Genomic DNA, 57,671 nt, shown 5'->3' on the forward strand with positions numbered 1-57,671 from the left:
TATTGGTATTTGCAGTGCTAAAAAAGATCATTAAGTTAATGAAAACCGGATTCAGCTCAAGCTTTCCTAAACGGTTAGCCGATAACTCATATTGATCAGTTGTCTTAATTCTGATTGGGAATTAACAAGGTTAACATTAACCGTAATCCAGTGTTGTTTGTCAAAGTGTTGACCAGGTGTAATGTAGGTCGAGGTTTCGATTAAGTTATCGGCCTGTTCGATGCGACATTTCAGATCCAGATATAAAGAATGGTCCTTATCGTAAATGAGTGCGTAGATCTTATTATTTTTAGCATTACGGATGGCATCAAAAATGATTCGATTATGATGAGCAGGATTGTTAAACGGCTGATTAACAATAACTAATTTATCCTGGCATGCAAACTTAATGAGTCCGGCTCTTGTAAACTTCAATCCGTCACCCCCAATGACATAAATAGTTGCTGATACTCATATTGTAATCTTTTCGTGGGTTTTAAGTGTCCGAATGGCCATAAATTATGGCACTGATCGTGAGAAACGAAAAAAATAGTCGGAATCTTTGACTTACTTTTGGTAAGTGATACACTTTTCAGTAGATGAACAATAATGATATGGAGGTATGACGGTCATGACTGTTGTTAATGGATATAAGCAAAATGATAATGAACAAAAAATTGATATTTTAAATTTGGAAGAATTGGAAGAAAGAGCTAAACAAATTATTCCTACCGGCGGATTCGGTTATATTGTCGGTGGTTCGGAAAACAATTGGACGTTGAAGGCTAATCGAAAAGCCTTTACCCACAAACAAATTGTTCCCCGTGCTTTAAGTAATATTGAGGATCCGCAATTGGATACCAATGTGTTCGGTATTCCGTTGAAGACACCTATTATGATGGCCCCAACCGCTGCTCAAGGGTTGGCTCACTCACAGGGTGAAAAAGATACGGCGAAGGGTGTTGCTGCCGTTGGTGGATTGATGGCTCAAAGTACTTATTCTTCAGCTTCAATCTCAGATACTGCGGCCGCTGGTGACGGTGCGCCTCAATTCTTCCAGCTTTATATGAGCAAGGATTGGGATTTCAATTATTCATTGCTTGATGAAGCCAAAAAGGCTGGTGTCAAGGGAATCATTTTGACTGTTGATGCAACTGTTGATGGCTATCGTGAAGATGATATTAAGAATAACTTCCAGTTCCCAATTCCAATGGCCAACCTGACCAAGTTTAGCGAAGGTGACGGAAAAGGCAAAGGAATCGCTGAAATTTACGCCGCTGCCGCTCAAAAGATCGGGCCGGATGACGTGAAGAAGATTGCTGACTACACTGATTTGCCGGTGATTGTTAAGGGAATCGAATCACCAGAAGATGCACTGTACGCAATTGGTGCCGGTGCTTCCGGTGTTTACGTATCCAACCATGGGGGTCGTCAGTTAAACGGTGGCCCAGCATCATTTGATGTTTTGGAGGACGTTGCTAAAGCAGTTAATGGCCGTGTTCCAATTATCTTTGATTCGGGTGTTCGTCGTGGATCTGATGCCTTCAAAGCATTAGCATCGGGCGCCGACTTAGTTGCGATGGGCCGTCCAGTTATTTACGGCTTGGCACTTGGTGGTGCACAAGGCGTTCAGTCCGTCTTTGAGCATCTCGGTGATGAGTTGAAGATTACCATGCAGTTGGCTGGAACCAAAACAATTGCCGATGTGAAGAAGACTCATTTGCTGAACATTCAATATTAATTCGTGTGCAATATCCTATCAATGGGCATCCTCTAGCAGGAAATGCATTCTGTTCTCAATGATGGGAATTAACATTAGAGGATCCCATGCATGTTGCGCAGCTTTAGAACATTCCCCGTGTTCTATTCCCCAAAAATATGTTAAAAAACGGTATCCTTCCAAGTTTGGAGGGGTACCGTTTTTTGCGCTAAAACGCATTAATTAATATTTTTGCGTGGTCGACCAGTCGTTTGGCCCTTGTCCAGAATTTCTGGATGTTCGTTGCGGGCATATGCATATGCATGAGGATCCTGGTGACCGGATCGGTCTGTTTGAGACCTTTTGATGTAATAGTAAGCTGAAAGTCCGATGATCGTTAAAATTAAAAGTGTCATTGAATCCCTCGTTTTCTTTATTTTATTGAAACCAATGGTAATGGTGCGAAAAAGCGTTTCCAAACAGATGATTAATTTGGAAATTGATATCAGTTTACGTCGAATTTGTAGAGAGTCAAGTATCTTGTGTGCCGCTTGGAAGAAAATGGACCATAGGCCCGGCTGTATCAAGGATAGACAACTTATTAAGGATTTGTTTAATTCGAGGATTCGGATTAATTTCAAATTCTTCGTACGAAAAAAATAATCAGCGAAGATTTCTTCGTATATAATAAATGTATCGTGAATCACCATTAGGCAATTGATATTTAGATCCACACGTGGTATTATTTTATATTGTGAGTATCTGGGTAAAAACAGAAACTCTCCTTGCTCTCGGGAAGAGGGCCATAAGTCCACAAGGAGGTGCAAATCATGGAAGAAAAGAAATACGAAATTACTTACATCATTCGTCCTGATATTGAAGAATCTGCAAAATCTGCATTGATCGAACGATTCGACAAGATCTTAACCGATAATGGTGCTAAGGTATTAAGCTCAAAAGACTGGTCAAAGCGTCGTTTTGCTTACGAAATCGGTGGTTTCAATGAAGGAACCTATCATATTGTTACTTTAACAACTGATACCGACACATCACTTAACGAATTTGATCGTCTTTCAAAAATCAATGACGATATTTTACGTCACATGATCGTTGTTCGAGACGACTAATCATTCATTCTAATATTGAGAGGAGCAATTCAGCATGCTTAATCGTGCAGTTCTTACGGGTCGCCTAACCCGCGATGTTGATTTACGATACACTCAAAGCGGAACCGCTGTTGGTTCGTTCTCGCTCGCCGTTGATCGGCAATTTACCAATCAACAGGGGGAACGTGAGGCTGATTTCATTAACTGCGTAATCTGGCGTAAATCCGCTGAAAACTTTGCTAACTTCGTTCATAAGGGTTCTCTTGTTGGAATTGATGGTCGGATTCAGACCAGAAATTATGAAAACGCACAGGGACAACGTATTTATGTGACGGAAGTCGTAGTAGAGAATTTTGCGTTGCTTGAGCCTCGTTCTGTAAGGAACAACTCAAACGGTCAGCAAAATGGCAATGCTCCTCAACAAAACAATGGGAATGCCAATCCATTTGATAATAATTCAAACTCTGGTAATGGCGGCAACGTGAATACTGGTAGTAGCAATCCTACTAACAATAATAACGGTGGCAATAACGGCAACAATGGGAATAATACCCCTAATGATCCGTTTGCCAACTCCGGAGATTCGATTGACATTTCCGATGACGATTTACCATTCTAAATGAATTGGTAATAGAAATTTTCGAGGAGGAAAAACTATGGCATTTCAAAGACGTGGCGGCAACCGTCGTCGTCGTAAAGTTGATTTTATCGCTGCAAATCACATCGATTACATCGACTACAAAGACATTGATTTATTAAAGCGATTTGTTTCAGAACGTGGAAAGATTCTTCCACGTCGTGTTACTGGAACCAGCGCTAAGAACCAACGTGCTTTAACAATTGCTATTAAACGTGCGCGCATCATGGGCTTAATGCCTTTCGTTGCAGCCGACTAATAATGATTAAAGGCCATCCCCTCGAGGATGGCCTTTTTTTAGAATAAACGAACCCGCTTCCGGCAATAGGCTGAAAGCGGGTTTGTTTTATTATCATTCGTTAATTTTCACTTGGAACAACTGCTTGATGTGGCTTTGAATCAGATGGTTGCAGTTTCTTCAAGCCAATCCCCGTAAATCCGCTCAATAACGAGAAGACTGGGCACAAAAGACTAAAGAAGACAAACGGCAGGTATTGAATCGTTGGAACGCCAAGCGTATTGGCAATGAAGACACCACCAACTCCCCATGGTACCAGGTAGTTGAGGACCGTCCCGCCATCCTCTAACACTCTTCCTAGTGCGCGACTCGCTAGGCCGCCGTTATTAAAGGTCTGTTTAAAGGCTCGGCCCGGAAGGATAATTGAGAGGAATTGTTCACCAACGAAGATATTAACCCCAATGCAGGCTCCCAGAGCGGCTGTAACCAATTTGGCAGGGTTATTCAACCTGGTAGCCAGAGGTGACATAATCGCGCTGATAAGGCCAAAATGGACTAATAAGCCACCAAGCGATAATGTCAAAACAATTAAGGCAACCGTCGGCATCATACTGACGATACCACCACGGGAAAGCAGCAGGTTAACTTCATTATTGGAAGTTTTGGCGATAAAGCCATTTGTAATGATCGTGCTGGCCTTGGTCACATTAAGGCCAGGATTGTTTACAAACATCATTCCGGCTGATACAAAGATATTCAAAAGCATCGTTGGAATAGCAGCCATTTTAAAAGCGGCACAAACAAACACCAAAATAATCGGAATCAGGGCCACGATTGAAATATGAAAATCGTTATTCAAAGCGGCAACGGTCGTATTGATCTTATTCATGTCGGCATGGTTGTGGCCCATCCCTAAGATGGCAAAGACAATTGTCGAAATGGTCGCAGCTGGAATCGTCGACCAAAGAATTGTTTTCATGTGATCAAATAAATCGGTATCCACAACGGCTGCAGCCAGGTTGTTGGTTTCTGATAGTGGCGAGCATTTATCACCGAAGACACCACCGGAGATGATGGCACCGGCAACCAGCGCGGGATTAAAGTTCATTGTCACACCGATACCGAAAAAGGCAATTCCGACCGTCGAAACAACTGTGAAACAACTTCCAACTGCAGCGCCAACCAGCGAGCAAACCAGAAAGACTGTTGGCAAAAACCACTGGGCACTAATTGCTTTAAAGCCAATCACCATCAACGTGGGGATCGTCCCGGCGGCAATCCAGGTACTGATCATTGCGCCGATTAAAATGAAAATAACGATCGGAATAATTCCTTTATCAATCCCATCCTTGATCCCAGCATTGATTTCGTCCCAGCTAAAGCCGGTTAGTTTCGCCCAAAAAATTGTAACGGTAATGGCTAATAATACTGGAACCTGTGGCGATAGCCCGAGCCCGATAACTCCGGTTCCCATGATTGCCAATGCAACAACCAATACTAAAATTGCTTCTCTTAAACTTACTTTACTGTTTCTCATAGTGTCAACCTCTTTTATTGTTTAAAGTGTCGTTGATTTAGTTCAATTCAGTTGACCATAATATCGTGGCATTCCACCATTACTTGTAATTCCCATCAAAATCATTTCCCCTCTTGTTATAGTAAGCAAACAAAAAATCGTCCCTATCGCATATAACTGCAATAGGGACGATTTTAACCGTGGTACCACCCAACTTGTGTATTCGAAAATACACCGCTCACTAGAAGATAATGGATTCTAGTTATTGACCATTGTCGTGATATTACGGTATTTCGCCTTCCTTACCCTGATTGGTTCGCAGCAACCACCAACTTCCTGACACCCAGATAAGAGACTACTTCATGTAATTCGACTTTAATTATTAAAATGAGTATAAAACTCGGTGAGAGAAATTGCAAGAAATGTTTTCTGAATCACATCCAGATCAAAATAAGCCCTCAAAATAGTGATTTGATAAATAATGTAAAGAAATCTAACATAATTCCCTAATATTATCGAAAAAGAAACCGTTTTAACCTCATAAAACAATAAAATGTAAGCAAAACTAACATCAGAGCTTGAATTGTGATAATATAAGTCCATTATCATTAGAACATTTTAATCTAAATCTTATGTTGCTCTTATTTTTCAAGGAGGATGCCTATGAAGTCAAAAATTCAAGAGAATCAAGATGGAACCATGCGGGCGCTTAGCAACCGACATGTACAAATGATCGCAATTGGAGGAACAATTGGAACGGGGTTATTTCTGGGGTCTGGTAGCACCATTAGTAAGACTGGCCCATCTGTAATGTTGATTTATTTAGTCCTCGGGGTATTTTTCTTCTTTATGATGCGAGGAATTGGGGAAATGTTTTATTCTGATCCATCTCAACATACCTTTGTTTCGTTTATCTCTCGTTATCTAGGGCCAACAGTTGGTCATTTTACCGGCTGGACGTATTGGATCGGATTAGTCTTCGTTTGTATGGCTGAATTAAGTGCCACCGCCACATATGTAAAATTCTGGTTCCCACAATTTCCGGCTTGGATCACTGAACTTATCTTTTTAGCCATTCTTGGCAGCATCAATTTGATTGCTGCTCGCTTGTTTGGGGAAGCTGAATTCTGGTTTGCGATGATTAAAATCGTTGCGATTTTAGCATTGATCTTTACTGGAATCTTTATGATGGTCTCCCATTCTGTTACGCCACTTGGACACGCATCGTTGGGCAACATTTTTAGTAACTTTCAGTTGTTCCCGCATGGCCCGATCAACTTTATCGCTGCCTTCCCAATGGTTTTCTTCGCCTTCATGGGAATTGAATTTGTCAGTATCACAATTGGTGAAGCCAAGTCACCGCAAACGGTCATCAAAAAAGCCGTTAATGAAACGTTGATTCGAATTTTGATTTTCTACATTGGTGCGTTGACGATTATCATGGGCATCATCCCTTGGTCCTCAATTACGCCAAACAGCAGCCCGTTCGTTCAAGTTTTAAAGCTGGCTGGATTACCGGCCGCTGCGGCTGTGATTAACTTCGTTGTTTTAACTTCAGCTGCGTCATCGTTGAATAGTTGCCTGTTCTCAGCTGGTCGTCATTTCTATCAGTTAGCCACAGAAGTTCCCGAAGATAGTTGGATGCGCAAGCACTTCGCCAAAATTTCTCGAAATGGTGTTCCAGCTGCCGCCATCATTTTCTCTGCGTCACTGGTTTTGATTACGCCACTGATTAGTTTGACCAACGGCTTAGCTTCTGTCTTTACAATTGTGACTGGGATTTCCAGTGATATGTACATCATCGTTTATACACTGGCAATGCTGGCCCACAGAAAATATCGTCAATCACAAGACTTTTTGCCCAACGGCTTCTTAATGCCGGCATATAAAATTATGAGTCCCTTGACGATTGCCTTTTTCGTTATTATCTTCGGTTCACTGTTCTTTGTTCCAGAAGATATCATCGGCGCTGTCGGTGCCATTATTTGGACAGTGGTCTTTGGTGGTGTAACCTATTTGCATCAACGAAAATTAGTTCCAAATACCGATCAGTAACTCGTCAAATTTGATCAAAATCCTAATGTTTATTCCAAGTCACACGAAACCCGACATCCCAAGTTGTCGGGTTTTTATATGTCGTATCACGATTAGTTATTAACAGAGATCTTCAATCGTTTACGTATCTAACTAATAGCGGGCAGGTGCTGAAGTTCACAAAACCTTCAAATAATAGACTTGCGAATTTATGGTAAAATAAGACCATTAAGCTATTGATGAAGAGGAATTAATATGAAAAATTGGTTCACAAACAACCGTGGCGATTTACCACCATTTGTTCATAACCGACGCCTCAGACGAATTATGATGTTTATTTCATTAATTGTCATCTATGGCATCGTGATTTCGTTTTTATATAACCTCGTGGCTTCAATCATTTTAATCGTGATCAGTGTTGTGGGTCTGATTTTTACCATCGTGATGATGAATGAAATTAGTTCGGATACCAATCGATATATCACTGACCTGTCTTATCGAATCCATCGGGGGGAAGAAGAATCCCTTCTTGAGATGCCGATTGGGGTTATGATTTTAAATGAGCACGGGTTAGTCGAATGGGTCAATCCCTACCTGATTAAGTACTTTAAAGAGGAAAACCTACTGGGCCGCAATTTGAACGATGTTGATCATGATTTTCAGCAGTTGATTATCAAGTATGAGGAGTCAGACGAATTTCACACGATTACTTGGCATGATCATAAATTTACCATGCTGGTTCAAAAAGAGTACAACTCCGTTTATCTGATGGACATCACGCGCTACGCCAACTTGGAAGAACGTTATAACGAAGAACAGATTTCCGTTGGTCAGATTTTCTTGGATAACTACGATGAGATTACCCAGTCGATGACCGACCAGGAAATTTCTAATTTAAGTAACTATGTTACCAATGAGTTGGCTACTTGGTCGCAGAAATACGGGATGTATCTCAAACAAATTGATGATGACCACTTTTTCTTGTTGGCGTATGCCAAATCACTGACGGCCATTGAAAATGACAAATTCAATATTTTGGATACCGTCCGTGAAACGACTTCCAAGCAAAACTTCCCGTTAACCTTGAGTATTGGGATTGCCTATGGTGAAGATGATTTGAACAACTTGGCTGACCAAGCACAAAGCAATCTTGATTTGGCATTGGGCCGTGGCGGTGACCAAGTGGTTGTTAAATCCCTTGACGGCACCGCGCGCTTCTATGGCGGTAAGACCAATCCAATGGAGAAGCGGACCCGAGTTCGGGCACGGATGATTTCTCAAGCCTTAAACGAATTGATGAGCGACTCTGATCAAGTCTTTGTCCAAGGCCACACCCGACCGGATATGGATTCTTTAGGTGCCTGTCTGGGTATTCGGCGAATTGCTCAAATGAACAATAAAAAGTGCTGGATCGTCCTTGATAAGGAAAAGGTCCACTCGGATATTCAAAGATTGCTGGAAGCGACCAAGAAGTATCCAGAAATTGCCGATTCAATCATTACGCCGTCTGAAGCAATGGCCAAAGTGACCGATAGCAGCATGTTGATCATGGTCGACCACTCCAAGCCAACGATTAGTATTTCAGAGGATTTGTACAAGCGGATGTCGTCTAAAGTGGTCATCATTGACCACCATCGCCGTGGCGAAGAGTTCCCTGAAAATCCAATGCTGGTCTACATCGAACCATACGCTTCCTCAACCTGTGAGTTGATTACTGAAATGTTTGAATATCAGCCACACGAAGAAGAACCAATCAACCGAATTGAAGCGACTGCTATGTTAACTGGGATCTTTATTGATACCCAACGCTTCTCAATGCGAACCGGTACCAGAACCTTTGATGCTGCCAGCTACCTGCGTTCTGCCGGCGCTGATTCCGATGAGATGCAGCAGTTTATGAAGGAAAATATTGATAGTTACCTGCAACGCAACCACTTGATATCCAAAGTTGAATTTTTCCACAAGGATATGGCGTTGATTGTTGGTGAAGATGATCAAGTGTACGATCCGGTCACTGCGGCTCAAGCCTGTGACTCGCTGCTGACAATGTCTGGTGTTGACGCATCATTTATCATCACCAAGCGTTCCGATGGCAAAGTTGGTGTGTCGGCCCGAAGTACAGGGGCGGTTAACGTTCAGATCATTATGGAACGAATGGGCGGCGGCGGTCACCTTTCAAGCGGGGCTACTCAGCTTGAAGACAAGACAATTGAAGACGTCAAGAAATTGTTGCTTGAAACGATCGATCATATCGATGATAATGAATAAAGGTATTTAAATTTTTGAGGATAGTAGGAGTGATCTGTTATGAAAGTTATTTTTCTGCAAGATGTCCGTGGCAAAGGTAAGCGCGGGGAAGTTAAAGAAGTTCCTGACGGCTATGCTCAAAACTTTCTGATTAAAAATGGAAAGGCAAAGGCAGCCACCAGAGCCGCTATGAGCCAACTCAAAGGTCAACAAAAGGCCGAAGAGAAGCGCGAGGAAGAAGAGCTTGAAGAATCTAAGAAATTAAAGGCAATGCTGGAAGATGACAAAACAGTCGTTGAACTGAAGGCAAAGTCGGGAACGGATGGCCGTTTATTTGGCTCAATTCCAAGTAAGCAGATTGCGACTGCCTTGGAAAAGCAATTCGGTGTCAAATTAGATAAGCGAAAGATTGAATTACCAGAACCAATCAAGGTCGCCGGTTATACCAACGTTCCTGTTAAGCTCCACGCTGAAGTGACGGCTAAGATTCGGGTCCACGTTTCTGAGAAATAGTGACCGCCAGTAAGAAATTTTGATGACCAACGATTGATAAAGGTTGTCAGTTAAGCCAATAAAGTGATGCATTCCAGATTTTTGGAATTGATCATTTTGTTGGCTTAAATTCTGGCTTGAAAAATGGTTTATCTTGCCATCTTCAAACCATGCGAGAAATTTGTTGTTCTGTGCTACAATTTAACTATTGTATTTAACGTGAACGAATTTGGGGAATAAACATGAGCAATGAGTTTGTAAACGAGTTACCACCACAAAATATTGATGCCGAAAAGGCGGTCCTGGGATCGATTTTTCTGAGCACGGATGCTTTGGTTGAGTCGATGGAGTTCTTGGAACCCGACGACTTTTACAAGCATGCCCACCAGATTATTTACAAGGACATGGTGGAACTCAATGATCGTGATGAAGCTATTGATGTGGTGACGATCACGAACATTTTAACTGAACAAAATAACTTGGAAGACGTTGGCGGAATGGAATATATCGCCGATTTGGCGGGTTCTGTGCCAACGGCTGCCAATGTCACCTACTACGCGAAAATCGTCAAGGACAAGGCCATTTTACGGCGTCTGATTCAAACGGCGACTAACATCGTCACCAATAGTTACAATACCGATGATGATGTGACAACTGTTTTGGATGATGCTGAACGAGACATCATGAACGTGGCGGAGAACCGGACTCAGTCTGGCTTTAAGCCGATCAAAGAAGTCTTGAATAACGCCTTTAATGAAATTGACCGGTTGTCTCAAGAGGGCGATGCGGTCACAGGGCTATCTACCGGCTATCCCGAGCTGGATAAGATTACCACTGGTTTGCACAGCGATGAGCTGGTCATTTTAGCAGCCCGGCCAGCCGTTGGTAAAACTGCCTTTGCCTTGAACCTGGCACAAAATGTCGGGACTAAGACTGACAAAACCGTCGCCATTTTTAGCTTGGAAATGAGTGCCGAATCCTTGGTTAACCGGATGCTTTGTGCTGAAGGCAGTATCGATGCCAACCATCTGCGGACTGGTCAGTTAACCGAAGACGAATGGCAGAACCTGGTTGTGGCTATGGGCAGTCTGTCCCGTGCCAATATTTATATGGACGATACAGCCGGGATCAAAATGTCTGAAATCCGTGCCAAATGTCGTCGGTTGGCTAAAGAAACCGGTAACTTGGGCTTAGTGGTTGTCGATTACCTGCAGTTGATTGAAGGTAGTAACGCCGAAAACCGCCAACAAGAAGTTTCCGGAATTTCCCGTCAGTTGAAGAAATTGGCTAAAGAACTGCATGTTCCTGTCATTGCTCTGTCCCAGCTTTCTCGTGGGGTTGAGCAGCGTCAAGATAAGCGACCAGTCTTGTCAGATATTCGTGAGTCAGGGTCAATCGAACAGGATGCCGATATCGTTGCCTTTCTTTACCGTGATGATTATTATCGGGATGAAGATGACGACAGCGATGATTCTGGTTCTGAGAATGAAGACGATGAGAACAATGTCGGTGAAGTGGAAGTTATTATTGAAAAGAACCGATCGGGCCCTCGTGGAACGGTCAAATTGCTGTTTGTGAAATCGTATAATAAGTTTTCGTCGATTTCGTATGCTCAGCAACAGTAGATTTCATCTCAAATGTTGTTCAAAGCGGCCTTTTAGAAATTTTCCATTGGCCGTTTTTTAATACCGTTATTTGTAAGATTCTTCTATGTCAGATATTTGGCAAGAATTTCGATGATTAGGTATAATCAGACTTGAGAACAAGTGTGAATTGGTTTAAATGGAGGGGCTTTTATGACAAAACGGCTTAAGATTGGAATTTTGGTAGTGACTTTTTCTACTCACCCTTGGTATTTCAAGCGCCAGTCAGGCGAAAAGTAAAATTAAAGTTTATTGGGATAATCATGATGATCGATTGGATACAACACATATGTACACGGCTCCAGCAATTCAGAAGGATCAACAAACCGATTACATGTGGAACTTTAAGCATAACAAGCGAATTCATAAACTAAACAACTATAAGTACACCGAATGGAATTTGTATGGTGCTGTTTCAGTTACAACTAAGCATGGAAAGGGTATCTATTATAAGATTAGTAACGCCGATCAATCGGTTCGTGGACTTGTCCATCATAAATATGTGACCAGAGCTTTGGCTAAGAATGTTAATTCATTTACTAGTGATGCTGAATACATTAACTATTTAAAGACGGCACCATCTCAAAAACTCGCTAGACAGATTTTGAATCTATTCCCGAATAGTCAAGTGAGCCTGGACTTATCAAAGAAAGTTGCTACATTGAACGGTCGGAATTCTCGAACGGGAGTAATGGCACTTACTGGATTTACCAATAAATTAGATTTCGGGGCAAGCAGCTTGACTTTCTTAGGTAATCGATCGGAAAACTATAGAGGATATAAACACTTTGGTTCAAATCCAACGTCTTTTCTATGGAGAACGTATCTATTACCAGCTACTGGCCGAGTAAATGCAGTTTCTAAAATGCTTGATGCAGCGGGTTATACTGCTGAAAAACGAGCTAATATGGGAAATTATCAACTAGGAATTTGTATTTACGACGAGGTGGGTGACCAAGATAATCACAAAAATGATACACTTATACATTTTGGGGGTTCACCATCGTTTTGTTTAATTTATAACGTTGTCCTGGGAGAAAAAGAAAGTTAGTAAGACTGTACTCAATACGTGAGGCCGATTTTAGGAGAAATCACGAACTGTGTTTAGCTTATACAGCTAAAATTGGGTCCATAGTCATAAACCCCTTCAGAGAAATATTTCCTTATATTGTGAAGTTAAATTAAAAAAAGGCTGTCCGCCACATCATCCTATCGAGGGATGTAGCGGACAGCCTTTTCTAGTTTTATGGGTCCAGAATTACAAGCTAAAACTTTGCTGGAATAACCGCAGCCAGTCCACGGCGTTCTTTTCCACGGTAGCCAATCCAGACTGCCAGAGCACCTATCACGAGGCCACTCAGGGCCACCCACCAGAGGGTTTGTTCGAATGCGCCGGTATTACCGAGACCGGCCATTGTATTAAAACTGCTGTAAATGTTTTGATACATAGGGGTTGTTTCGCTCAGGAACTTGTAAAAACTGGTCATTGCTGCTCGAGGCAATGTACCCCCACCTGCCATAATTTGCAGAATGAATAGTGGTAGCTGAATCAGCAAGCTTGGCAGCCCGCCAAATAGGAGTGCTAAGCCACTTGTTAACTCGAAGACTGCGAAGTCATATAGGTAGTTGTGCCAGAGCAGCCCAGCGAAAGTCCCACCATCAAAGCTGACCAGGCAACGCAGTGCACTGATGGTTAATACTGCTAAGACGAAGGTTGAGATAATGCCGGTGATCTGTAAGCCAATGAAGGTTTTCCATTTTCCAGCGATAAAGCGCACCGACATGAAGGTCATGATTGAGATAATTGAAGCAATCATCAACCCCAGGTATTGGCCCATCGAAATAAACATTGGCGCCATTTGGTGCTGCATATTCTGCTGCTTAGTTCCTAACATATCCGTCGAAGATTTAGCAGTGATATTAAATGGTGCCGCCATCTTGGTGGCCTGAGCCATCACCTGCTTTTGAATCTTTGGTTGAACTTGGGCCTGGACTTGTTTTTGAATCTGTTTCTGGTTAACTGCCTGCCCTTTTGAAGCGGCCATCGCCTTTTGCATGGCAGTTTTCATTCCAGCCGCCATTGCCGGTTTCATCAGCTTCGGTACCAGTTGCTTGGCGTACATGCCCACAAGTGATTGCTGGGTCAATTCTGCATTGACGGTACTTTGGATGCGCGAGATTAACGACTGATTAACATTGGTCTGCACCATACTGTTGGCATTGTTGACCACGAAGTTTACCGTTGGTCGATTGCCTGCACGAACATCCTTATTAAAACCGTCGGGAATCACGACGGCAAGAGAAGCTTTTCGAACCTTGATCTGTTGCTTCGCACGACTGAGACTACTTACCGTTGAGACGTGTTTGAATGGCAAATTGTCCTTCAGACCGGCAGCGACTTTGTCTGAGATCTGCTGCTTGTCTTGATTAACGATGACGACTGGTAAGTTTTGCCCATTGGATGGCATGTGTTTAAACGCCGGCAAGACGCAAAAAACAAATGAAATTGCTATGAAACTGGCGACGAGCATCCCAAGCCAGCTAAATTTATTTGAAAACCATTTTGACATTTTGATGATCCTCCTTAAAATAACGAATGAACGCTCATTCATTTTGTAACGATGTAAGAATAATCTTTTTACATGTGAATGTCAAACAAAATTTGAAAAGCGATTCAAAGTCCGCTAAACTAAAAACGAAATGAGGTGCGAGTCGTGGCTGATGCAGAGAATGATTTTCAAGAACTATATAAAGAGACCTTGAAGAAGATGGATGGGTTGACTGACAAGCAGAAACAAATCTTGCAGGCAGCTTTGGATCTATTTTCTTCCCAAGGCTTTAGTGAGACTTCCAGTGCCCAGATTGCTGATCGTGCTGGCGTTGCTGTCGGATCAGTGTACCAGCGTTTTCAAAATAAGCAGGCGTTATTGGTAGCAGTCTTGGCGCCCTTACTAGACGATGTGCTTCCTAAAGCAGTGGATGAATTTGGCCGATCGGTGTTTACGCAGCCGTTCAATGATGTCCAAAGCTTTGTTGAGGCGATTGTCCCTGATCGGTTGCGTTTTATTGACCAGAATTTTGCATCTTTGAAGCTTTTAGTTGGCCAAGTGATTGTCGATGACCAAGGGCTGATCAAGCAATTGAACACGGCATTTGGGACGCATATGTCTCAGTATCTGGTACCAAATATTCAGCGGCTTCAGCAGGCTGGCAAGATGGTTGATCTGCCGGAAAAATACATTATCCAGTATTTATTTTCGACTGTAATTGGATATTTGGGCAAACGAATACTGGGGATGCCGGTTGATATTAAGAGTGAGATCCAGTATGCGACTGCATTTTTGACTAATGGACTGAGAAATTCATAAAAAATAAGCTGTCCGTCACATCCTATCGAGGGATGCAAACGGACAGCTTTGTTATTTTTGGATAAAAAAATAACAACCACGGCTACAAGTAGCTGCGTGATTGTTATTTAATGGTATGTAATTGATGGGCAGTCAGGGGCTCGAACCCTGGACCCACGGATTAAGAGTCCGTTGCTCTACCAACTGAGCTAACTGCCCATTACTAACCGACTTAAATATAATAGCATATGCGCAAAATATTTGCAACACGGAAAAGTGGATATTTTCAGATAAAAATTAATTGGATTGGTATAGTGAACACCAACCCATTTTCTGAAAGGTTTATTCACATCGTTTGAAACAATCGTGAAGCTATGCGGGTCTTCATTAGCGTTTATTTGACGAAACCAGGTCTGTGTTATAATAGCAACATGTTGGCGTGTGCAAATTTTTAGAAAATAACAATATTTAAATCCATGTTAGGAGAAATTGTTAATGGCAAAAAAGATACTAGTTGTAGACGACGAAAAACCAATCGTCGACATTGAAAAATTTAATTTAACTAAAGAGGGCTATGAAGTATCCGTTGCTTATGACGGTGAAGAGGCCTTAAAACAAGTCAAAGACGTTGATCCGGATCTCATTATCTTGGATCTGATGCTGCCTAAAATTGATGGGCTTGAAGTTGCCCGTGAAGTTCGTAAGACAAAGGATACACCCATTATTATGGTGACAGCCAAGGACTCTGAATTAGATAAGGTCCTCGGCCTGGAACTCGGGGCGGATGACTATGTCACCAAACCATTTTCAAACCGTGAATTAGTTGCCCGGGTTAAGGCGAACTTGCGCCGACAAGGAACCAATAGCAGCAATTCCAACGAGGAAGACGAAAATAAAGATATTAAAATCGGTGATTTGGTTATCCATCCGGAAGCCTACTCCGTTTCCAAACGTGGCGAAAATATTGAATTAACTCACCGTGAATTTGAGTTGCTTCATTATTTGGCGCAACACATCGGACAAGTGATGACCCGTGAGCATTTATTGCAAACAGTTTGGGGTTATGACTACTTTGGGGATGTTAGAACAGTTGATGTGACCGTTCGGCGGCTGCGTGAAAAAGTTGAAGACAGTCCAAGTCACCCAACCTGGCTGGTGACGCGTCGTGGTGTTGGCTATTATCTGCGCAACCCAGAAAGCGACCAAGCTTAATCAGTCATGAAATCAATTTGTATAAGGGGTATTAACTGGTTGTGAATAATCGAATTAAGTTTTATCAATCAATTAAATTTAAGATAGCGCTGGTTTTCGCCCTAATCCTGCTGGTGACGTTGGAAATTGTTGGTGCGGTGTTCGTGAGGCAACTGGAACACCAAAATTTAGCGACCTTTAAGAATCAAATTCAGCTACAGACGTACGTGACCAATTCTTTAACGACAGAGTTGTCGTTGTCGAATGAAACAAAAGCCAACAGCCGGATCAAGACGATCCTGAACGATTCCGACAGTAATAACAGTGCCCAAATACAGGTTATTGATAATAAAGGGACGATTCGCGGAACCAACCAAATTAACAACCAGGCGATTGTTGGCCAAAAGACAACCGACGATAATGTTAAAAATGCGATATATAACGGGAAGAAGTTTGAAAAGACCACCTTCGATTCGTCGACAGGTGCCCGTTACTATACCCTGATTTCGCCGTTAATTAAGAGTTCCAACAATAACAGTACGGTCGTCGGGGTCGTCTATACCCGGGCAAATCTGGATTCTGTGTATGACAGTATCAATAGCGTTACCCTGATTTATCTGTTTGCCGCTTCAATTGCGATTATCCTGGGACTCTTGATTTCAATCGTGATTTCGCGAGCGATTACCCGACCAATTGAAGAAATGAAAAAGCAAACGATCCGAATTGCCCGTGGCGACTATTCCGGTCAAGTTCACGTTTATGGAAACGATGAGCTGGGTCAATTGGCCAGTGCGGTCAATAACTTGTCAGTCAGAGTTGAGGAGTCCCATGAATCCACTGAGTCTGAAAGACGACGACTGGATTCGGTGCTGGCAAACATGACCGATGGTGTTTTAGCCACTGATCGGCGTGGAAACGTGATTATTATTAACGAAACTGCTGCCAGCTTCTTGGACCTCGACGAAAATCAGGCGATGGGAAAGTCAATCCTGGACGTTTTGGATATTCGAAAGGACTACAGCCTTCGGGACTTGCTTGAAAAGCCGGATGAGTTGATACTCGACTTCTCAAGTGAAGACCACAGCCTGGTCCTGCATGCCCATTTCTCACTTATTCAACGAGAATCCGGCTTTATTAGTGGACTGGTCTGTGTGCTCAGAGATATTACCGAGCAGCAACGAATCGAACAGGATCGAAAGCAATTTGTTTCCAACGTTTCTCATGAGTTGAGAACGCCTTTGACCAGTGTTCGCTCCTACATTGAGGCATTATCAGACGGGGCTTGGAAAGATCCCAAGTTGGCACCGAAATTCTTGAAGGTAACCCAAGATGAAACGGATCGGATGATTCGGATGATTAACGACCTGTTAACTTTGTCACGGATGGATTCCGGAACTCAAAAGATGGAAGTTGAACTGGTCAATATCAATGAGCTGTTTAACTATGTCTTAAACCGTTTTGACATGATTCTCAAAAAAGAGGACCACCCGGAAAAGACTTATACCATCAAACGCTACTTCACCAAGCGTGATCTGTGGGTTGAACTGGATACCGACAGATTTACGCAAGTTTTGGATAATTTGATGAATAATGCGATTAAATACTCACCCGATGGTGGCGTGATTACTTGTCGCTTGTACGAAACTCGAAATAAAGTCATTTTAAGTGTCAGTGATCAAGGCTTGGGAATTCCAAGAAAGGACATTCCCCATATCTTTGATCGTTTCTACCGAGTTGACAAGGCCCGTTCTCGTCAGCAGGGTGGAAGTGGTTTGGGGTTGGCAATTTCTAAGGAAACTGTCGAAGCTTTGCATGGCCAAATTTGGGCCGAAAGTGTCGAGGGTAAGGGATCGACCTTCTATATTGCCCTGCCTTACGAACCGGTAGAAGAGGAGGACTTGTGGGATGAGGTTTAGTAAATACTTAATACCACTTGCACTCACCATTGCGGTGGTCGTCAGTCTAACGCTTTCAGTGGTATTGTGGACCAATCCGGCCAATTATCGGACCAATAAGCAGACGGCTCAAAGCCCAACGTCCCAGCAGATGGTTAAGCCCAGGGGCTATGTCTATTCACCGGTTCAAGCAATTCACACCAACGCTGACGGAAGCCAGGTTATTTTGGTCAACAAATTGGTCAATACGGTTACTGAAATTAAAAAGACAATGAAGAACTACAAGGATCCACATATTAAAACTTTAAGCAAAAATTCCAAGGTGGATTACTTTAGGATTGCCAATCAAACCGATTCGATTATGTTGAACTATTCGGACACTGTTTCAATGAAGATGGTCAATCATATCGTTCATAACCGATTTAAGAAACTGCCGAATTACAAGATTAATCGGATTGTTTTACCAACTAATAATTCGACTAAGCTTTATCTTTTGGCAGATAAGAATTTTACGGTTTATGAAATTGACATCAAAAAGCATAGTCTCAAGTCGCTGAATAACGTCCTCAAGATGGATATGCGAACGCAGCCGGCAAGCTTTAAATTACTTAACAATCAACCGACCGTTTACGTGACGACGGCAGTTCAAATGCAGCCTTACAAGTATTTGATTGATCGTCAGTCAGATGATTATTACGTTAGTCGATTACTCAATAGTGCCGATTCCCAGAATATTAATGTCAAACGCCGTAAGAAGACAACGATCTATGGAGACCAAAGTTCACTTCAGTTAATTTTTAACTCGAGTAACCGAATGGCTGAATTTTCTGATTTTCGGCCTAACCATAACCTGCGTAATTTAACCTCAACTTTGAATGATTCCTACAAGAACCTCATCAAATTAGGGGTTCCAATGGATAACGTCCGCTTCTTTAGTTACGATCAGAAGACCCGTTCGGTCATGTATCGAACCTATGTAGAAGGATTTCCAATTTTTCGATCGGATGGATTTGGGACAGTTTCAACCCGGACACTCAATTCAAGTGCCCAACGAAGTGAATTTTCTCTGGATAATCCCGAAGTTCCATTACCAAGTAATAAGGGCTACACCTCACTTCCTTCGACTGAAACAATGCTGAAGCGGCTTGAAAATCGGGGGTATAATATCAAAAAAATCAGTAAGACCCGAATTGGCTACACTTGGACAAAGGATAAAACCTCACCGCTTCTGATTGATCTGACGCCTGATTGGTACGTGTATTATAACAACCGTTGGCTTAGCTACACATCACTCATGAATCAATACTAGAAAGGAGGGAGCCTGGTGAACTTTAGACGAATTGAAATCATCTTTTTGGTGACTTTCATCGCAATTGATATTTTCTTATTTGGGATGTTCAAGAAAAATATGAACATGCAAGCCGATAACGTTTCTCAGGGCGATTCGGATTCGGTCATTGTCAAAGAAATGCGTAATGACCAGATCAAAGTTGGCAATCTGTCCAAGAAAAATGCCTATGCTTTCTATATTTCAGGTGAGCAAAGCAACGTTTTGCGTAATCAAATGGGCCAATTAACCAACCAGACCCCCCAATATGTTGGTCATGAGCTGGAAAGCGAACTTAAGCAGCCGATTAATGTTGATCAAAATAATCCGCAAAAAACCATTAACAAGCTCTTAACTGATTCAACGTTTGTCCTGTTTGGTGACCAGTACGTTTACAGTAAAGACCTGTCCACCAGTCGCAATATCGTTTACAATCAAAAGGCGATGGGCAGCTCCATTTATTCGTCGGAGGCCCAGATTCGGTTTACGCTGAATTCCGATCACCAAATTGTGAGTTATACCCAGTCGTATCTGGAGGGAATTAAGAGCCTCAGAGAAAAATCTGAAACCATTTCAGAAACGCGTGCATTAATTTGGTTGTATCAGTATAATGAAATACCAAATAACACCACGGTTGCCTGGACAAATTTGGGATATACCAAGCTCTTGTCGATTGACGGAGACCGGGTATTTATTCCAACCTGGATCATTGCCATTCGACCGCAGAACTCCACTCAGATTCAACTGAAGCGGATCAATGCCTTTACAGGTGGTATTATCAAGGAAACCGATGAAAATTTGAAGAATAGTCAGTCGTCAATGGATTAAAGTTGGGAAGAAGAACCTTTATGGATAATGATGAAATGCAAATTAGTGTCCTTGCCAGTGGCAGCACTGGTAATGTGACGTATATTGAAACGCCGCAGCACAAGATCCTGCTGGACGCCGGATTGAGCGGTAAAAAGATCGCTGGGCTTATGAGTTCGATTGGCCGGGATTTAAGTGACGTTGACACACTCCTGGTAACACATGAGCATTCCGATCACCGACAAAGTGTGGGCGTCCTGGCCAGAAAGTATGGCCTGAGCGTTTACGCGAATGAAGGAACCTGGAATGCCATGAATTCGAGGATTGGTAAGGTTTCAGATGATCAGAAAAATATTTTTCCGCCGGATACCGTGATGGACTTTGGCGATATTGATATCGAAAGCTTTTCGGTTTCTCATGATGCTGCCGAGCCCCAATTCTATGTATTTCATCATCGGAATAAATCGTTTGTGGTCCTGACTGATACCGGCTATGTTTCCGATCGTATGGAAGGCGTCATTAAGGACGCTGACGGATATTTGTTGGAATGTAACCACGATATTGAGATGCTGGAAAACGGTGAGTATTCATGGCCATTAAAACAACGGATTCTTGGTGATCAAGGCCATTTGTCCAACGAAGACGGTGCCAATACCATGCTGGACGTGATTGGCCATCGGACCAAGAAGGTTTTCTTAGGTCACCGCAGTCAACACAACAATATGAAGTCACTCTGTCATCTGACAGTTGCGTCAATTTTGGCCGATCATGATATGGGCGTCGGTCAAGACTTTAAGTTGTACGACACGGAGCCGGAACAAGCATCACCTTTAATGATTATTTAAAGATCCTTTAGATATTTCTAAACTTTTGAACACACTTTCGTCATGAAAAAAGTATATTATAGTTAATATAAAATAATAAGGGGGCACGCTAATTGGCACAAAATAATGGTTTTGGAAAATTTGTTGCAACTGCCGTAATCGCCGGCGCACTTGGTGGCGGAATTACTTACGGTGGTGTCACTTATTTCAACAATAGCAATAGTGGAACTGGAACAGAGTTGGTCTCAGGTACTAATAAGAATGGCAGTACCAAGGTCAGCAACGTTAAAGTGAACTTGAATACCCAAGCAGAAAAAGCGTTCAACGCAACTAAGAGTACGGTTGTTTCTGTTATTAATTTGCAAAAAGAAAGTGAAAGCGATGATACCTTATCCGGCATCCTGGGACAAATTCAGGGCGGCTCTTCAAGCAAAAAGAAGAGCAGCGGTGAACTTGAAGCCTCAAGTGAAGGTTCAGGTGTGATCTATAAGAAGAGTGGCAACACCGCTTATATCGTAACCAATAACCACGTGGTTTCCGGTGCCAATGCCCTCGAAATTATCTTGAGTGACGGTTCCAAGGTTTCCGCTAAGGTTGTCGGTAAGGACGCAGTGAGTGACCTTGCTGTCCTCAAGATTAGCTCAGATAAGGTTACGAAAGTTGCGACCTTTGGTGATTCCGACAATATCAAGGTTGCAGAACCGGTTCTTGCAATTGGATCGCCACTTGGTTCGCAGTATGCAACCTCGGTTACTCAAGGAATTATTTCCGCGAAGAAACGGGAAGTTCCGCAAACCTCTGAATCGGGTCAACAAATTGGGAACGCAACGGTTATTCAAACTGACGCTGCCATTAACCCTGGTAATTCAGGCGGACCACTGATCAACTTTGCCGGTCAAGTAATTGGAATTAACTCCATGAAGCTCGCTTCTGATCAACAAGGGACCAGTGTTGAAGGGATGGGCTTTGCGATCCCAAGTAACGAAGTTGTCATGATCATTAACCAACTGATTAAAAACGGTCAGGTTATTCGACCAGCGCTTGGGATTGGCTATACTGATTTGTCAAACATCTCTGAGGAACAGCAACGCTCTATTTTGAAGCTGCCTAAGAGTGTGACCCAAGGGGCAGTCGTACTGAAGGTTAATGCCAACTCACCTGCTAAGCGAGCAGGACTGGCCAAATATGATGTGATTACCGAGTTGGATGGCACTAAGATCACCCAACAAAGTCAATTACGAGATATCTTATATAAACACCAGATTGGCGATAAGATTTCTGTTACCTATTACCACAAAGGTTCAAAGAAGACTGGTAGCATTACCTTGAATCAAAAGGCAACCAGTAAAGTATTGAGTGAAGCAACTAAATAATTTTAAACAGGATCTCCATTCGTTGGCATTGAGCTGATGAATGGAGATTTTTTTTATAGATACACACTCACTTATTTAACATAAGTGTAATACTTAATATAGATGTAATGTTAATAAATTGCTCAATAAGATACAATTGGGGTGTAGTTAAATTCACAAAAGGGGAAATGAACATGAAAATTCATATTAAGGAATCGGCAGTTATTTCTATGGCTGCCCTGGGATTCTTCGCGGCAGTTGGGATATCGCAGTCCACAACTGTTTCGGCAAAATCTCGAGTTAGAGTGACATCAAACGTCAAGTTAAGAACTGATGCGTCATCAAGAAACGTGACCTTTACTGGTAAAGCCGCGTTGTTTAATAAGGCTTCCTCACTTAAATCAGCTAAAAAGAAGACAACAACTGTGACGTTGAAGGATCTTGCACGGTCCAACAAATCCAGCCAAAACGTTCGGGCATATCGCGTTGCAAGAACCAATCAGGGTAAGGTCTATTACAAAGTGGTTACTTTTGACGGCAAATACCGTGGTTGGATTTATGGTGGTAAGAGCCGTTCCAAATTTGCTGGGGGTTTGAAAACCTATCAAACTTTCAAACAGGGAACGCTCACCAATGATATGGCAAATGGGACGTTCCAGTTTGCAAACCCAGGCACCGCAAACGACAACCAAACGGTTACTTATAAGCAACCAGCTTGGACCCAATACAAAGTTGGTCGTCAGGTAACTGATTCAAGTGCTTACGCAGCCGTTAATTACAAGATTGATCGTGCTGGAACCAGAACTCGTGAAGGTGATCAGTGGGTTCATATTTACGCAATTAACAACGGAAACTCTGGCGCTGACGGCTGGATTTTGTATTCAGGTTTGAAATCCGCCACAAATAATAATTCTCCGATCGCTGACAACGCAGTTCGCATTAATTTGGTGGATTCAGCTACTGGCGCGTCATTGACTTCAGTTGACTATACCAAGGCTGGTGCAACAAAAGGGGCCACTTTGGGGACGAACACCAATGGTGTCTGGCAGCTTGCCTCAACTGATTCAAGTGCGATCCAGTCTCAGATTGCTTCAGCGTTGAATCGATTAGGCTACACTGGATTTACGTTAACCCAAGGCCAAATGGCAGCAATTGCCCAGGGAACCTTTGGCGCAAGCGTCACAATTTCGGTTGTTAAGCCAACGATTAACAAGGCTGTTCGAATTGTCCTCACTGACCCAAGTGGCAATGTCATTAATTACGTTGACTACACAAACAATAAGGCTGTTAACGGCCAAACCCTTGGTACGTTGGATGGTTCTACATTTAAGTTGGCGGCAACTGATGCATCTGCTATTCAGACTAAACTAGTGGATGCCTTAAAAGGAACCAGCTATCAGCTGAGTGCCAACAATACGCTGACTGCTGATCAACAATCATTGATTGCGCAAACCACATTTGGCAACCAAGTTTCCATTAAGACTGTTGCCGTCAATCCAATTAAAGACAATGAAGTTCAGTTGTCATTTGTCGATGGGACTGGCCAAGCTGTTGGATCCGTTAAATTGACGAAGGGGAGTTCGGATAAGACTGCTTTGGATACGATTAAAGCTGTCAGCGTCAGTGATCCAACTTCAAGCGATAGCGCAACTCTTAAAAAGGCCTACGCCGCATTGCTGACGAAGGCTGGAATTAAAGGGTATACCAGCGACGGGCTTTCTAACGATCAGTTGGCGGCCAATACTGCTGCGTTGAAGGCGGCTGACTATGGTAAGGATGTTAAGTTGGTTGTGGCTAAGATTCCGGTAAAGCAATTAGTTTCAAGTGCTATGTTCTTCGATAAGAAGGATACAAACGATGTGAAACAAGGGTTAACTTACTTTGAAAATGCCAATGCCAAACGTGATAGTGACAAAAATTTCGGTGCTGCATTAGCCGGAGATACAAATATTAAAGGCTATGCCGGAGATACTGTCACAGTCGCAAGTTTGAATGCAGCGCTTAAAGCCCAGGGACTAGATACCATCTATTATGCAGCTAAAAATGACTGGTGGGGAGCACCTGGGACCCACTTAGCAGCCAATGATTTTGGTGGGACAAGTGGATCGTTATTTAACCCAGCTAAAGTAAAGAGCGGGGACAAGATTTATGTTTACAAATTAACATTTACCGCTAAAGCAAATAATCCAGATACGTCAATTGGTAATACATTAGACGTTAATAAACCACTATTTGACAAGGACGGAAATGTAACGATCGGAGACGCTGGGGTGCAAGTTGCCTTAAAGTATGATCAAGTTTCCGGAGCACCACATGAGATTACACTCAATGATACAAATATGGCAGCAAAGTCACTCGCAGAACTGTACGGTGAATAATTGATAATTTAAACAAGGCAAAAGAACTTCAGTCTAGATTTCAGGCTGGGGTTCTTTTGACTTGTTTAATGGGTTCATTATTGCGCTATGTGGTCCCGAAACGGAATACACAGAATAACCCCCTCCTTCGTCTGAAACACGCTGTACTGCTCGTATTTGGGGTCAATATTACCAGGCATCGGCAGCACTAGCTTCCCTTGTTGATTAATCAATTTAACTGACATGGTTGATTCTCCAATCTAAAAATAAGATTTGTTCGGATTATAATGGGGATTTTTGACTCAATTGGTCTGATTTATCCGCAAACAAGGAACTTTAGGACCGTTTACGAACGGGTATGATGGATTACTCGAAACTTGTACCCTACACATGATATAAATACGAACAGTAACCCGGTTTTTATTTAAAAAATTCATAACATGTAAACTTTTGATATATTATCCACATTTAGGCTGTGGATAACTCTGTGGACAATCCACAAGGTAATGTGAAGCACTGATATATTAACGTTGATAAGTTATCCCCCAAAATGGCGAAGTTATCCACAGAAATTGTGGATAACTTTTTTTGGCCTAAAAAAGGGGTTTGTTCGTCGCAACAAAGATTGATATAATGGGGTTTGCGGTGACAGATTGCGAACACACGTTGTCCACAGTTTTGTGGATAACATTTTTGGCCCTTGACATTTTTTCAAAAAATGCGGGTACCAAAAATAATAGTTGTGTGCATAAACCTGTGGATAACTCTGTGGACAACTTGTTAATAAGCCCACTTTTTTGCACAGGACAAATCGATAGTTGGAGGAAATAACATAGTGAACATCAAACTGGTCGTTGTTGGTAAATTAAAAGAAAAGTATTTTAAGCAGGGGATTGCGGAATACGCAAAGCGATTATCGCGCTTTTGCAAGTTCCAAATCGTTGAAGTTGCCGATGAGAAGGCGCCTGAGTCACTCAGCCAAGCGGAAATGGACGAAGTCATGGACAAAGAAGGTGCGCGAATTTTAGACAAAATTAAAGACCGCGAATACGTCTATGCACTTGCGATACTGGGTAAAGAACGATCTTCTGAAGAGTTTGCGAAGGAGATTGCGAATCTGACAACCTATGGTCATTCCGATTTGACGTTTGTGATTGGCGGCTCGCTTGGGTTATCCAAGCACGTTCTCGACCGGGCGAACACCCAGATTTCCTTTGGCCGCTTCACGCTGCCTCATCAATTGATGCGACTGGTGCTGACTGAGCAGATTTATCGGGCGTTTATGATTAATGAAGGTAGTCCATACCATAAGTAAAAGTGATTCTCGAGTCTGAAGTTAAAGCAATTGAGAAGCTTTTGAAAAGGCAAACAAATCCTGAGAGAATTTCCCAATTATATATCATCGCAACCCAGCTGGTCGAAAGAGAAAGCACCCGCTAAGCCGGGAGCTATCCGATCAGTGCTGATCGCCCAGTAAGCCGGTGAAGTCGGTTAGGAAAAGTCAGGTGGTCATAATCGCCCCACTTTTCGATCATTTGTATTACTATTAGTAGCAATACAGAACTAACAGAGGAGTGGCTGCCATGGATAAAAAATACACAATTGGAATTCCTGCCGAAATCAGGCTGATTAAAGACTTGGAACGCAACTCGGTTAACAATAATGAAGTTGCTGGTGTGATTCAGCACGGTGGCGTGCCGATCATGATTCCAACACGCAACCCGGAATTGATGGCGCACTACGTTGATTTAATTGACGGCCTATTATTGCCGGGAGGCCCTGACGTGGCTCCACGTTTTTATGGAGAGGAGCCGGTTCCTGAATTAGGCGATGCCGATGCCTTCTTGGATGCGAGTGGAATTGAGCTGGTCAAGCTGGCGGTCGCCAAACGCAAACCAATTTTTGGTATCTGCCGGGGAACGCAGGTGATTAATGTTGCACTTGGCGGGACGCTTTACCAGGACATGTATAGCCAGCGTAATCGACCAACTCTGCAGCACTTCCAAAAGGCACCACTGCCGCAGGGGACACATTCAATTTCGGTAACGCCGGATCGTTATTTGGAAAAAATCATTGGCGGCGGGGATGCAACTTTGGTGAACAGTCACCATCACGAATCGATTAAGGCGGTGTCTTCTCAACTAAACATTTCTGCATTGGCTAAGGATGGCGTGATTGAAGGCGTTGAAAGCAAAGACGACGACCTGATTATTGGTGTTCAGTGGCATCCTGAAGCGATGTATACGACTGACTCCAAGCAAGACGCGTTGTTTGCTGATTTTATGAAACGAGTGGCGCGATATGCCCGGGCAACAAGCGCAGATAAATAAGTCAAAATGGATCCGCAAGCAGTTAGCTGAAAATGCTGACTGCCTGCGGATCCATTTTTTACTGGTAGGTTTCAGTTTTCGAATTGTAATTTAACATGATGAGTTGATCGGGCAGTTCGACGACGATCCTCTGATAGACTGGGGCAAATCCATGGTGGGTTAACCTGACACTCACATGATCGTCTTCGACCACAATTTGATAATCGTTGTACTCGCCATTTCGGTAGTTGAAGTCTAAACCATCATCCTGATAGTGATGATAATTGCCGGAGTGACCGTAAACGGTGAAGGTCATTTGTCGATCCGGCTGTTCTGAAATGTGATCGACTTCAGCGCCCCACGGTAAGATGGTGTTCTTCTTGATAAATAACGGTAGCTTGTCCAGCGGTGCATCAACCACAATGTCTTGTTGGCCGCTGTATTCTTGATGATTCCAGAAATCCACCCAGTCTCCTTTTGGCAGATAAACCAGGCGCTTGGTTTGCGACGGTTGAACGATTGGGGCTACGAGAACCGAGTCGCCGACCATGTATTGATCGTTGATGTCATGGACACGACGGTCTTCAGGATAGTTTAAAACAAGTGGTCGCATCAGCGGAAGACCGGACCGTTCTTCTTTCGCAAATAAATCGTAGAGGTAGGGGATGAACCGGTAACGTAATTTTAAGTACTTTCGGTAAATCGATAACGTCGGTTCGCCAAATTGCCAGGGTTCCTGGTCACGAGTACCCATAGCGCTGTGATTTCGCAGTAACGGACTAAAGATTGCCGCTTCAATCCAGCGCGTTAATAATTCGGGGGTGACGTCTGACCCGAAGCCGCCAATGTCGGTTCCGGAAAAGCTAAATCCGCTCATTCCGAGGTTGCACAATTGCGGGATAAGCAGTTGAACGTGGGGCCAAATGCTATGGTTATCGCCGGTCCAGACAGTGGCATACTTCTGTGTTCCAGAGTATGCCGCACGGGTGATGACGAAGGGCCGTCTTTCCGTTGCCCGTTTGATGCCGGCATAGGTTGCCTGATCCATATTATGCGCGTAGACATTATGCATTTTCTTGTGGGTCGATGGGCGGTCATGGTCGCTAAAGACGATATCTTGGGGGATTTCACCGACAAAGGAAGCTGGCTCGTTCATGTCGTTCCAAATCCCCGCCACGCCTAAGTCGGTCAAAAATTGATCGTTATTTGCCCACCAATCGCGGACTGCTTGGCGACCAAAATCAGGAAAGACAGAGTCGCCCGGCCAGACTTGATTGACGTAGACATTGCCGTCGGGGCTTTCGACGAAGTAATCATGTTTGATACCTTCATCGTAAATGTTGTATCCTGGGTCTTTCTTGACACCCGGATCAATAATTGCCACAATTTTAGTCCCCTGATTTTTCAAGTTGGTCACAAATTTCTTCGGGTTACCCTGATAAGCATCGTCGTTCCACGTAAAGACACGGTAATCGCGCATATAGTCGATATCCAGATGAATGACATCAAACGGTAGGTCGTATTTGTGCAAATCGTCGACGATTCCTTGGACCATTCTCTGAGTGGCACTATACCCCCACCGTGACTGCTGGTACCCTAGCGTCCATTTTTGCGGCAGCGGGGTGCGGCCGGTTAAGTAGGTGTAGTTGCTGACAACGTCCTTGAGGGTTTTCCCACCGATAATGTAGTAATCCAGATTGCCGGCTTCTGCTGAATAGAAGTAATAATTGGAGCTTTCCTTCCCCAAATCAAAGTGGCTGCGATAAGGGTTATCGAAGAACAGACCATACGGATGACCATCTTTTAGCCCGAACATGACCGGAACCGACTTATATAATCGGGTGAAGTTCTCCAAGTGAGGCGCTGGGTCGTCGGTATTCCAGTTGTCGTACTCATAGCCGCGTTTGTTCATGTAGCCGGTTTTGTCACCAAGACCATAGATCGATTCGTCGGCTGCTAAACGCTTAACCACCTCATAGTAAGCCGTATTATCCTGGTCGTTTGCGCCAGGGACGTTGTGGCCCTCTTCTTTGATAAACTTTTTGTGGGCTTCATCAATTCCCCGATCCAGTGGCGTTCGGGTTCCCCGGTAATCGGTAACCAGTGGGTTTCCTGCCGGATCATAAGCATCGATATGCAAAGCTTTATCGATGTGGAGCGTCAGTGCAGCAGTTATGAGTTCATAGTGATCGGCCACTTGATTGAATTCAAAATCGGTGGCCTGCTGCTTATCGCCCTCAATGGCGTAGGAGTCATCAGGTTCGCCCCGATTTTCAAATACTCGGATAATTGCTGGTGTTATAACGGTGAGTTGAAGTTTAGCTGGATCATTAAAGGTAATTGTTTGGTTTTCTTGATGGTAAGTCGGCAAAGTCGCCATGTTTGTCAGTCCTTTCGTTGGGGCTATCGTAGCACATGGGAGTTTGGTGGTCCAACGCGAAAACAAAATATTTCGCGGAAGTTGATAGATGAATTATGATGTTAACTGATAAAACAAAAATGGAGGCATTCGAAGTGGAATTAACGACCGCAAAAAATTATTTATTACTAACTGAACGAATTGCCAAGAAGCCGATGCTGCGGACAAGATTTACCAGTCAGTCGTATTTCGTGTTGGCGGCACTATTGGATCTCGCTGACCAGGATATTTTAACCATTGATGATAATCTTGACGTGAAGGATGGCGAAAAATTCGCTCGTTTACCGAGTTATTTGAGTGTGTTTAAATCAGAACTCTCTGATGAAATTAACCAGAATCGTGAGCTTAAAGACAGGCTTTCAGTCATTACCAGTTGGGATATTGCCAATCAATTATATGATGGGCTTGGTAGTGAACTGTTGGCTGCCGACTTAGTTACCAAAGTGCCGTTTAAGAATAATCTGGATACCCATGTGATTTATTTGCCAAAAGCCGAGGCTCGAAATCAAGTGCGCGAGGAGTTGCGTGACCAGATTAATAATTCAAAGATCAACCGGAATGCCATTAGTTTGATCGTAATTTTGGAACAGCTGGACGCCTTGAAGTGGGTGTTTACCGACCAAGATGAGTCGTCAGAGTTGACGTCAGCGTTTCACCAGCAGGTTGATGGGGATGCATTTTATGCAAAAGAAAAAGCCCTGGCCAAATTGGCTCAGGACATTATTACGCGGAAGAAGTTTTGGTTTGATTCGTGGTTGAGTTGAGGAGGAGTTAATTTGCCAGGTATGGCAACGATAAGCACGGTTAATATGGATATTCAATAAAGGTTCAAAAGGTGTCAAAGTTGTTTTGAATAATAACTTCCTACCAGTGATAATACCGATAATTAACAACTGCTTTAGAAGTTTTGTCCCACTTCCAAATCATCTTTTTAGCGTTCACATATTTGGCATACGAATATATTGGTGAAAATATTCCGGAATGCGGCTCTTCGTGACTCAATAAGTATTTGTGATGGCTAATTTGCTTATATTTGACGTTAGTTTCGGGAATACCAAAGCGTTCGCCGCCTTCAGGTCCCCAAAACGAAAATATTTTAGTGCCGAATGTGATCCTGGAACTGCCGTTATGCCACTTTGTATGTCTAAAAATTTGTGGAATACCCTTATGCCAAGAACTTGCTTGAACTTTGTTTTGTTGTCCGATCCCTGAAAATCCTATCAGAATACCGAGTGAAATTGAAATAAAGGTGAGTGTTTTTTTCATCTGCATGTTTTTTCCCCCCAAAGACAATTATTTAGAACCAGTTAGTGCCATAGTATACTTTTAAGATTTTGAATGAAGATTTATGAGCCCATTCCACATCAAATCCATAGTGGCTATTTCCATCATATTTTCCGTGTGTGCCTCCGGTTAAATGCCAGTTGAACCCATCTGCTCCAGCATACCAAGTTCTAACGACCTCGCCGCGACGTAAATATTTATAAAATGACCACCGATTTTGATATGCATAACGTCCATAAGTAACCTTATAAACTTTTGTGGGCTGTTTCACACGAACTTTATATTCATGCCGATAATGTTCCTCCCAATAAAAAGGTTGTAATGTGGATGCCTTCGAGATATTGGATGTCAGCGCAAAGAAACCAATACCTGAGATTACCGATGCTGTGGTTAAAACAAGTCTCATCAATTTCATTATCGTATCTCCTCCTGTTAACCTTGCTGTTATTATACGACTATAAAATAATTATCGGAATATTTCGGGAAAAATTTGTATCATTTGGCCATATAGCAAGAGTTGGAAGTGATTCTTGTGCATGTTTAATTCCTAAGATACCAAGCCCCTTTCGTTGCATTTCACAAGCAATCTGCTATATTAAAGTGAGTTGATGTAACCGTTTACAAGCACTCAAGGGGGAGTTATTTATGGCTATCAAAAAGGTGACTGTTGTAGGTAGTGGTGTGTTGGGCAGTCAGATTGCATTTCAAAGCGCGTTTAAAGGCTTTGATGTAACTGTTTATGATATTAGTCAAGAAGCTGTTGATAAAGCGGAAAAACGAATTAAGGGATTGCGACATGCTTATCGTCACGATATTGCCGCTACAGATGATGAATTTAATGCTGGCATTTCCCGACTAAAATTTACGGATGATTTAGCTGGGGCGGTTAAAGATGCCGACTTGGTCATTGAGGCAATTCCGGAAAACCCTGATATCAAGCATGAATTCTATAAAAAATTAGCTAAATTAGCGCCAAGTAACGCCATTTTCACAAGTAATTCGTCAACGTTGGTGCCAAGTATGTTTGCGGCTGATACTGGTCGGCCAAAACAGTTTTTGAACATGCATTTCTCAAACCAGGTTTGGTTGAACAACACTGCTGAAATCATGGGATCACCTGAAACAGATCCGGCAATCTATCAAGAAATTGTGCAGTATGCCCGAGATATTGGGATGGTTCCAATCCAGCTCAAAAAAGAGCAGCCAGGCTATATTTTGAATTCGCTACTGATGCCATTAAACGCTGCTGCCGGTGCCCTGTGGCTTAAGGGTGTGGCCGATCCAAAGATGATTGATCGAACCTGGATGGCTGCCACCGGAGCTCCTTGGGGACCGTTTGGAATCCTGGATGCTGTCGGAATTCGAACAGCCTATAATATTACGTTAGCGGCTGCCGAAAAGAATCCCGATGCTAAGCCACTCGCAGATGCGTTTAAAAAGATGCTCGACGAAGGCAAGTTAGGTATCGAATCTGGAGAAGGGTTCTACAAATATCCCGATCCAGAGTATAAGACAAAGGAATTTTTGCAGGGTTAATACAAAATAAAATGAGAACCACGGCTGGATGCGATAGCCGCGGTTCTCATTTTTATTAATTAAAGCTTTCCAGTTAAAAACTGTGCTTCCCCATTACCGAAGCTCCAATCGTCATCGTTGTTTGGTACTAGGCTGACGATGAAGTCTTCTTTTCGGATACCAAGTTCCCCATGCAAGCGGTCGGCTAATTTTTGATAAAAGGCCTGCTTGTCCTTGGTCGTTCGTGGGCGGGTCACCAAGTTGAAGAAGACCACGTCTTTTGTTCGTTCAATGCCCAATCCAGTATCGAGGATCTGCATTTCGACTGGTTCGTGCTGGGTCAAAATTTGATAGCGGTCTCCCTTTGGTGTGTGGAAAGTGTCGAGTTGGACTTCGTAGGCAACGTCCAGCATTTTCTTGAGATAAGTTTCGTCATGACCTTTGATGACGTCGATTCGCATAAGTGGCATGTTCATTCCTCCATTTTGTGGGTATTTATTATTTTAAGTATATGCTGATTTTGCTGGAAGCAAAGGATTTATGCCTGACTAAAAAATAAAAAACACTTTGGTTGAAAACGCTTACAGACGTGCTAGAATTTAGACGCTGAGAAATGTTGGTTTGGTTTGCTTTGTAGAAAGGATCGATCACTATGACCAAAGTTTTAGCTGTTCTGTATCCGGACCCCGTTGATGGGTTCCCGCCAAAGTACGTTCGAGATGATGTTCCAAAGATTACCCATTATCCGGATGGATCAACGGTACCGACTCCTGAAGGGATTGATTTCAAGCCTGGCGAGTTACTGGGAAGTGTTTCCGGTGGCCTTGGTTTGAAGAAATACTTGGAGTCAAAAGGGGTTGAATTTGTCGTCACATCCGATAAAGAGGGACCTGATTCCGTATTTGAAAAGGAATTACCAACCGCTGATGTTGTGATTTCACAGCCATTTTGGCCGGCATATCTAACGGCTGATTTGATTGCGAAAGCCAAGAACTTAAAGTTGGCCATCACTGCCGGAATTGGATCTGATCACGTTGATTTGAACGCTGCTAATGAGCACAACATTACCGTTGCCGAAGTCACGTATAGTAACAGTGTCAGCGTGGCAGAAGCCGAAGTCATGCAGTTATTGGCGTTAGTCCGAAACTTCATTCCGGCTCATGATATCGTCAAAGCTGGTGGCTGGAATATTGCTGACGCTGCTTCTCGGGCCTATGATCTTGAAGGGATGACGGTTGGTGTAATTGGCGCTGGCCGAATTGGTCGGGCCGTCTTGGAGCGATTGAAACCATTTGGCGTTAAATTAGTCTACAACCAACGTCATCAATTACCTGCCGACGTTGAGAAGGATCTGGGGTTAACCTACTATCCAGACGTTCATGAAATGGTTAAGGTTGTGGACGCCGTTGTTTTGGCTGCACCATTACACGCCCAAACCTATCACTTGTTTAACGACGAAGTTCTCGCAACGATGAAACGTGGCGCATACATCGTTAACAATAGCCGTGGTGAAGAAGTTGACCGTGACGCTATCGTTCGTGCTCTGAATTCTGGCCAAATCGGCGGCTACTCTGGCGATGTTTGGTACCCACAGCCAGCACCAAAGGATCACCCATGGCGAACAATGCCAAACGAAGCGATGACCCCACATATGTCCGGAACCACATTGTCAGCCCAAGCTCGATACGCAGCCGGCACCCGTGAAATTCTCGAAGATTTCTTGGAGGACAAACCAATCCGTCCTGAGTACTTAATTGCTCAAGGTGGGAGTTTGGCCGGTACTGGTGCCAAATCTTACACCGTTAAGAAGGGTGAGGAGACACCAGGTAGTGGCGAGGATGAGAAGTAGGAGCTCTAAATATTAAACATTGTTACACAAAAATGGTTCATTGGAAACGTTGGGGGAACCCCCCCAATAATTTTCCATGAGCCATTTTTGTCATAGAATTTTAATCAATTAAAGAATTCCGGATTTTTAGCTCACTTTCAACAAGTACCGTTTTCTGAGAAAGAGGGTTGCCGCTTAAAATATTAATTAATATTTCGGCAGATTTTTCACCCATCTTCTTTGGGTTTTGCTGGATTGTTGTTATCTGTGGCTGCATTAACTGTGCCCAATCCCAATCATCAAAAGCTGTCACTCCAATATCTTTTGGGATGAGAATGTGGAACTTTGAGAGTAGTTTCCTAACACGCATTAAGACCGTTCCCTTTAGAGCGTAGATAACGGATTTTGACTTCAACGCATCTGTTTTTTTCATTATTTGTGAATAGATAAAATCATCTGTAGTTTCAGTGTCAATCTCAATACGGTCAACGATTACATTGGTACCTTTAGCTGCATCTTGAACAGCCTGATAACGGTCCATTCTTACTTCATTGTCGGATAGCGGTTCACTAATAGTGATGATTCTCTTATATCCCATCCGAATTATCAGTTCAGATAGAACTTTGGAATAACCATAATTATCCGTGGATACTTCTGGCCAATTCTCTTGGTTAATCTTTCGATCAACAATGACAATTGGGGTGTCAGCGATCCTAATAAACTCATAGTTTTTTGGATCAGTACTGATGGGTTGCAAAATAATACCATCTACTTGAAGGTCTAATAGGCGTTGAAGCTGATTGTGTTCACGTTTGATGGAGTTATCTGAGTTCATGAGTAAAATTTGATAACCATGCTGTTCAAATACTTTATCCGACCCTTTAAATAAAATTGAGGAAAAGATGTTTTCAATATCAGCAACAACCATACCAATTAAATGAGTAGTTTGATTTTTTAAAGATTGGGCTTGAAGATTGATATGGTAGTTAGTATCACTGATTATTTGTTGGACTTTAGTTCGAGTTTCGTCAGACATTTTATCAAAGTGTCCGTTCAAATATCGAGAAACCGTTGCAGTAGAAACCCCTGCCATCCGGGCTATTTCACTGATTGTTAACCGCTTATTCATAATGTTCACCTCGTACTTTCACCTTTTAATTGTACCTGATAACACGATGCTAGTGAACTATATTAATAATTTGCGCATTTAACGATGTGGTTTATTGAGTACAAAGCAAGCATACAGGCTCTGGGATAAAGTTGTCTTTAGACACAAGTGTTAGAGTTCCGTTGGTTGAATCTCTACTGAAAATGGTTACATTATCAGATTTTTGATTTCCGACAAATAAGAACTTTTCTGATTGATCTAGGCAAAATTCGCGAGGAAAACAACCTTCACTTGGCACGTTTTGGACCATTTTTAATGTTTGATCGCTCGCATTAACCTGATAAACAGATATCGAATTATGTCCGCGATTTGATACATATAAATATTTTTCATCATGTGTTAGGTGCATTCCTCCACAGCCATTTTGTCCCACCCAATTATCAGGGATCGTTGAAACTATTTGAGTTTGAGCAAAAGTTTCTGTGCTTGGGTTGTAGATTAATAGACCAATCTGACTTGCCAATTCTCCTAATACATAAGCATGGATGCCATCACGAAGAAAGGTTATTTTTTTCGGCCCGAAACCTTGACGTGTACAAAATGTTGATATTTTGCTTATGACCCGACCATTTTTGTTTATACTAAAAATTAAGATTTCATCGGTTCCCAAATCGGCTATGCAAAGTTTACCGTCAGGTGAAATTTGAGCGTAGTGAACATGAGAATTGCTTTGTTGAGGTAAAATGCCATGACCCATATTATGGATTTCGTCCACTAACTTAATATCTCCATTTTTTTGGATTTTAAATATTTGAACAAATCCATTGTTATAATTACTTGCAAATACCAATTTGTATTTTTCATTGATAGTTATATTCACTGGTGATGAATTATGGAATAAATGCTTTTCAATTTCTTCAATATTATTGGTGGAGTAATCAAATACTGCAACTCCGCCCATACTATCCTCTTGGTCGACAGCATAAATGTTTTGACCGTTTGAGAGTGCTAAATAGGTGGGCGCACCTATCTTTACAGATAAATGTGGGAATTCTAATTTTTGGGAGTCGGTATCGAAATCTGCTTCATAGATACCCTTGGAGTCTCTTGCAGAGTAGGTACCAAAAATAATTGTTTCTTTCAAAGTAAGCCTCCTAGAAAATTGTTTGCTACTTAAACATAACTGCTGCTAGCAATAAGTTGAGAATACTTGTGATCCAACCGAATGGGACACCGGTAATCAAGAACTTTTTAACATCGAGTTTTTCATGTTCCACTACCCATAAGTTCCAAGACTGGGTGATACAAGTCGAAATGGCAATTGATACGCCAGGAACTAAGATGGCGGCGAACGCAAAGTATTGGTTAAAGAATCCGGTTGCAGCAAGTACCGCTGCAGTAGCCGATCCAGCTCCCCACACCATTAATGGTCCTCGGAATAAAGCTAGCGGTGCTAAAACTCCAAAAGCAATTGCTAATACGAGCGGACTGTGAGGGACGATACTTTGCAAAATACCACTAAACCGTGCCGTGTCCTTAACTGCAGCTGCGCTAAACATAGTCAGAAATAGCAACATAATTATTAATCCTGAAATATCAGATATAGCTTGCGAAATAGTTTTATTGATGAGTTCTAGTGCCGACTTATAGGATTTTAGATTCCCGGTAATTAATAATACAAGAAAGATAGATAACATTAATGCAGGAATTGGTTCCCAGTGAAAAGCTAAATTCATAAATACCGGCATGATTGGGAGTACATAAGCAATCTTGGGTACTTTGCTGGTGGATTCATCAACCGATATATTTTTTGCATCATTTTTATGAATGGATTTTGCGTGGATTAAGATAAAAATGATAACAATCAATAATTGGACTGCCATAGCACTGAAGCCATAAGTTAGATATTTTGCGCCATAAACCACCTTAGGGAAGAACAGTTGCAACTGCTTGATAATTACAATATTGACATACATCGGCGCGCCAATTGACATTACAAATGCTGTAATAGCAACATTTTTTGGTAATCCAAGAGATCTTAATATTGGTAACAGAATAACCTCAATGGCAATGACTGCGCCTACTCCATAAGAACTTGTGAAAATAAAAGACGTGACTAAACAAATTAGAATTGTAGCAATTATAGGCCGTTTATAACTGACCTTAATCGTTTGTTCACTTATTGCACCAGCAATTCCGGTATCAACAAGGACCCGCCCAAACCAAGATCCGAAGATGATGACCATAATTGTTGACCCGTAATCTAAGGCAGGTTTGGAGAAAACATTTGTAATTGCATCTTTGTAAGGGATTCCCCCAATAATTGTCCAAAGGATCGCCATTAGGAGAAATCCTATCATAATGTTTCCACCCTTCATCACGAAAGCAATGAAACCAACAAAGGTTAGCAGCAAAAGGATGCCGATAATAATACTTGTCATTTGTACCACACTCCATATATTTTTTTCTTTAGGTAATCGATTAACTGAAATCGGTTACATATTACCCCCAAAAATTGTGAATTGTCAAACAAAAAAGTAAAAACAAAAGAAAAATTTTTGACGTTCCCTATTAAATCCATTAATAACAGGATTTATTTCCTAAAAAATAGTGTTGACTTTGTAATTATGAAAGAATATTATGATGATGTATTAGGGTAATCGATTACATAAAATAATCAATGGAGGTAACAATTTATGAATTCTAACAGATTGGTATTGAACACTTTGGTTAAACAAAGTGAACATAATTCAGGCATCGCTCAAGATAAGTTAGTGACGGAGTTGCTAGACAGCGGAGTTAGTAACATTGAATTACGAAGAGAATATGGAAATTCAACGATTAGTGAATTTGATCGTTTATCAAAATTCCGGATGAAAAAGCGTATCAATTATTTCTATTCGATCCCAGACGATCTATTTATTAACAAACACTTGAACTTAAATATCCTTCAATATGTATCGGAAGCACAACGCTTGGGTGCCAGTTACATTAAGATGAATCTTGGAGATTTTGATGAATCAAACGATACTTTTATTGATTATTTATTGACGATTATTCCCTCTGGTATTCAGTTAAACGTTGAGAATGATCAAACGGAGAGTAATAGTGATATCGAAAAACTGTCTTTGTTCTTCGAAAAATTTGAGGGACGTAATCAGAAAGTGGGATTTGTAAATGATTTAGGAAACTGGATTTTTACAGACCAAGATGCCATAACTGCAACAAATCGATTGCTCAAATATACTCGATTTGTCCATTTGAAGGGTTATGTATTAGATCAAGACAATAAACCAAAGACGGTTTCGTTTGTTGATGGCAAGCTTAACTGGAGGTTGCTGTTGGAAAAGTTTTCGAAGGACTTGCCAATTGCATTGGAGTATCCGGCAGATGATGTTTCATTACAGGCTGATATTCAAACTTTAATAAGTGAAGATCTATAAGTGAAAGAGGTAATAATGATGAGTAAGGAAGCTCAGTTTAGTACGGATAAGTTTCGCTTGGATGGCAAAGTTGCGATTATTACTGGTGGTGCATCGGGTTTGGGCTTTAACTATACAAAAGCTATGTTGATATCTGGCGCGAAAGTTGTCATTGCTAGTTATGATGAAAAAGGATGGGATGAGACAAGTAAATTTGCAAAAAGTGTTAATGGTGAAGTCAAGTTCATTAAGATTGATGTAACTGCTAAAGAGGCACCAGACATAATCGTAAATGCGGCACTTTCAAAATTTCAAAAGATTGATATCTTGGTAAACAACGCAGGAATGCAACGTCGTAATAACTGGGAAGAATTTAAAGATTCTGATTGGAACGCTGTTATTAACCTGAATTTGAATGCGTTATATTTCTTATCGCATGCTGTAGCAAAAGTTATGTCTAAACAAAATTCTGGCAAGATTATCAACATCGGATCGATGCAATCTTTCAGAGCGGGAAAATTTATATTCCCATATACTGCCAGTAAGCATGGAGTAGTTGGGCTTACTAAAGCATATGCTGATGCATTGGCTGAAGACAATATTCAAGTTAACGCAATTGCACCTGGCTATATTGATACACCAATGACAAAAGCACTCCAAGAAGATAAGAGTCGGAATACTGAAATATTGGCGCATATTCCAGCTGGACACTGGGCAGATCCATCAGAATTGATGGGAACCATCGTCTTTCTTGCAAGCGATGCGTCGAATTATGTTACTGGGGTAACGATCCCTGTTGATGGCGGATACTTACTTCGATAAAATGGAGGATTAAAAATTATGGGTAAAAAAGTTGCAGTACCACAGAGCTTGTCACAGGCTGGAAAAGACTATCTTGTGAATCACGGGATGAATGTTGTTGAATTGCCAGATACAAAAGCGGAAACAATTACTTCAAAAGCCGCAGACGTTGATGGTATTGTATTGATGACCGAGCCATTTCCTAATGAAACTATTAATCGGTTACCGAACTTAAAAATAATTGCGCGACATGGTGTTGGCTTTGATAACATAGATACCGATTATATGGCCCAAAATAACATTTGGGTTACAATTACACCAAATGCCAACGCGGCAACAGTTGCTGAAACAACTTTGGCAGAAATTCTTGATATTTCAAAGAATGTAACAGCCATTTCAGATCATATGCGAAAAGGGGATTTTAACTATAAATCATCTCATATGGGATTCGATCTTGCTGGAAAAACACTTGGAATTATGGGATATGGACGAATTGGAAAAATGGTGGCAAAAAAAGTGAGTTCATTAGATTTAAATATCCTTATTTACGATCCATTTGTCAATTCGGCTGAATATGGTAAAGTTGTTGACAAAGAAACCTTGCTTACAAATTCAGATGTGATTACTTTGCATATGGCCGTCACACCAGAAAATAAGCAAGGATTTGCAAAAAGGGAATTCGAATTAATGAAGAAATCTGCAGTATTAATAAACTTGGGGCGTGGGTCTTTAGTTAAACAAGACGACTTAATTGACGCCTTGAAGACACGCGAAATTCGTGCTGCTGCCCTTGACGTATTTGATGAAGAGCCATTACCCTTGACCAGCGATTTTTATAAACTAGATAATGTTTTGTTAACACCACATATTGCTTCCAATACTACAGAGTGTATGGCCAGAATGGCAGTCGACTCTGCGAGTGAAGTCGTAAGGGTTCTTTCTGCGGAAAGTCCGAAATGGCCAGTTAATTCTATTAATCGAAAGTGAGCGATTACAATGATGAAAGATGGACGGACGCGTATAGATGCTGAAAAATTTGCATATAATGCATTGTCGACCATTCATTTTCATGAGACCGATGACTATGAACGGCAGAATAAAGAGCGTTTGGCGGTATTTTTAATGCTAAAATATTTAGCTGATGATTTTAATAATTTAGAGAATAAGGCTTTCGATATAGCTGAAAACAATGACGATCAGTTATCTAAATTAGGATTTCACGAGTTATTGGTACGAATTAATCAGTTGAACAAGTATTAACATTAGCGGTTGCCATGAATTACACGAAAATAATATGGGAATGGAAATATCAAAATATTGATTAGTTTTTGGAAATGAACTGAACGGGGCTGTGACATAAGTCCCAAAATTAAACAGGAGTAAATCAAAAATCGTCTGATTTTTTGATTTACTCCTGTTTTTGAATTGAGATAAATAAAAACTAGTGATCACCGCCACTAGTTTCCTTATATTTAATGCCATCAAGGCAATTCCGGCTTCCTTACGAACCTTCTTGATTCCTCTAACCGAGAATCGTGTGAAACGCAAACAAGCCTTCAGTTGTCCAAATACTGACTCCACGTCGATTTTTCGTCGCGCATAAATCATGGCAGTATTTGGCTCTGAAAGCAGTTCTCGTTCTTTTGCTTTGAAGTATTCCCAGTCTTCATTAATATTAATCTTGCGTACTCGGCCGCCCTTGGTGAGCGCCTCCGGCACGAGCTGATGATTATTGTCACATTTTTCAGCTTCATATTCTTTGAATTGACGCTGGAAGCCAGTCTTCTTGTCCGTACGGGTCCGATAAGCTTTGAAGTCAAATCGCACGCCGAGCGGATCGATATAATAATCATCTTGATCGTGGTAGTCCCAGTTCATAACCTTGCGGTCATCACTTAGCCACTTACGACTGTTTTCTTTAAGCATGGTTCCATATGGGATTAATGCAGTGTGGTCAGGAAAGTTATCTTCAATCTCCCGGTAGTTTGGCTCTGACCCGTAACCCGCATCGGCAACGATAACTTTTCCTAGTATTCCCGCTGCTAGTTGTTGCTGAATAAATGGAATCAAAGTTTTGGTATCTCCCGGATTTTGGAAAATACTGTAAGCAGTTATGAATTGGTGATTTGTGGCGATTTGCAGGTTGTAGGCTGGTTTGAGCTGACCGTTTAACATTGGATCTTCCTTCACCCGCATAAATGTGGCATCGTGATCGGTTTTAGAGTAACTGTTCCGCTGACCGTAGGTCGCCATTTGCTGTTGATGTTCCGCCATTTTATCTTTGCGGTCAGTCAGCTTTCGCTTCAATGATTTGAAGTGCCGGCGTTTTTGTTTTAGTGGGTTAGGCGAAGTCGTCTTGGTTTCCTCAGTCTCGTGATTTAGATCCTCCAACTGTGTCTCTAGCCGAGTAATAACTTCATCTAGCGTTTCCAAACTTAAATCGGTGTCCTTAGGTAAAGTTTGGCTAGCTTGAGCATCCTTTAGTTCTGCCAAAAGTTCGAGGATAGCGGCCCGATTCATGCGATCAAATCGAATGGTATTTTTTCGCCAGACAAATGAATACTTATTGGCATCGGCAAGAATCTTGGTGCCATCAATAAAGCTCACCTCATCAATCAATCCGTTAACTCGCAAGAGTTTGGTAAGCTTCACTAAACTATCATCAAGTAATTTCTGGGTTGTATCCGCCACTCTGAATCGACAGATGGTGCGATAAGATGGGAATTGTTCTTGCGTCAGCCAGCGAGCCGGCAGGCTCTCTTCGGCCAACTGACTAATTCGACGACTACTAAAAATACCTTGAGAATAAGCATAAAACAGTAGTTTGAGCAGGACACTTAAATCATATTCACGTGGCCGGCCAAAGATATAGGGCTCTTTAATGGCTAAGTCTTCAACGACATAATTGATAAAACGGGCCGGATGGTTTTCCTTGGACTCCCAATCAGTTGCGATACTCAAAACGGTTTGGTTTATGTTATAATTATTTTGCATATTGGAACGTCCTTTCGAGGATGATTTCGTAGTCATCGGGGTTCGGCCGATGACTTTTTTTATTTTAGATTATAACAAAAGCGATTCATCGAAAGAAACATTTTTCTTCGATGAATCGCTTATTTTTTGGGACTTATGTCACAGCCCCTTCAGTTCATATTTGTACGGACCGCGTTTTTGTATTTGTGTTGTGGCATTTATGAATTCGTTTATAGTAAACTGTTAGTAGGATCGTTAGATAAAGGGGTAGAGTAAAATACGAACTAATGAAAAATGGTCATTTTATAATTTGAGAATGGCTATGTTTCGGGGTTTGTTTAGTGTATTCCCCACGCATGTGGGGGTAATCCTTTAGGCTTGCTCTCGGTATCAACAGAACTAACGTATTCCCCACGCATGTGGGGGTAATCCTCTGGGGATATGACCAAGAAGCAAGCCAATTCTGTATTCCCCACGCATGTGGGGGTAATCCTCCGTATTCGGTAATCATTCAGGTGATTTAGAGGTATTCCCCACGCACGTGGGGGTAATCCTTTAGTGAAGCTGTTTGAGTTGGCATTTTCTCTGTATTCCCCACGCATGTGGGAGTGATTTTGCCCTCATAAGCTGGTAGCAGGCTATTCGCGTGAAGATCCATTACTGATCAATAAAAAGAATCGTGATCTCAGGATAATTTGCTTCTCCTTCGAATCACGATTTTTTGTAAGTATTGAACTGGATTTATCCTTCAGCGTCATGAATCGCATCGGAAATATTATCAGCCGAAAAATCATGATTCATGTATGCGTCATTGCTAATCGGCAAATGCTGTTCCAGCGTATCAAACAACTGATAGGAAACGGTGCCTTTGTCTAAATGAAATGCCAACACATGGCCGCCAAACTTATGATCATCTGATAAAAAGTGGTGGTGGAAACCCGCGACCGCAGCCCCGTCAAATAATTCCGGAGAATAGTAGCTAATCATTGTTCCATTGACCTGATCACGGGTAAAGATGCTTTGATTACGAGCGGTTTCGGCTAGTGTCTGAAAAGGTGGCACGGATTTCTTAACCGCCCGAGTTTTTATTCCGGAGAAAGTGCCAGTAATTTTGATGGAGAAAAATGTGTTGGTTCCATTTGTGAGTGCACGTACTTTTTTCTCTAATCCTTGTTGTGAGGTGTCTGCTAATTCGACCAATTTCGAGTAGTGGTCATAATGAATATTTGCAAACGGCATGTTAAAGGAATCTGTTACTAAATTAACGTTTCCTTCACTATCAACCTGATAAGGTTCACCATCTAAAATAATTAGCTCACCGTCAAGGCCTTCGCCGGTTCCAATTCCGGTATCACCATGCTTGAGTAAGTCACCCATTTTTAATGTTCCTGTCAACAGTCCCGGAACCAGCAGTGCTAAGGTTCCGTGTTGATATAAGGTTGTATATTGTGTCATCTAAACCCTCCCGTACGTTTAGTTTAAAATATCTTTTAACAGAGCAGATTTTAGTTCAACGTTATCACGATAATCTACCGGGATATCAATTATAACGGGACCATCTGCCTTTTCTGCTTTTTTCAAGGCGTTCTTGAGTTCATCCGTAGTAGTTGCGCGCAAGCCTTTAGCGCCAAAGCTTTCAGCATACTTCACAAAATCGACCGGTCCCAGCTTAACGCCGGCGTTTTTACCATATTTCGCTTCTTCCTGGAATTTCACCATGTCATAATAGCCGTCATTCCAAATGAGCTGGATAATGTTTAATTTAAGCCGGACTGCCGTTTCGAGCTCCTGGCCAGAGAATAGGAACCCACCATCACCAGAAACGGAAATCACTTTTTCATTTGGACGAGTCAACTTCGCCGCAATTGCCCAGGGGAGTGAAACACCCAGGGTTTGCATCCCATTACTAAAAAGTAAGTGGCGTGGTTGGTATGTTCGAAAATGGCGTGCCATCCAAATATAGTGACTTCCGATATCGACCGTAACCGTAGTGTCATCGTCGACTGCCTTTTGCAGGGTATTCACAATTTCTAACGGATGGAGTGTCCCTGGTTTTGGGTTTGTTTTAACATCGCTTTGGCCGTCGAATTCTTCTCGAAGTTTTGCCAAATTCTGATGTGCTGATTCTGACAGCTTATAATCCGTTGGTAATGTATTGGTTAAGGCCGTCACCGTTCCTGCAATATCTGATTCAATGACAACGTCAGGTTGGTAATCAACCGTTAATTCAGGTGCGATCGTATCAATGTGAATGATTTGGTCGTTGTGTTCAATGTTCCAATTTCGAGCTTCGTATTCTACCGGATCGTAACCCAATGCGATGATCAAATCACTTTTCTTTAATAACGTATCACCAATTTGATTTCTGAACAGCCCAACGCGGCCAAAGTAATTGGCTTCAAATTCGTGAGAAATGACACCTGCTCCTTGATAAGTTTCAACGACTGGTAGTGAAACCTTGGCCAACAGTTGGTGGAGCGCATCAGTTACAGGTTGTGAGGATGCCCGCATTCCGGCTAGTATCACTGGAAGCTTGGCATGTGTCAGCATATCAACTATTTTATTGAGAGTTTTACTTGATGTTTGGGTTTGTTCTGCTTCCTGGAGTTGAGCCATTTCTGGCCGGTCAACCGTTTCGCTTAAGACATCGGCGGGTAGTGAAATGAAAGCGGCACCCGGTTTGCCGGAAACCGACGTGTTATAGGCGTTCGTAAAGACTTCTGAAATGTTATTTGGATCTTGGACTTCAACGCTACTTTTAGCCGCGAAGTTCATCAACTCTTTACTAGGGATGCTTTGATGGGTTAATCGGGCGAGGTCGTCTCGGGGAACTTGTCCACCAAGTCCGATTACGGGATCGCCTTCAGCGGTAGCGGTCATAAGCGCCGTCACTAAGTTAGAGACACCGGGCCCAGAGGTCGTCGCAACGACTCCCGGCTTTCCCGTTAAGCGGCCAATCCCTGCTGCAATAAAAGCAGCGTTTTGTTCATGACGCGTCACAATCAGTTTGGGCGCGTTTGGCTGATCTGAATACTGAAGATCTTCAAATAATTGATCAACTTTTGCACCTGGAATTCCAAATACGTATTGGATGTGTTGGTTAATCATCGATTGAATCAAAGCTTGAGAACCACGTTTATTATTTGCCATATCTCGACACCTCTTTATTTTGTGTGTTGATAATTCAACATAGGTTTAAAGATAATGCCGTTGTGTTGAATTGTCAACAAAAAAATGCTAGTCTAAGAATAATATTTCAAAACTCGAAAGGAAATTAATTTGAAAGATATTGGCTACCTCGCACAAGATATTTCGATTTTGCATCGTCAGTATTATAAGGACACGGGAAAATTGTTCAAAGCGCACAATTTGAATCCCACGGCTGCCTGTATCTTACTAACGATCAATGACAATTCACATATTAACCAAAATCAGGTTGCCAAATCCCTGGTGATTGACAAAGGACTGGCAACCCGTGAAATTAAAAAAATGCAGGAACTGGGTTACCTTACTAAAACCCCAGGAAACGGCAAGGCGATTATTTTGAACTTGACTGAAGCGGGGAAGAAAGTGATCCCTATCATTCAAAAGATCAGAAGAAACTGGTGGGAAACCCGATTTTCAGAAACCGGCATCCAACCTGACAGCCCTTTGATTTCTGCGATTGAGACGGTTGTCGATTCGATTATTGATGAAAGTTTGGAGTAGTGATGCGATTGGACAGAATTCCCGTTGGGTGCCTCAAAAACTTCGGTAACTAATGAGCTAACCGCAATTTTAAAGTTTTTGCGTCGAGAACTACGATGATTTCAAAGAGTGTTCATGGTCGACAATACGTATTGGGACTGAGCGAAGAATTAATATCAATGTAAATTGACAACTATAAACTGAACAGATTGGCGATCAGTTTTGGAGCTTAGGAGACTAGTCACCGAAAACATGTTTTAAGTTAGAAAATATGTTCACGTGAACAATAAAAAAGAATTTACCATTTTTCGTTATTTGTGATCAATTGATCTTGAAGATGTTGTTTGCTTTGTGTTTTTTAGAATAGACATTATCATTTAAAATATAAAAGGAATATGAGATTTCTGTTAATCCTGAAATTTAAAATAAAGGAAATTTTTTTCGCCGAATATATTACAAATTTCACAATAAAATAATATGAAAGGCAAAAGCCCATAATATCAGCATTTTTGATTAATTACGGTTAGTGAAATTAATAAACACGCAAAAAATGTTCACGTGTGCAATAAAGTATGATATCATTGTAAGCGTTAACAAAAGGACGACGGTTTTGGTTGTTTTAAAATATGGAATCCATACAAACCTAATTTTGTGTTGTCAGTACTAATTGTATTTTATCTGTGCTGGCATAAGAAGGAGATGTTTTTGTGATCCAGTTGATTGAACCAGATGACAAAAATTTGAAAGATTATACTGATTTGATTCAGCGTGCTATCGATGAGGTCGGAAATAACGGTGGGGGAACTGTCCATGTCAGGTCAGGTAACTATAGACTACGATATCTCGATTTACGGAGTAACTTACATCTTGAACTAGAGGCCGGAGCACATTTGCTTTTTTCCAATACTTTCTCAGACTTCCCGGCTGTAACTTCAAGATTTGAAGGAACGGTGGCTAAGATGCGCCACCCTGACATCTTTGGTGATCATGTTGAGAACGTTTCTATAACTGGTGAAGGGGTTATTGACGGATGCGGTCAAAAATGGTGGGAAATGTTTGTTGCTGCCAAAAAAGGGCCTTTAAAATCACTCAATTATATTCCTTTCGAATATAGCAGACCATTCCTTTTGGCTTTTGACTACTCAAAGCATATCGTTATTCAAGGAGTGACACTAGTCAATTCACCTTCATGGACAGTTCATCCGTTGGAATCGCAGGATATTTTAATTCAAAATATTCGAATTGAAAATCCATTGGATTCTCCCAATACTGATGGTATTGATCCTGAATCTTGTTCCGACGTTAAAATAATTGGAAATTCGATTAGCGATGGAGATGATTGTATTGCAATTAAATCTGGAATTGAGTCGACGCCGGAAAAATCAGTTAGTAAAAATATAATAATCACAAATAATATTATGAAGCATGGTCATGGAGGGGTGGTTTTTGGAAGTGAAATGAGTGGTGGCATTGAGAATGTTATCATATCTAATAATATTTTTTATCATACTGATAGAGGAATCAGAATGAAGACACGTCGAGGAAGAGGGGGATATATAAAAGACGTTGTTATTTCGAATATTACTATGACAGATGTATTAAGTCCGATAACAATTAATGAGTTTTACGGAATGAGTGGATCCGTAAATGATAATTACCTGTCCAAATTTCCTCAGCCAATTAATACTGGGACACCAAAAATTAGTAATATTAAGTTAAGCAATATCATTGCAACAAACGTTCGTTCCGTAGCGGCCTTTCTATATGGGCTTCCAGAATCTCCGATACAAAATGTATCAATATCTGACTATTCGGTATCAATGAGTGGTTCCTCAGAAAAAGAGAAGCCAGAGATGATTACCGAAAGTCAAGCGTATGCTGACTCAGGATTTTGGCTAGAGAATACGTTGAAATTAAATTTAATAAATACCCATGTAGAAAATATGAAAACTAATAAATTTGTTCATCAAGAAAATAATATTAATTTTAAAGAGAAATCATAGTGTAACAACACTGTTGCCTATCACTTCCAAACTAAATCTTAGTATTAAATAATCGATTATTCAAAATGATTGATCAGGAAAAATTGGGGATAAGCTTTTAAGAATTATGGAAATGGTTACTAAGTTTTTTAAATTAAAAACACAACATTAGTTTTTTCTTGGATCCCCTAAGACCATATATAAACTATGTATGGCTAGGAATGAATTAATTATATTATTTAGCAATTATCTTAATCAATAATGCGCAAAACAAAGGTTTTAAATTCATAAATGTAAGCGATAACAAAAAACGATTAAACAATTAGGAGTGTACGTCATGAAAACAAAGAAAAGAAAAATTACGTTATTGACTCGTCTAGCATATGGAAGTGGGAACTTACTAGGAAGTGGCGCGTTAGCGATTTCCGGAGCCTGGTTGTTATTCTTTTATACAACATTTTGTGGCCTGCCAGTTTTTCAAGCCGCACTAATTTTTTCGATTTCCACATACTTGGATGTTATTTTAAATCCGTTAATGGGATTTATTACTGACAACTTTTATAATACTCGAATTGGGAAAAAGTTCGGTCGTCGACGCTTCTTTATCTTAATTGGTATTCCTTTAATGATTATTTATCCTCTTTTATGGATTACAGGGATGAATTTCTTCTATTACCTATTTACCTATATTATGTTCGAGATGACTTACACTATGGTAATGATTCCGTATGAGACATTGGCAGTTGAAATGACTAGTTCATTCACCGAAAGAACCTATTTAACTGGATTTAAGGCAATGTTTGGGAAAGTTGCTAATTTTATCGGTGCGGCATTGCCTGGTGTCTTCTTCGCACTGTTAGGGAAAAACTCGCCATATTCATTTTTAGCAACTGGAATTGTCTACGGAACAATCATGATAATTGCTCTTTCACTACTGTACTTTAATTCGTGGGAACGTCCTGCTGCAGAAGTAAAAGAAGAACATGTTGACAGCATCTGGGATGGCTTTAAGAAATTGTTTATTGATATTTTCTCAACTCTTAGAATTCGGGCATTTCGGGATCATTTAGGTATGTACTTGTTTGGGTTTGGATCTGAATGGTTATTCACAGCTGTGTTCACGTATTATATTGTGTTTGTCCTTGGTCAACCCTCTACTTTTGTTTCCGAAATGAATAGCATGAGTGCAATCTTACAGTTGGGATCTACTGCACTATTTATGTTTATCTGTGCAAAAAAAGGATTTACAAAGCCATTTTCATTCGCATTAGGTATGGTAATCTCAGCAGTCCTAGCGTATGGTGCAATTTCATTCTTACACTTATCTAACATTGCTGGGATTGTAATCGCTATCACAGCGTGGTTCGGACTTGGAACCGGTGGTGTTTATTATATCCCGTGGACAACCTATGTTTTCATGGCAGATATTGATGAAGTCGTAACCAATAGAAGACGAGAAGGTATATACTCGGGTGCTATGACCATGGCGGGTAAGCTGATTCGAGCAACAGTGGTATTTATCCTTGGAGTTGTTCTTCAATTCTTTGGATTTAAAGAAGGAGCTACAACCCAACCCGCAAGTGCAATTAATGCAATATTAGGTGTTATGGTCTTCGGAGTCATTACACTTGCAGTACTTGGTATTATCTGCTCTTCAAGATTGAAACTAGACAAACGGAGTCATCAACTTATCCTTGACGAGCTGGACCGTGTTCATAAGGGTGGCAGTCTTGAAGATGTTACTCCTGAAACTCGAAAGGCCATTAAGGAATTAAGCGGTTTTGATTATGAAGATTGCTTTGGAAATAACAACGTTGGGTATCATGAAAAAAAAGAACCACAAGTTAATTTGAATAATTAGCGGTTCAAACTAACTCTAAACGATTATTTACAACTGTGATGGTAAAGGAATGTTAAAAATGAATACAAATGATGTTAAAGATTGGTCTAATTTATGTGCACAAACAATGATTAAAAGAGAACCGAACTTAGATACTGGAAAATGGCGATATGAAGACGGTTTAATGCTTGACGGTATGTATGATGTATTTCGACGAACAGGAAACACAAAATATTTTGACTATATTAGTCATAACCTTGATAGATTTATTGGTGAGGATGGGTCAATAAAAGGATATAATCCCGAAGAGGAACAGCTTGATCACATTAACAATGGGAAAGCTATTTTGAATGCTTTTGAAGTAACAAGAAAAAGCAAGTATAAGAAAGCAGCTACTATGCTTTTTGATCAACTTAAATCTCAACCAAGGACGGAGAATGGAGTTTTTTGGCATAAAAAGATATATCCCAATCAAGTTTGGCTTGATGGTGTGTATATGGGAGATGTTTTTTACGCACGCTATCAGAAGATGTTTGATATTGATGATTTTATGGAAGACGCGGCGGAACAAGTCATTTTGGCATATCAACTCACTAAGGATGATAATATCGGCCTATGTTATCACGCCTTTGATGGTAACAAACAAATGATCTGGGCTAATAAGGAAAACGGCCATTCTCCTCACTTTTGGACTAGAAGTATCGGGTGGTTTGTTATGGCAATGGTAGATATTCTTGATTATTTACCAAGTAGCCTTCCTCAAAGGAAACAAATCATTTCAATTTTGCAGGAACAATTGAATCTGTTAAGGCTTTATTCCGATACAAAAACAAAGTTGTGGTACCAAGTTACTGATGAGGGGGACCAACCCCTAAACTATTTAGAGTCTTCAGGGACTTTGATGATTCTAAATGCAATTGCAAAAAGTATCAGAAAAGGGTATTTAGTAAAACAAGAATGGGCTGGTTTTTTGACAAAAAGTTTTCAAAACGCACTGAGTCATTTTATTTCGATTGATGCCCAGGGTTATGTAAATGTTCACAAGATTGTATATGTAAGCGGGCTAGGTGGTGCAGATAATCGCGATGGTTCGTTCGAATATTATATGAGTGAACCCATTGTAACAAACGATCATAAAGGCATAGGACCATTCTTAATGTTAGCGAATGAAATGCAAGATTTTAACTAAAGAGGCTAATGATTTTGGATAAAATTAGATTGGGTATTCGAACACATGACTTGAAAGCTAGTTCTTTTGAGGAACTTAAAGGAATATCTTCCAAGATTGGAATCGCCAACTTCCAATTTTCACCGACAAAATTACCCTTTGTTCAGACAAATGGAAATAAACTTGGATACGGATTTACGACATATTTGGATCAACAGTTAAGTGATCTAGGTTTAAATATTCCAATTCTTGGATGCTATGTGAATATCATTGATTCTGACCCTGAAGTACGTAAGAGTAACTTATCACTTTTTGAAAACTACTTAACTGCAGCCACTTTTTTTAAAAAATCGCCTATTGTTGCGACCGAAACAGGAAGTGTTTCAGGCAAAGGATATACTACTAAAAATTATTCGGATCAAGTTTTTGAAATGGTTCTTGAATCTGTTGCGAAATTAGTCCAAGTTGCTGAAAATCTTGGTGTAATTATGGCAATTGAACCAGGAGTAAATCACCCTGTATACAACTTAAAAAGGACCGAGCAATTGCTGGCAAAAATTGATAGTCCAAATTTAAAGCTAATTTTTGATCCAGTAAATTTATTAAATAACCACAATTATACTAATCAACGACAAATCATCAATAAGTTTTATGATTCTTTTGGTCAAAAAATTATTGCGGTTCATCTAAAAGACTTCGTTTTTAAGACGGGAAATCTTCAGATGGCAGCTTTGGGGACGGGGATGTTTGATCAACAATACTTTTTGACAGAAACAGCTAAGCGATATCCATATATGTATTGTTTATTAGAAAGCATTTCAAGAGAACAGGTACCTGCAGCAATTAATCTGATTTCGAAGTGGGTAGAAATCGAACCATGATAAGACGCATTTAAAAAACGGCACGAACATTGTCGGTGCCGTTTTTTATCGTTATGAAGCAAATAACTAAGACAAGAATTTATTAAATCTAGAGATTATCTTTTAAAATAACAAAACTAATTGGAGGAAACATATCATGGACTTAAATAACTTATTAATCGACGTTAAAGAAATTTTAGATGCAGATGGTGATTACACGAATCTGTTGAATCAAGAGATTTACGCACCATCAATTCAAATCGATCGAAGAAACGTTTATTTCATCCTTCATCACGTCAATAATGAAGGCATTATTGAAAAGAGCTTGGTTGTTTATGAAAATCGTTTAACAGCTGGTGATTTTGAAGCTCAAGCAACGATGGATGACCGAGATTCAACACTGCTTGTCGGTGAACTAAATGAACGCAATAACGATGCTTTGGCTAAACGTTTCCAATGGATCCGGCCAACTTCTCGGCGTAACTATAAATATACATTTGGACTGGGAGATCGCCTTGGCAATGCCTCAAATGCCCATTTGCGTTTATTTAAAGGACGTGGCATTATGCCCGTTCTGGCACAACAATCAATTCGTGAGTTAGTTTTGATGCACCGCACCAATACCGACGTTTTCCAATCAGCATCATGGGCGGTCTTTGAAGAAGGCTTCACATACGGTTGGGGAGCTGACGGCGATCACGTTAAAACACCTTATGAAGTTGACTACGCGGTTAAAATTGGCTGCTCAATGATCACCTTGGATTGTACTGATGAGATCAACAACGACATCGTTGAATTAAATGATGACGACCTCGATCAACGTTTTAACCAGCTTGACCCTGACCAGATTAAATACTTCAATGATACCTATTTGAACAAGACATTTGATTTGGGCGATGGTCGTTCAGTTAAATTCACCAAGCATGATGTTGAAGAATCAGCATTGACATTCTACGACGCCATCTTGTTTGCAACAACCATCTACAACAAATTCGTTGTCCCATATAACTTGGACTTTGAAATTTCAATGGATGAAACGCCTTATCAAACGACCAACCCTAATCACTACTTCTTCGCTAATGAATTAAACCGTCGTGGCATTACACCAGTTACCATGGCACCACGTTTCTACGGTGAATTCCAAAAAGCAATCGACTACATTGGCGATACGGAGCGCTTTGAACGTGAATACGTGATTCACGAAGCAATTGCTGAACACTTTGGTTACAAACTTAGCATCCACTCAGGATCAGACAAGTTGTCCGTTTACGAAATTATTGGCCGCGTTTCGAAGCAACATGGCTGGCACGTTAAAACCGCCGGAACCAACTGGTTGGAAGCATTGCGGGTTATCGCTCACAAGGATCCAAAATTCATGTTGGAACTGTACAAATTCTCATATGAGAACCTGGACGACGTTAAAGACTTCTATGTGTTCAACGCCCAAACCAATGGGACTGCACCTAAGCCTGAAGATATGAACACTGAAAACGTCATGGACTTGTTGGACGATGATGATGCCCGTCAAATTCTACACACGATGTATGGCTCCATCATGAACTTGAAGCATAACTATCACTATGTATACCGCGACAAGCTCTGGAACATCTTGCTTAAGAACCAGGCACTTTACGACCGTTACTTGAACATTCACATTGCTGAACATTTGGATCTTCTCCAAGGTGTCGTTAAGACTAAGGATGAAGCCAGAGAAAAATATGAACCTAAGAGTGATATCTCAAAGGAATCAGCAGCAGAGCTTCAAGCAACCTCAAAAGACTAAGAAGGAGCGATTAATCAATCATGAGTTTATTAGATGATGATTTCCTGTTAGGTAATGACACGGCCAAGACGCTATTTCATGATTATGCGGCAAAAATGCCAATTATCGATTTTCATTGCCATTTAAATCCTGAAGAAATCTATGAAAACAAAAACTACCCAAACATTACGCGAATTTGGCTGAACGAAGGCACATATGGGGACCATTACAAATGGCGCCTGATGAGAGCCAACGGCGTTGATGAAAAGTATATTACCGGTGACGGTGATGAATACAAAAAGTTTATCGAATGGGCAAAAACGATTGAAAATTCTTATGGTAACCCATTATATGAATGGACCCACTTGGAATTGCGCCGTTTCTTCCATATTGACGAAGAGTTGACCGAAGAATCAGCTCCTCGAATCTGGGAGAAAGCGAACGAACTATTACAGACAGACGATTTCAAACCACGCAACTTGATCAAAAATTCCAATGTCCAGGTGGTTTGTACGACAGACGATCCCGCTTCTGATTTGAAGTATCACAAGCTACTTAAAGAAGAGGAAGCTCAAAGTGGCTTCAAAACCCTCCCTGCGATGCGTCCGGATAAGCTGATTCAGATTGACCGGGATTCTTTCGGTGAGTATCTCAAGACGCTCGGCGACGTATCCGGCGTTGAAATTAATAACTTTGCTGATATCGTCAAGGCGCTTCATCAACGTTTCGAATTCTTTAACGACATGGGCGGCCGGCTTTCGGATCATTCATTGCTGACTTATCACTTCAAAGAAGCCAGCGATGAGGAACTCAATGCGATCGTTAACAAGGGTATGCAAAATGAAGCATTGACTCAAGATGAGATTGACCAATATTTGACAATGTTGCTTGAGAACTTGATGAAACTAAATGCTGAATTTAATTGGACGATGCAGTTTCATATCAACTCAAATCGTGATTTGAACCGGCCGATGTTTGATAAGATTGGACCAGATACGGGATACGACGCCGTTGGGACCCAGCCGGATATCGTCAGCCACATCACCAAGCTTTATACGAAGATGCAAGATACGCATGATGTTCCCAAGTCGATCTTTTACTCATTGAATAACAATGATTGGATGGAATTGGCAACCATGATGGGTTGCTTCCAGGGCGAGACCGTCCAAAAGCTGCAACTTGGTGCAGGATGGTGGTTCAATGATACGGCTGAGGGGATGGATAACCAGCTGCGAATCTTTGCCCAACAAAGCTTACTGCCGCATTTTGTCGGAATGTTAACCGATTCGAGAAGCTTCCTATCCTATCCGCGGCATGAGTACTTCCGTCGGGTATTATGCAACTTCTACGGCAAATTGGTCGAACAAGGCCGGGTTCCCAACAACGAGGAAAAGCTTGGCAAGATTGTTCAAGACATTGCGTATAATAATGCGCGAAATTACTTTGGCTTTTTAGATTAGTTGAAAACGTGATAAATGGTTTATAAGGGGGATGGCTTTGTATGTGGCCATCCTCCTTTGTATTCCGTGAATGAGATTAATCAGCTTGACGGATTCGAGATATAACGCGATAATTATTTTCGATATCATTAACGTCGTGAAAAGGGGGCCTGAGACTTGAAACAGATTGATAAAAATGAAAATGCAGTTACGATTCGGACAATTGCCAAAATGGCAAACGTGTCCCATACGACGGTCTCTAGAGCCCTCAATGGAAGTGCCTTGGTCAAGCCGGCTACGCGGGAAAAAATCGCCGAGATTGCCCGTCAAATTGGCTACGTGCCTAATATCAGTGCGAAAAGTCTTGTGACTAATCGTTCCTATATGATCGGTATCTTTTTTACTAATTTGGATACGGGAACGTCTGCTAGCTTTTTAACTGAGGTTATTGAACAAGCACAGGGGCTCTTGCCAAAGGGGTATTCGCTGTCAATTAACAGCGTCGACAATGCGATGGATGGTCAGGGAATCTCGGTTAGCAACTTTGATGGAGTGATTGTGATTAGTCAGTCGGAATCTGATGATGAGTTTATCGAATACCTTCATAAAACCGGGATTCCACTGGTCGTGTTGAACCGGGTAATTGAAAGAACCGATATTAATAACTATGCCATTGGTGATGAGCTGGGTGGTAAGATTGCGACGGAGTATGCCATTCGAATGGGCCATAGGAAGTTTGCCCTGATCAAAGGGTTAAGCACGTTTGAATCATCTAAACAACGTACCATCGGCGTCAAAGAAGCGATGAGTGCCCATCACATTCAAATCGCCCCTGACATGGTTAAGCAGGGCGACTACAAATCAAAAAGCGGCAACGTCTTGATGCGCCAAATTCTTTCCAGCGGCAGCGTTCCAACCTGTGTGATTTGTGAAAACGATGATATGGCACTGGGGGCACTGAATGCCTGCATTGAATTGGGCTATCAGGTTCCACGTGACATTTCGATTATTGGATTCGATGATATGGCCTACTCCAAATACTTGGTGCCACCCCTGACAACTGTTCGTAAGCCAACGCCAACCATTATCAGCATGGGTGTCTCCCAGTTGATGGCAATCGTTGAGAATGGCCAGCAGGATGACATCGAGCAAAAAGTGGTTGATCCTGAGATTATTGTGCGTAGTTCAGTGTTGAATGTGACTGCGGATAAGTAAATGAGTGGGTTGATTGTGGATCTTTCTTCATGGTTATGTGCCGTTGGTGGTTAGCAATTTGAAGGAAGGCTTTTTAGATAAGATTATTATGTAGAAAGTAAGTGAAGTGAAAGTAGAGTGTACATCAAATGCGATAAGATACATTCTTTGTAAGTTCTTATAACAATTAGACACATCGGTTCCATATAAAAAAGATCCAGTTTCCTGGATCTTTACGCTAATCAAGAATACGGTTAATTTCAGATTTAAAGTCACTTGCATTTTTGGTTACTTGTTCATAATCCCCTTTGCTGGCAGGGCCCACCATTTGGCCACCAACACCAACAATTTTCGCACCCTTATTAAACCATTCTTCCAAGTTATCTAAATGGACGCCTCCTGTAATCATTAACTTGGCTTGTGGAAATGGTCCGTGAATTTCAGATACCATAGAACTACCAACAATTGACCCTGGGAACATCTTAATGATATCGACACCATACGTCAATGCCTTTTGAATATCAGTCGGAGTCATGCACCCTGGAATGTAAGGTACGGTATACAAGTTACAAATCTTTGCTACTTCTGTTGAGAATGATGGGCTGACGATGAACTTAGCACCGGCAATGATAGCAATTCGCGCGGTAGCCGGATCAAGGACCGTTCCTGCACCGATAAGCACTTTTGAGTCGTTGGCGTATTCTTTATTTAATTGGTCTATTACTTTGTCGGCGTTTGGGGCTGTGAAAGCCAACTCAATTGCACTAACACCACCCTTAATGCAAGCCTTTGCCGTCTTATAAGCTTCTTCTTTTGAGTTTCCACGGACAACAGCAACGATTCCAGCTGCTTGAACCTTTTCTAATACTCTAGATTTATCTAACAACATTATTCACTCCGTTTTCTTCAGAAATTCCTACCTTTTTATAAAAATTTTTAAGTTCCTCACTGGATGGATAGCCATCATTATCTCCCGGCGTTTGGACCTGCATGGCTCCAATGGCATTTCCACGTAATACGGCAACTTCCGTCGACTTATTTTCTAAAAGTGCTGTGATTAGTCCCAGCGCAAATCCGTCTCCTGCTCCTACCGTATCAATAACTTTTGCTACTTTAAATCCAGGAATAAACCTGCCTTGATCTTCACTGGTTTTTACGTAAGCACCTTTTGAACCAACTTTAACGACAACTGTCTTAGTTTGGCCTTGGTTCAGATAGAAGTTTGCAATTTTTTCTGGATCATCAGTGCCAACCAATACTTTTCCTTCATGAATGCCAGGTAAGACAATATCTGAGTGACTTGCTAACTTATTGATTGTATTGCGCATTATCTGAGTGTTTTTCCAAAGTGCGGGACGGAGATTAGTATCAAATGTGATTAAAATATGC

General features: G+C 41.4%; 50 protein-coding genes, 1 tRNA gene and 1 CRISPR repeat array (1 of these 52 running past the window's edge). Of the genes, 34 read left to right on the forward strand and 17 right to left on the reverse strand.

Annotated elements, in window-relative coordinates; all coding sequences use genetic code 11:
- Positions 1–66 precede the first annotated feature (66 nt).
- A complete protein-coding gene (locus FC51_RS03495) occupies positions 67–414 on the reverse strand; it encodes an MmcQ/YjbR family DNA-binding protein (RefSeq protein ID WP_057909429.1) in 348 nt (115 codons plus the stop codon).
- Positions 415–610: 196 nt separating this feature from the next.
- On the opposite strand from FC51_RS03495, the gene FC51_RS03500 reads away from it, so the two are divergent.
- On the forward strand, positions 611–1,720 hold the full coding sequence (locus FC51_RS03500; RefSeq protein ID WP_057909428.1) for a lactate oxidase: 1,110 nt from the start codon (positions 611–613) through the stop codon (positions 1,718–1,720).
- Between the two features lie 197 nt (positions 1,721–1,917).
- On the opposite strand, the gene FC51_RS12420 is transcribed toward FC51_RS03500, so the two are convergent.
- On the reverse strand, positions 1,918–2,094 hold the full coding sequence (locus tag FC51_RS12420) for a hypothetical protein (RefSeq protein ID WP_167547564.1): 177 nt from the start codon (positions 2,092–2,094) through the stop codon (positions 1,918–1,920).
- 414 nt (positions 2,095–2,508) lie between these two features.
- Between FC51_RS12420 and rpsF the strand changes: the two genes are divergently transcribed.
- Genes rpsF through rpsR form a run of 3 tightly spaced genes read left to right on the forward strand, consistent with a single transcriptional unit; the run spans position 2,509 to position 3,680 of the window.
- Complete coding sequence (gene rpsF / locus FC51_RS03505) at positions 2,509–2,805, forward strand: 30S ribosomal protein S6 (protein WP_057909427.1); 297 nt, start codon at positions 2,509–2,511, stop codon at positions 2,803–2,805.
- A gap of 34 nt (positions 2,806–2,839) precedes the next feature.
- Positions 2,840–3,403, forward strand: coding sequence for a single-stranded DNA-binding protein (ssb, locus tag FC51_RS03510; protein WP_057909426.1), 564 nt, complete (start codon positions 2,840–2,842; stop codon positions 3,401–3,403).
- A gap of 37 nt (positions 3,404–3,440) precedes the next feature.
- Entirely contained in the window at positions 3,441–3,680 is a 240-nt protein-coding gene (gene rpsR / locus FC51_RS03515; RefSeq protein WP_057909425.1) for a 30S ribosomal protein S18, read from the forward strand.
- A gap of 100 nt (positions 3,681–3,780) precedes the next feature.
- Here the strand turns inward: rpsR and nhaC are convergent, their stop codons facing one another.
- Positions 3,781–5,196, reverse strand: coding sequence for a Na+/H+ antiporter NhaC (gene nhaC / locus FC51_RS03520; RefSeq protein WP_057909424.1), 1,416 nt, complete (start codon positions 5,194–5,196; stop codon positions 3,781–3,783).
- A gap of 642 nt (positions 5,197–5,838) precedes the next feature.
- On the opposite strand from nhaC, the gene FC51_RS03525 reads away from it, so the two are divergent.
- The 5 genes from FC51_RS03525 (at position 5,839) to FC51_RS03545 (ending at position 12,642) form a co-directional block, all read left to right on the forward strand.
- The gene (locus FC51_RS03525; protein ID WP_057909423.1) at positions 5,839–7,230 is read left to right on the forward strand and encodes an amino acid permease; all 1,392 of its coding nucleotides are present in this window, start codon (positions 5,839–5,841) and stop codon (positions 7,228–7,230) included.
- A 234-nt stretch (positions 7,231–7,464) separates the two neighbouring features.
- On the forward strand, positions 7,465–9,477 hold the full coding sequence (locus tag FC51_RS03530) for a DHH family phosphoesterase (RefSeq protein ID WP_171031895.1): 2,013 nt from the start codon (positions 7,465–7,467) through the stop codon (positions 9,475–9,477).
- 39 nt (positions 9,478–9,516) lie between these two features.
- Positions 9,517–9,969 carry a 50S ribosomal protein L9 gene (rplI, locus tag FC51_RS03535; protein WP_057909422.1) on the forward strand — a complete coding sequence of 151 codons (453 nt, stop codon included), beginning with the start codon at positions 9,517–9,519 and terminating at the stop codon, positions 9,967–9,969.
- A gap of 221 nt (positions 9,970–10,190) precedes the next feature.
- On the forward strand, positions 10,191–11,573 hold the full coding sequence (gene dnaB / locus FC51_RS03540; RefSeq protein ID WP_057909421.1) for a replicative DNA helicase: 1,383 nt from the start codon (positions 10,191–10,193) through the stop codon (positions 11,571–11,573).
- A 292-nt stretch (positions 11,574–11,865) separates the two neighbouring features.
- The gene (locus FC51_RS03545) at positions 11,866–12,642 is read left to right on the forward strand and encodes a hypothetical protein (RefSeq protein WP_138491164.1); all 777 of its coding nucleotides are present in this window, start codon (positions 11,866–11,868) and stop codon (positions 12,640–12,642) included.
- A 214-nt stretch (positions 12,643–12,856) separates the two neighbouring features.
- Here the strand turns inward: FC51_RS03545 and FC51_RS03550 are convergent, their stop codons facing one another.
- The gene (locus FC51_RS03550; RefSeq protein WP_057911148.1) at positions 12,857–14,161 is read right to left on the reverse strand and encodes an ABC transporter permease; all 1,305 of its coding nucleotides are present in this window, start codon (positions 14,159–14,161) and stop codon (positions 12,857–12,859) included.
- A gap of 144 nt (positions 14,162–14,305) precedes the next feature.
- Here FC51_RS03550 and FC51_RS03555 point away from each other — a divergent pair, with 144 nt between their 5' ends.
- Positions 14,306–14,959, forward strand: a complete 654-nt coding sequence (locus FC51_RS03555) for a TetR/AcrR family transcriptional regulator (RefSeq protein WP_057909418.1) — start codon at positions 14,306–14,308, stop codon at positions 14,957–14,959.
- Between the two features lie 125 nt (positions 14,960–15,084).
- Here FC51_RS03555 and FC51_RS03560 read toward each other — a convergent pair.
- Positions 15,085–15,157, reverse strand: a tRNA-Lys gene (locus FC51_RS03560).
- A 276-nt stretch (positions 15,158–15,433) separates the two neighbouring features.
- On the opposite strand from FC51_RS03560, the gene yycF reads away from it, so the two are divergent.
- The 9 genes from yycF (at position 15,434) to FC51_RS03605 (ending at position 27,021) form a co-directional block, all read left to right on the forward strand.
- Positions 15,434–16,150 (forward strand): response regulator YycF, encoded by a 717-nt coding sequence (yycF, locus tag FC51_RS03565; protein WP_057909417.1) that lies wholly within the window; start codon positions 15,434–15,436, stop codon positions 16,148–16,150.
- Between the two features lie 41 nt (positions 16,151–16,191).
- Entirely contained in the window at positions 16,192–18,045 is a 1,854-nt protein-coding gene (walK, locus tag FC51_RS03570) for a cell wall metabolism sensor histidine kinase WalK (RefSeq protein ID WP_057909416.1), read from the forward strand.
- The gene (locus FC51_RS03575; RefSeq protein WP_057909415.1) at positions 18,035–19,333 is read left to right on the forward strand and encodes a YycH family regulatory protein; all 1,299 of its coding nucleotides are present in this window, start codon (positions 18,035–18,037) and stop codon (positions 19,331–19,333) included. The genes walK and FC51_RS03575 overlap by 11 nt, the downstream gene beginning before the upstream one ends.
- Before the next feature lie 15 nt (positions 19,334–19,348).
- Positions 19,349–20,179 (forward strand): two-component system regulatory protein YycI, encoded by an 831-nt coding sequence (locus FC51_RS03580; protein ID WP_065203838.1) that lies wholly within the window; start codon positions 19,349–19,351, stop codon positions 20,177–20,179.
- 20 nt (positions 20,180–20,199) lie between these two features.
- Entirely contained in the window at positions 20,200–21,003 is an 804-nt protein-coding gene (locus tag FC51_RS03585) for an MBL fold metallo-hydrolase (RefSeq protein ID WP_057909414.1), read from the forward strand.
- Positions 21,004–21,095: 92 nt separating this feature from the next.
- The gene (locus tag FC51_RS03590) at positions 21,096–22,355 is read left to right on the forward strand and encodes a S1C family serine protease (protein WP_057909413.1); all 1,260 of its coding nucleotides are present in this window, start codon (positions 21,096–21,098) and stop codon (positions 22,353–22,355) included.
- A 173-nt stretch (positions 22,356–22,528) separates the two neighbouring features.
- Positions 22,529–24,712, forward strand: coding sequence for a hypothetical protein (locus FC51_RS03595; protein ID WP_057909412.1), 2,184 nt, complete (start codon positions 22,529–22,531; stop codon positions 24,710–24,712).
- An 814-nt stretch (positions 24,713–25,526) separates the two neighbouring features.
- Positions 25,527–26,006 carry a 23S rRNA (pseudouridine(1915)-N(3))-methyltransferase RlmH gene (gene rlmH, locus FC51_RS03600; RefSeq protein WP_057909411.1) on the forward strand — a complete coding sequence of 160 codons (480 nt, stop codon included), beginning with the start codon at positions 25,527–25,529 and terminating at the stop codon, positions 26,004–26,006.
- Between the two features lie 268 nt (positions 26,007–26,274).
- Positions 26,275–27,021, forward strand: a complete 747-nt coding sequence (locus FC51_RS03605; RefSeq protein ID WP_057909410.1) for a gamma-glutamyl-gamma-aminobutyrate hydrolase family protein — start codon at positions 26,275–26,277, stop codon at positions 27,019–27,021.
- 58 nt (positions 27,022–27,079) lie between these two features.
- Here the strand turns inward: FC51_RS03605 and FC51_RS03610 are convergent, their stop codons facing one another.
- A complete protein-coding gene (locus FC51_RS03610) occupies positions 27,080–29,380 on the reverse strand; it encodes a glycoside hydrolase family 31 protein (RefSeq protein ID WP_057909409.1) in 2,301 nt (766 codons plus the stop codon).
- A gap of 134 nt (positions 29,381–29,514) precedes the next feature.
- Between FC51_RS03610 and FC51_RS03615 the strand changes: the two genes are divergently transcribed.
- The gene (locus FC51_RS03615) at positions 29,515–30,183 is read left to right on the forward strand and encodes a hypothetical protein (RefSeq protein ID WP_057909477.1); all 669 of its coding nucleotides are present in this window, start codon (positions 29,515–29,517) and stop codon (positions 30,181–30,183) included.
- Between the two features lie 100 nt (positions 30,184–30,283).
- On the opposite strand, the gene FC51_RS03620 is transcribed toward FC51_RS03615, so the two are convergent.
- Both FC51_RS03620 and FC51_RS03625 read right to left on the reverse strand, forming a co-directional pair.
- Positions 30,284–30,691 (reverse strand): hypothetical protein, encoded by a 408-nt coding sequence (locus FC51_RS03620; RefSeq protein ID WP_057909408.1) that lies wholly within the window; start codon positions 30,689–30,691, stop codon positions 30,284–30,286.
- 25 nt (positions 30,692–30,716) lie between these two features.
- Positions 30,717–31,118, reverse strand: coding sequence for a hypothetical protein (locus FC51_RS03625; RefSeq protein WP_057909407.1), 402 nt, complete (start codon positions 31,116–31,118; stop codon positions 30,717–30,719).
- Positions 31,119–31,348: 230 nt separating this feature from the next.
- Between FC51_RS03625 and FC51_RS03630 the strand changes: the two genes are divergently transcribed.
- Positions 31,349–32,239, forward strand: coding sequence for a 3-hydroxyacyl-CoA dehydrogenase (locus FC51_RS03630; RefSeq protein WP_057911149.1), 891 nt, complete (start codon positions 31,349–31,351; stop codon positions 32,237–32,239).
- A 59-nt stretch (positions 32,240–32,298) separates the two neighbouring features.
- Here the strand turns inward: FC51_RS03630 and FC51_RS03635 are convergent, their stop codons facing one another.
- A complete protein-coding gene (locus FC51_RS03635; RefSeq protein WP_057911150.1) occupies positions 32,299–32,688 on the reverse strand; it encodes a tautomerase family protein in 390 nt (129 codons plus the stop codon).
- 182 nt (positions 32,689–32,870) lie between these two features.
- Here FC51_RS03635 and FC51_RS03640 point away from each other — a divergent pair, with 182 nt between their 5' ends.
- Complete coding sequence (locus FC51_RS03640; RefSeq protein ID WP_057911151.1) at positions 32,871–34,067, forward strand: NAD-dependent formate dehydrogenase; 1,197 nt, start codon at positions 32,871–32,873, stop codon at positions 34,065–34,067.
- A gap of 100 nt (positions 34,068–34,167) precedes the next feature.
- Here FC51_RS03640 and FC51_RS03645 read toward each other — a convergent pair whose 3' ends face one another.
- The 3 genes from FC51_RS03645 to FC51_RS03655 all read right to left on the reverse strand — a co-directional run bounded on the left by FC51_RS03645 (position 34,168) and on the right by FC51_RS03655 (position 37,595).
- Positions 34,168–35,175, reverse strand: coding sequence for a LacI family DNA-binding transcriptional regulator (locus tag FC51_RS03645; protein WP_065203837.1), 1,008 nt, complete (start codon positions 35,173–35,175; stop codon positions 34,168–34,170).
- Positions 35,176–35,266: 91 nt separating this feature from the next.
- Complete coding sequence (locus FC51_RS03650; protein WP_057911152.1) at positions 35,267–36,298, reverse strand: lactonase family protein; 1,032 nt, start codon at positions 36,296–36,298, stop codon at positions 35,267–35,269.
- A 25-nt stretch (positions 36,299–36,323) separates the two neighbouring features.
- On the reverse strand, positions 36,324–37,595 hold the full coding sequence (locus tag FC51_RS03655) for a gluconate:proton symporter (RefSeq protein WP_057911153.1): 1,272 nt from the start codon (positions 37,593–37,595) through the stop codon (positions 36,324–36,326).
- A 255-nt stretch (positions 37,596–37,850) separates the two neighbouring features.
- Here FC51_RS03655 and FC51_RS03660 point away from each other — a divergent pair, with 255 nt between their 5' ends.
- From FC51_RS03660 to FC51_RS03675, 4 genes are read left to right on the forward strand one after another with little or no spacing between them, the layout of a single operon-like run.
- Complete coding sequence (locus FC51_RS03660; RefSeq protein WP_057911154.1) at positions 37,851–38,597, forward strand: apurinic/apyrimidinic endonuclease family protein; 747 nt, start codon at positions 37,851–37,853, stop codon at positions 38,595–38,597.
- 18 nt (positions 38,598–38,615) lie between these two features.
- Positions 38,616–39,398 (forward strand): glucose 1-dehydrogenase, encoded by a 783-nt coding sequence (locus tag FC51_RS03665; protein WP_057911155.1) that lies wholly within the window; start codon positions 38,616–38,618, stop codon positions 39,396–39,398.
- Positions 39,399–39,416: 18 nt separating this feature from the next.
- Positions 39,417–40,364: a phosphoglycerate dehydrogenase gene (locus tag FC51_RS03670; protein WP_057911156.1), complete on the forward strand. Its 948-nt coding sequence runs from the start codon at positions 39,417–39,419 to the stop codon at positions 40,362–40,364.
- A gap of 9 nt (positions 40,365–40,373) precedes the next feature.
- Positions 40,374–40,637: a hypothetical protein gene (locus tag FC51_RS03675; RefSeq protein WP_225355029.1), complete on the forward strand. Its 264-nt coding sequence runs from the start codon at positions 40,374–40,376 to the stop codon at positions 40,635–40,637.
- Here the strand turns inward: FC51_RS03675 and FC51_RS03680 are convergent.
- From FC51_RS03680 to alsS, 3 genes are all read right to left on the reverse strand, one after another.
- Positions 40,602–42,371, reverse strand: coding sequence for an IS1182 family transposase (locus tag FC51_RS03680; RefSeq protein WP_057911157.1), 1,770 nt, complete (start codon positions 42,369–42,371; stop codon positions 40,602–40,604). The two genes, FC51_RS03675 and FC51_RS03680, sit on opposite strands and share 36 nt — an antisense overlap.
- 322 nt (positions 42,372–42,693) lie before the next feature.
- Positions 42,694–42,966: a CRISPR direct-repeat array (repeat unit 29 nt; unit sequence GTATTCCCCACGCATGTGGGGGTAATCCT).
- Positions 42,967–43,091: 125 nt separating this feature from the next.
- Positions 43,092–43,805: an acetolactate decarboxylase gene (gene budA / locus FC51_RS03685; protein WP_057911158.1), complete on the reverse strand. Its 714-nt coding sequence runs from the start codon at positions 43,803–43,805 to the stop codon at positions 43,092–43,094.
- An 18-nt stretch (positions 43,806–43,823) separates the two neighbouring features.
- A complete protein-coding gene (gene alsS, locus FC51_RS03690) occupies positions 43,824–45,500 on the reverse strand; it encodes an acetolactate synthase AlsS (protein ID WP_057911159.1) in 1,677 nt (558 codons plus the stop codon).
- A gap of 129 nt (positions 45,501–45,629) precedes the next feature.
- Here alsS and FC51_RS03695 point away from each other — a divergent pair, with 129 nt between their 5' ends.
- The 8 genes from FC51_RS03695 to FC51_RS03730 all read left to right on the forward strand — a co-directional run bounded on the left by FC51_RS03695 (position 45,630) and on the right by FC51_RS03730 (position 56,303).
- Complete coding sequence (locus tag FC51_RS03695) at positions 45,630–46,058, forward strand: MarR family winged helix-turn-helix transcriptional regulator (RefSeq protein ID WP_057911160.1); 429 nt, start codon at positions 45,630–45,632, stop codon at positions 46,056–46,058.
- A 686-nt stretch (positions 46,059–46,744) separates the two neighbouring features.
- On the forward strand, positions 46,745–48,040 hold the full coding sequence (locus FC51_RS03700) for a glycoside hydrolase family 28 protein (RefSeq protein WP_057911161.1): 1,296 nt from the start codon (positions 46,745–46,747) through the stop codon (positions 48,038–48,040).
- 316 nt (positions 48,041–48,356) lie between these two features.
- Entirely contained in the window at positions 48,357–49,880 is a 1,524-nt protein-coding gene (locus tag FC51_RS03705) for an MFS transporter (protein ID WP_057911162.1), read from the forward strand.
- 58 nt (positions 49,881–49,938) lie between these two features.
- Entirely contained in the window at positions 49,939–51,048 is a 1,110-nt protein-coding gene (locus FC51_RS03710; RefSeq protein WP_065203835.1) for a glycoside hydrolase family 88/105 protein, read from the forward strand.
- Positions 51,049–51,062: 14 nt separating this feature from the next.
- Positions 51,063–51,908 carry a sugar phosphate isomerase/epimerase family protein gene (locus tag FC51_RS03715; RefSeq protein ID WP_057911164.1) on the forward strand — a complete coding sequence of 282 codons (846 nt, stop codon included), beginning with the start codon at positions 51,063–51,065 and terminating at the stop codon, positions 51,906–51,908.
- A gap of 136 nt (positions 51,909–52,044) precedes the next feature.
- Entirely contained in the window at positions 52,045–53,670 is a 1,626-nt protein-coding gene (locus FC51_RS03720) for a tagaturonate epimerase family protein (RefSeq protein ID WP_057911165.1), read from the forward strand.
- A gap of 20 nt (positions 53,671–53,690) precedes the next feature.
- Positions 53,691–55,109: a glucuronate isomerase gene (uxaC, locus tag FC51_RS03725; protein WP_057911166.1), complete on the forward strand. Its 1,419-nt coding sequence runs from the start codon at positions 53,691–53,693 to the stop codon at positions 55,107–55,109.
- Positions 55,110–55,265: 156 nt separating this feature from the next.
- Positions 55,266–56,303 (forward strand): LacI family DNA-binding transcriptional regulator, encoded by a 1,038-nt coding sequence (locus FC51_RS03730; RefSeq protein ID WP_075141154.1) that lies wholly within the window; start codon positions 55,266–55,268, stop codon positions 56,301–56,303.
- Between the two features lie 217 nt (positions 56,304–56,520).
- Here FC51_RS03730 and FC51_RS03735 read toward each other — a convergent pair whose 3' ends face one another.
- Positions 56,521–57,168, reverse strand: coding sequence for a bifunctional 2-keto-4-hydroxyglutarate aldolase/2-keto-3-deoxy-6-phosphogluconate aldolase (locus FC51_RS03735; protein WP_225355057.1), 648 nt, complete (start codon positions 57,166–57,168; stop codon positions 56,521–56,523).
- Positions 57,158–57,671 carry the 3' portion of a sugar kinase gene (locus FC51_RS03740; RefSeq protein ID WP_057911168.1) on the reverse strand. It continues 473 nt past the right edge of the window, so 514 of the gene's 987 nt are visible here — the last part of the coding sequence; its start codon lies beyond the right edge, outside the window; its stop codon occupies positions 57,158–57,160. The genes FC51_RS03735 and FC51_RS03740 overlap by 11 nt, the downstream gene beginning before the upstream one ends.

Origin of the sequence: Lentilactobacillus parabuchneri DSM 5707 = NBRC 107865, from assembly GCF_001435315.1 — a bacterium.
Classification (GTDB): Bacteria; Bacillota; Bacilli; order Lactobacillales; family Lactobacillaceae; genus Lentilactobacillus; species Lentilactobacillus parabuchneri.

What these genes read in the sequence shown, in the direction of transcription:
- FC51_RS03675 (WP_225355029.1), top strand. Translation starts at nt 40,374, where the DNA reads ATGATGAAAGATGGACGGACGCGTATAGATGCTGAAAAATTTGCATAT.
- FC51_RS03530 (WP_171031895.1), top strand. Translation starts at nt 7,465, where the DNA reads ATGAAAAATTGGTTCACAAACAACCGTGGCGATTTACCACCATTTGTT.
- FC51_RS03525 (WP_057909423.1), top strand. Translation starts at nt 5,839, where the DNA reads ATGAAGTCAAAAATTCAAGAGAATCAAGATGGAACCATGCGGGCGCTT.
- FC51_RS03630 (WP_057911149.1), top strand. Translation starts at nt 31,349, where the DNA reads ATGGCTATCAAAAAGGTGACTGTTGTAGGTAGTGGTGTGTTGGGCAGT.
- nhaC (WP_057909424.1), bottom strand. Translation starts at nt 5,196, where the DNA reads ATGAGAAACAGTAAAGTAAGTTTAAGAGAAGCAATTTTAGTATTGGTT.
- rpsR (WP_057909425.1), top strand. Translation starts at nt 3,441, where the DNA reads ATGGCATTTCAAAGACGTGGCGGCAACCGTCGTCGTCGTAAAGTTGAT.
- FC51_RS03625 (WP_057909407.1), bottom strand. Translation starts at nt 31,118, where the DNA reads ATGAAATTGATGAGACTTGTTTTAACCACAGCATCGGTAATCTCAGGT.
- ssb (WP_057909426.1), top strand. Translation starts at nt 2,840, where the DNA reads ATGCTTAATCGTGCAGTTCTTACGGGTCGCCTAACCCGCGATGTTGAT.
- FC51_RS03500 (WP_057909428.1), top strand. Translation starts at nt 611, where the DNA reads ATGACTGTTGTTAATGGATATAAGCAAAATGATAATGAACAAAAAATT.
- FC51_RS03710 (WP_065203835.1), top strand. Translation starts at nt 49,939, where the DNA reads ATGAATACAAATGATGTTAAAGATTGGTCTAATTTATGTGCACAAACA.
- rplI (WP_057909422.1), top strand. Translation starts at nt 9,517, where the DNA reads ATGAAAGTTATTTTTCTGCAAGATGTCCGTGGCAAAGGTAAGCGCGGG.
- alsS (WP_057911159.1), bottom strand. Translation starts at nt 45,500, where the DNA reads ATGGCAAATAATAAACGTGGTTCTCAAGCTTTGATTCAATCGATGATT.
- FC51_RS03595 (WP_057909412.1), top strand. Translation starts at nt 22,529, where the DNA reads ATGAAAATTCATATTAAGGAATCGGCAGTTATTTCTATGGCTGCCCTG.
- FC51_RS03660 (WP_057911154.1), top strand. Translation starts at nt 37,851, where the DNA reads ATGAATTCTAACAGATTGGTATTGAACACTTTGGTTAAACAAAGTGAA.
- rpsF (WP_057909427.1), top strand. Translation starts at nt 2,509, where the DNA reads ATGGAAGAAAAGAAATACGAAATTACTTACATCATTCGTCCTGATATT.
- FC51_RS03640 (WP_057911151.1), top strand. Translation starts at nt 32,871, where the DNA reads ATGACCAAAGTTTTAGCTGTTCTGTATCCGGACCCCGTTGATGGGTTC.
- FC51_RS12420 (WP_167547564.1), bottom strand. Translation starts at nt 2,094, where the DNA reads ATGACACTTTTAATTTTAACGATCATCGGACTTTCAGCTTACTATTAC.
- FC51_RS03655 (WP_057911153.1), bottom strand. Translation starts at nt 37,595, where the DNA reads ATGACAAGTATTATTATCGGCATCCTTTTGCTGCTAACCTTTGTTGGT.
- budA (WP_057911158.1), bottom strand. Translation starts at nt 43,805, where the DNA reads ATGACACAATATACAACCTTATATCAACACGGAACCTTAGCACTGCTG.
- FC51_RS03575 (WP_057909415.1), top strand. Translation starts at nt 18,035, where the DNA reads ATGAGGTTTAGTAAATACTTAATACCACTTGCACTCACCATTGCGGTG.
- FC51_RS03720 (WP_057911165.1), top strand. Translation starts at nt 52,045, where the DNA reads ATGGACTTAAATAACTTATTAATCGACGTTAAAGAAATTTTAGATGCA.
- FC51_RS03620 (WP_057909408.1), bottom strand. Translation starts at nt 30,691, where the DNA reads ATGCAGATGAAAAAAACACTCACCTTTATTTCAATTTCACTCGGTATT.
- FC51_RS03705 (WP_057911162.1), top strand. Translation starts at nt 48,357, where the DNA reads ATGAAAACAAAGAAAAGAAAAATTACGTTATTGACTCGTCTAGCATAT.
- FC51_RS03680 (WP_057911157.1), bottom strand. Translation starts at nt 42,371, where the DNA reads ATGCAAAATAATTATAACATAAACCAAACCGTTTTGAGTATCGCAACT.
- yycF (WP_057909417.1), top strand. Translation starts at nt 15,434, where the DNA reads ATGGCAAAAAAGATACTAGTTGTAGACGACGAAAAACCAATCGTCGAC.
- FC51_RS03670 (WP_057911156.1), top strand. Translation starts at nt 39,417, where the DNA reads ATGGGTAAAAAAGTTGCAGTACCACAGAGCTTGTCACAGGCTGGAAAA.
- FC51_RS03635 (WP_057911150.1), bottom strand. Translation starts at nt 32,688, where the DNA reads ATGCCACTTATGCGAATCGACGTCATCAAAGGTCATGACGAAACTTAT.
- dnaB (WP_057909421.1), top strand. Translation starts at nt 10,191, where the DNA reads ATGAGCAATGAGTTTGTAAACGAGTTACCACCACAAAATATTGATGCC.
- FC51_RS03665 (WP_057911155.1), top strand. Translation starts at nt 38,616, where the DNA reads ATGAGTAAGGAAGCTCAGTTTAGTACGGATAAGTTTCGCTTGGATGGC.
- FC51_RS03605 (WP_057909410.1), top strand. Translation starts at nt 26,275, where the DNA reads ATGGATAAAAAATACACAATTGGAATTCCTGCCGAAATCAGGCTGATT.
- FC51_RS03585 (WP_057909414.1), top strand. Translation starts at nt 20,200, where the DNA reads ATGGATAATGATGAAATGCAAATTAGTGTCCTTGCCAGTGGCAGCACT.
- uxaC (WP_057911166.1), top strand. Translation starts at nt 53,691, where the DNA reads ATGAGTTTATTAGATGATGATTTCCTGTTAGGTAATGACACGGCCAAG.
- FC51_RS03550 (WP_057911148.1), bottom strand. Translation starts at nt 14,161, where the DNA reads ATGTCAAAATGGTTTTCAAATAAATTTAGCTGGCTTGGGATGCTCGTC.
- FC51_RS03645 (WP_065203837.1), bottom strand. Translation starts at nt 35,175, where the DNA reads ATGAATAAGCGGTTAACAATCAGTGAAATAGCCCGGATGGCAGGGGTT.
- FC51_RS03610 (WP_057909409.1), bottom strand. Translation starts at nt 29,380, where the DNA reads ATGGCGACTTTGCCGACTTACCATCAAGAAAACCAAACAATTACCTTT.